Raw genomic sequence first — 42,199 nt, 5'->3', positions numbered from 1 at the left:
CAGAGAGCTACGCGCGGCGAGCGAACGTGGGGGTCTTCTCTTTTCAAGCAGGAGCCGCGGATCTGGCTCTGCCAGTCCGCAGGCGCAGCGCCCCCTCGGGGGGCAGAGAGCTACGCGCAGCGAGCGAACGTGGGGGCTCTATTTCAAGCGTTTGATCAGGCTGGAAGTATCCCAGCGCCGGCCGCCCATGGCCTGCACGTCGGCATAAAACTGGTCCACCAGCGCCGTCACTGGCAGCCGTGCCCCGTTGCTCTTGGCCTCGTCCAGCACCAGGCCCAGGTCCTTGCGCATCCAGTCCACCGCAAAGCCGAAGTCAAACTTGTCGGCCACCATGGTCTTGCCGCGGTTGTCGAGCTGCCAGCTTTGCGCTGCGCCCTTGCCGATCACGTCCAGCACCTGGTTCACGTCCAGGCCGGCTCTCTGACCAAAAGCGATGGCTTCGCTCAGGCCCTGCACCAGCCCGGCAATGCAGATCTGGTTGACCATTTTGGTGAGCTGGCCCGCGCCGCTTTCGCCCATGCGTGTGAAGGCCTTTGAAAACGCCATGCCGGCCGGTTTGACCGCATCAAAAGCCGCTGCATCGCCGCCGCACATGACGGTGAGCGCACCGTTTTGCGCACCGGCCTGGCCGCCGGACACAGGCGCATCCACAAACTGCAGCTTCAGCGCCTGCGCTGCGGCATACAGCTCGCGCGCCACGTCGGCCGATGCGGTGGTGTGGTCCACAAAGATGGCGCCGGGCTGCATGCCGGCAAAGGCGCCGTCCTTGCCCAGCGCCACGCCGCGCAGGTCGTCATCGTTGCCAACGCAGCAGAACACGATGTCGGCGCCTGTCGCGGCCTCACGCGGAGTCTGTGCATGTTTGGAGGCGTCAGCCCCCGCGTATTCGGCGCACCATGCTATTGATTTGGTAGCGGTCCGGTTGTAGACGGTGACCTGATGGCCCGCCAGCGCAAGATGGCCGGCCATCGGGTAACCCATGACGCCCAGGCCGAGAAAGGCGACTTTGCGGGACGGGGCGGGTTCGTAGGTTTTGGGGTTGGTGCTGGAAGTGGTCATGAGTTAAATAATTGCCATGTTTTCGGTGCCGGCGGCCAGGTCCTGGGTCTTGGCGCGCTGGGAGTTGAGCTTGATCTGCAGCCGCAGGTCGTTGACGGAGTCGGCGTTGCGCAGGGCGTCTTCGTAAGTAATGGTGTTGGCCTCAAACGCATCGAACAGCGCCTGGTCGAAAGTCTGCATGCCCAGGTTGCGGCTCTTCTTCATGATCTCCTTGATTTCGGAGACCTCGCCCTTGAAGATCAGGTCGGAGATCAGCGGCGTGTTGAGCATGATTTCAACCGCGGCAACCCGGCCCTTGCTGTCCTGTTTGGGCACCAGGCGCTGCGAGATCATGGCTTTCATGTTGAGCGACAGGTCCATCAGCAACTGGGCGCGGCGTTCTTCGGGGAAGAAGTTGATGATGCGGTCCAGCGCCTGGTTGGCACTGTTGGCGTGCAGCGTACACAGGCACAGGTGGCCGGTTTCGGCAAAAGCGACGGCGTGCTCCATGGTTTCGCGGTCGCGCACCTCACCCATGAGGATCACGTCGGGCGCCTGGCGCAGTGTGTTTTTCAGCGCGGCTTCCCAGCTGTCTGTGTCCAGGCCCACTTCACGCTGCGTGACGACGCAGTTTTTGTGGGGGTGCACAAACTCCACCGGGTCCTCGATGGTGATGATGTGACCGAAGGACTGCTCATTGCGCCAGTCCACCATGGCGGCCAGCGTGGTCGATTTGCCCGACCCTGTGGCACCCACCAGAATACACAGGCCGCGCTTGGACATCACCACGTCCTTGAGCACCTGCGGCACACCCAGGCCGTCGATGGTGGGCAGTGTGGCTGGAATCACCCGCATCACCATGCCCACCTTGCCCTGCTGGATGAAGGCGTTGACGCGAAAACGGCCAACACTGGGCGGCGAGATTGCGAAGTTGCATTCCTTGGTGCGCTCGAACTCGGCCGCCTGCTTGTCGTTCATGATGGCGCGCGCCAGGGCCAGCGTGTGGCTGGCGTTCAGCGGCTGCGGTGAGACCTTGGTGACCTTGCCGTCCACCTTCATGGCGGGCGGAAATTCTGCAGTGATGAACAGGTCGCTGCCATTGCGGCTGACCATGAGTTTCAAAAGGTCGTTGATGAATTTACTGGCCTGGTCGCGTTCCATGAAGGTCCTTAGTCGTTCTCAAGCTGATGAATGCTTTTGATTTGCAAGAGGCCTGCGGTCAGCCCCAACGGTGTAGCCCGCCTTGCTCCCTCTTTCTCTGGGAGAGGGTTGGGGTGAGGGCTCTGCAATTACCCTCACCCTGGCCCTCTCCCGCTGGCGGGAGAGGGGAGAAGGCGCCACACCCTTCAGTCTACCCCGGGAAGTTCTCGGGTATTTTTGCCTTGCCGCGTGCTTCTGCGGCGGAAATCACGTTGCGCTTGACCAGATCGGTCAGGTTCTGGTCCAGCGTCTGCATGCCCACGCTGTTGCCTGTTTGAATGGACGAGTACATCTGCGCGACCTTGGCCTCGCGGATCAAATTGCGGATCGCGCTGGTGCCCAGCATGATCTCGTGCGCAGCCACGCGGCCCTGGCCGTCTTTGGTTTTGCACAGGGTTTGCGAGATCACTGCCTGCAGCGACTCCGACAACATGGCACGGATCATTTCCTTTTCTTCGGACGGAAACACGTCAATGATCCGGTCAATCGTTTTGGCTGCGCTCGAGGTGTGCAGCGTGCCAAACACCAGGTGGCCGGTTTCGGCGGCGGTCATGGCCAGGCGGATGGTTTCCAGGTCGCGCATCTCGCCGACCAGGATCGCGTCCGGGTCTTCACGCAGAGCGGACTTCAATGCGGCGCTGAAGCTCAGCGTGTGCGGTCCCACCTCGCGCTGATTGATCAGGCATTTTTTCGACTCGTGCACAAATTCAATCGGGTCTTCAACCGTCAGGATGTGGGCGTATTCGGTTTCGTTGAGGTAGTTGACCATGGCCGCCAGCGTGGTCGATTTGCCTGAGCCAGTGGGGCCGGTGACCAGCACCATGCCGCGCGGCTTCATTGCCAGGTCGCCAAAAATCTTGGGTGCGTTGAGCTGCTCCAGCGTGAGGATCTTCGACGGAATGGTCCGGAACACCGCCCCTGCGCCACGGTTCTGGTTGAAGGCGTTGACCCGAAAGCGCGCCAGGCCGTCAATCTCGAAAGAGAAGTCAATCTCCAGGAACTCCTCGTAGTTCTTGCGCTGGGTGTCGTTCATGATGTCGTACACCATGGAATGGACCTGTTTGTGGTCCAGCGGATCGACGTTGATGCGCCTGACATCGCCGTGCACCCGGATCATGGGCGGCAGGCCCGCCGACAAATGCAGATCGGATGCCTTGTTCTTCACACTGAAAGCCAGCAGCTGGGTAATGTCCATCCCGGGGGTTCCTCTTTGGTTCAGGTTTACAGTTCGATTATGACCATGATTGTTGACAATCTCCAAGCCGTACACGAGCGCATCGTGGCGGCCTGCGCAGCATGCGGGCGCGATCCGCAGGCGGTGCGCCTTCTGGCCGTGTCCAAGACCTTCGGTGCCGACGCCGTGATCGACGCGATGGCAGGCGGGCAGCGGATGTTTGGTGAGAACTACATCCAGGAGGGCGTGGAGAAGATTCTCACGGTACGTGAACGGGAGGCGGACGCGCTCCGGTTGTCGTCCTCCGGACCTGTGCAATGGCATTGCATCGGCCCGATCCAGAGCAACAAGACGCGGCTGGTGGCAGAACACTTTGACTGGGTGCAGTCGGTGGACCGCCTGAAAATTGCGCAGCGCCTGAGTGAGCAGCGGCCCGCGCATCTGCCGCCGCTGCAGGTCTGCCTGCAGGTCAACATTGATGGCGGTCCGACCAAGTCGGGTGTGGCGCCGCAAGACGCGCTGGCCCTGGCTGAGGACGTTGCGCGTCTGCCAGGGCTGCAGCTGCGCGGGCTCATGTCGATCCCCGAGCCTGCTATGGATTTTGTAGCTGCTTGCGCCCTCCACAAAAGGGCTGCGGATCTTTTTGATCAGATCAATCGGGCCGGTGTGCTGCCGCAGGCCATGGACACCCTGTCGATGGGCATGACAGCCGACCTGGAGGCCGCCATTCAAGCCGGAAGCACCATGGTGCGCGTTGGCACGGCCATTTTTGGCAACAGATAGAGCCCCCACGGTTGCTCACTGCGTGTAGCGCCCTGCCCCCCGAGGGGGCCGCTGCGCCTGCGGACTGGCAAAGCCAGATCCGCGGCCCTGGCTGGAATGGAGAGGAGAGGGGCGCAGTTGGGGATGGTTCGTGGCGCCTACTTTTTGGGCACCGCCAGCGGCTTGATCGTGCCGCAGTCCGCCGACAACCACTTGCCGCCGCCGTCCATGCTCAGGGTTTCGGGCTTGCCTTGCACCGTGCTTTTGATGGCCATCGTCATGGTGTAGGCCTCGGGGCTGACAAAGGTCGCCGTGCCGTCCCCGCTGGACGGTGGCTGGGTGCAGACAAACGACATCTTCATGCTGTTGCCCATGCGCGGCGTGGTGGTGGTCTTGCAATCCCCTTGTTGCGAAGGCAGTTCGTTGCGCTCAATCATCTCCTTGGTCATACAGATCTTCACGGCCATGCTGCCACCTGCACCCGGGGCCATGGACATGCCCTGCTTGGCCATCATGTCCTGCATCATCTTGCGCTGTTCGGGCGGCATGGTGGCCAGCTGCTTTTGCGCCTCGGCCATGGCCTTTTCAATCTGCCCCGAGCCCGACTGCATCTTGTTGTTGATCTCCCACAAGCCAGGTTTGAGGTTTTGGGCCAAGGCAAGCGGGCTCGCCAGGAACAGCAGGGTCAACACGCTGGCAGCGCGTAGCGGTGGGGTACGCAGTGGGGTCATGAATCTATCCTCCAGATCAAAACATCAACGCACGAAGCGCCCGCCCCGGCCGATGATGGTCAGGTCGGTGTAACGCGACGCTTCGTGATCTTTGGGTCCGTAACTGACAATAAAGCCGCCAAAATTCACCTCGCGCATCGACTCCAGCCCGGTGACCAGGCTCTCGCGTGTCAGCGTCTTGCCGGCACGGCGCACGCCCTCGACAAACACCTTGGCGGCCAGAAACCCTTCCATGCTGGAGAAGTCGAAGTCCTTGTTGCCCGCATCCGTCATGCGCTGCTGGTACTCCCGCACAATCGCCGACGAGGGCGTGTAGGGGAAGGGCACCACTTGCGAAATCGTGACGCCAGCGCCTGTATCCCCCAGCTCTGCCGCTAGCGCCGTGGAGCCGACAAAACTCACATTGAAGAACTGGCCGCCGTAACCTTTGGTGCGCGCCTGCTTGATGAGTGCTGCGCATGACTTGTACGCGCTGATTTGCACCACCGCCTCCGGTGATGTTTTCAGTATCTCGGCCAGCGCCGCGGCGACATCGACCGTGTTTCGCTCCACCGTCACGGTGGCGGCGGGCTTGAGATTGCGTTTGGCCAGCGCCCGCGTGACGCCGTCCAGGCCAGCCTTGCCGTAGGAGTCGTTCTGGTAGAACACGGCGATTCTCTTGATGCCCAGCGTGCTCAGGTGCTGCACGATGCTTTCGGTTTCGTCAAAGTAGCTGGCGCGCACATGAAACAGGTTGCGGTTGAAGGGCTCGCGCAGGGCCTGCGCGCCGGTGAACGGCCCGATCAGCGGAATGCCCGCCGCATTGATGGCGGGCACCGCCGCCAGCGTGGTCGGCGTGCCGACCGAGCCGACCAGCGCAAACACCTTGTCTTCTTCAATCAGCGCCTTGACGGCTGCTGCTGCCTTGTCCGGCTCATAGCCGTCATCGCGCGACACCAGCCTGATGCTGCGGCCGTTGACGCCACCCGCCGCGTTGACCGCATTGAAATGTGCCAGCATGCCCAGTTGCATGCGTTTGCCCAGTTCGGCCGCCGGCCCGGTCTGCGCCGCGAACTGGCCCACCACAATCTCCTTGTCCGTGACCCCAGGGTCCGCTGCATGGCCAGACGTCATGAAAAGACCTGCAAGCAGTGCACAAGCGGCCCAAGGTTGGTAAATGCGCATCGCGTTCTTTCTGTTGTGGTTATCCGGCATGGGCCATGTTTGCCCTGCAAAGTTTTGTCTGGCCCTGGTTCAGCTTAGTTTGACGCGCGCCTTCAGGTAAGACGGAAAGCCTCAGTATGCGAACTATTGACCGGAATTCCCCCATTTGCACCGACGCCACGCGGGTTGGCGTTGCTTTGCTTACACACCCAGCGCCAGCCGCGTGGTGTTTTTGACTTCTTCCATCACCGCATAGGTGCGCGTCTCGCGCACGCCGGGCAACTGCCACAGCGCGGTGCCGGCAAACTGGCGGTAGGCCGCCATGTCGGCCATGCGGGTCTTGAGCAGGTAGTCAAAACCGCCGGCGACCATGTGGCACTCGGTGATTTCGGGGTACACCTGCACCGCGGCCTTGAAGGCGTCAAACACATTGGGCGTGGTGCGGTCCAGCAGCACCTCTACAAACACCGTCATGCCGGCACCCAGCTTGAGCGGGTTGAGCCGCGCCTCGTAACCCAGGATGTAGCCGTCACGCGTGAGCCGCTGCACACGCGCCAGCACCGCCGTGGGCGACAGCGCCACCGCCTCGGCGAGTTTGAGGTTGGCCATGCGGCCGTCCTGCTGCAGCAGGCCCAGAATCTTCAGGTCGATGCGGTCAATATCCGCCGGGATAGAGGTCATGGTAGTGATTTATTCTAAATTAGTCACAAAATTTAGCGGAAAATCAAGACTAAATCAAGACAACATGGCGTTATTCACCAATTGACGGAGTTTTTTATGCCTCAGCCGCAGCGCCTGCCTTTTCCCTACCGGCCCGAAGCCGGCGTGGTGTCCGGCCACCTTGATCGCATGGCGACGGCGTTCGACTGGGCCGCCGCCGCGCCCCTGGCCCGGCCCTGGGTGCATGCCGTGCGCAACAACCCACCGCCCTTCTGGGCCATGGAGAGCCTGCTCAAGGAGTACCCGATCTCCAGCGCCGAGGGCCTGGCCCTGATGCGCCTGGCCGAAGCCCTGCTGCGCGTGCCCGATGCCGAAACCGCGATTGCCCTGACGGCTGACCAGCTCGGCCGCGCCGATTTTGAAGGCGCCAGCGACGGCGTGATGGCGCGCCTGTCGGCCTCGGCCATCGCCATGTCCAAGAAGTTTTTGCCCGAGGACGGCCAGAGCAGCCTCATGAGCAAGCTGGGCGCGCGCACCGTGGTGGCCGCCACCTTGCGCGCTGTGCAGCTGCTGGGTCGGCAGTTTGTGCTCGGGCAGACCATTGGCGAGGCGATGAAGGAAGCGGGCAGCGCCAGAAAATCCATGCCCGGCCTGCGCTACAGCTTTGACATGCTCGGCGAGGGCGCGCGCACCGATGCCGATGCGCAGCACTACCTAGCCAGCTACACCAATGCTATCGAATCCATAGCTGTTGGCGCAGACCCGGAAAGGGCTTGTGAGAAAAATGACGGCATATCCATCAAGCTCAGCGCGCTGCACCCGCGTTATGAAGACGCCCAGCATGAACGCGTGATGGCCGAGCTGGTGCCGCGCGTCTGGGGCCTGTGTGCGCTGGCCGCACGCGCCAACATCAACCTGACCATCGACGCCGAAGAGGTCGACCGGCTCGAACTCTCGCTGGACGTGTTTGAGGCGCTGGCCGCTTTGGTGGCGCAGCAGCATCCGCAGTGGCAAGGGTTCGGTCTGGCGCTGCAGGCCTACCAGACACGCTCGCTGGCGCTGGTTGAACACGTCATCGGCATCGCCCGCAGCTACCGGCTGCGCCTGATGTGCCGCCTGGTCAAGGGCGCCTATTGGGACTCGGAGATCAAACGCGCGCAAGAGCTGGGCCTGCCGCATTACCCGGTTTTCACCCACAAGCACCACACCGACGTGTCTTACCTGGCGTGTGCACAGGCCCTGCTGGCCGCGCCCGACGCGATTTACCCGCAGTTTGCCGGTCACAACGCGGGCACCATTGCGGCGATTATTGAGATGGCTGATCGCGCCAGGGAGCCCTCACCCCTGCCCTCTCCCGGGGGGAGAGGGAGTGAAGACGGTGCCAGACAAGGTGACTCGCTCCCTCGCCCCTTTGGGCAGAGGGCAGGGGTGAGGGGCCACGCCAGCGCGCAAGGCACTCAATTCGAGTTGCAACGTTTGCACGGCATGGGCGAAGGCATCTTCCGCGAGGTGCTCAAGAACCCGCAGATCGCCTGCCGCGTTTATGCGCCCGTGGGCGCGCACCGCGACCTGCTCGCCTACCTGGTGCGCCGCCTGCTTGAGAACGGCGCCAACTCGTCATTTGTGCATCAGCTCGCCGACGAGTCGGTGGGTATGGATGTGCTGCTGACTTCGCCCCTGCGCCTGGCCCCGGAGCCGTCGCTGCCCTTGCCGCCAGACCTGTACGGTCCGGGCCGCCCCAACAGCGAGGGGCTGGACCTCACGGTCGAAAGCATGCGTGCCTCCTTGCTGGCCGCGCTGGCGACCACCCCCGTGCCGGTGGTGCCCGGGTTTTATGAAAAATTGGCCTCCAGCCCTTTAGTGGCGGGCGCTAGCAGCTATCAAAAGTGGAGCAAGACCAATGTGGCAGAACGCGCGACCATCTTGCGCCGCGCTGCCGACGCCATGCAGCAGCAGATGCCCCTGTTCTGCGCGCTGCTGGTCAAAGAGGCCTTCAAGACCTGGGGCGACGCCGTGTCCGAGGTGCGTGAGGCGATTGATTTTTTGCGCTATTACGCCAATGAAGCCGAGCGCATCATGGCCCCCATCGCCCTGCCCGGGCCGACGGGTGAAACCAACACGCTGCGCCTGACAGCACGCGGCGTCTGGGTCTGCATCAGCCCCTGGAATTTTCCGCTGGCCATTTTTACCGGCCAGGTCGCCGCCGCGCTGGCCACCGGCAATGCCGTGATCGCCAAACCCGCCGAACAAACGCCGGGCGTGGCACTCGCGGCGGTGCGGCTGCTGCACGCCGCCGGTGTGCCCGAAGGCGCGCTGCAACTGGTACACGGCCCCGGCGAGACCGTCGGCGCAGCGCTGGTGGCGGCGCCCGGCGTGGCCGGCGTTGTTTTTACCGGCTCCACCCATGTCGCCAAAATCATCAACCGCGCGCTGGCCGCCAAAGACGGCCCCATCGTCCCGCTGATCGCCGAGACCGGCGGCATCAACGCCATGCTGGTCGACAGCTCAGCCCTGCCCGAGCAGGTGGTCGACGCCGTGGTGCAAAGCGCCTTCCGTTCGGCCGGCCAGCGCTGCTCGGCGCTGCGCCTGCTGTGTGTGCATGAGGGCATTGCCGACAAGGTGATTGGCATGATCCAGGGCGCGCTGCAGGAGTTGATCCTGGGTAACCCGGCCGAACTGGCCACCGATGTCGGCCCGGTGATAGACCGCGAGGCGTTTGACAACATCCAGAAGCACCTGCAACGCCTGGGTGCAGCATCAAAAACGCTTCCAGCCCCTGGTGGACGGTCACAAGTAGCTCCTGATTCAATAGCAAACATGATCGCACCCGCCGCCTTCGAGGTCAGCAGCCTGACCGATGTGAAAGACGAAATCTTTGGCCCCGTGCTGCAGATCGTGCGCTGGCGCGGCGACCCGCAAGCCGTCATTGATCAGATCAATACCCTCGGCTACGGCCTGACGCTGGGCATCCAGACCCGCATCGACTCGCGCGCCCAGGCGCTCGCCGCCGCCGCGCATGTCGGCAACATCTACATCAACCGCAACATGATTGGCGCCGTGGTCGGCGTACAGCCCTTTGGCGGTGAAGGCCTGAGCGGCACCGGCCCCAAAGCCGGCGGGCCGCACTATCTGTACCGCTTTTGCGCCGAGCAAACCGTCACCGTGAACACCACGGCAGCCGGCGGCAATGCGGCGCTGCTTGCGGCGCAGCCTTGAGTCACCCACCGGCGCCAGCTTTGCCGGTACCGACTGCGGTCGTCGCCGCAGGCCCGCGCAACGCTGCATAAACAGCAGCTCACGGCGCGTGACCGTCAGCACACAGCAAAGCCAGCCTTTCTTTTGATTTGCGTCAAAGCGCATTCTGACCAAAAGCGCAGACTGGCTGTCAGTTTGAAACGTATTGCGCGGTTTCAAGCCGTCCAACAAAAGCGCCTGTCAGGGATCTCACCATGTCTCACCGCCTTGCTCACATCTTGAAGCTGGCTGCTACAGCGCTGGCTATTTTTGCCGGCTCGTCGTCTTTTGCGGGCGACCCCGTCAACGACGCTATTCAGGAAGCCTATGCGCCTTACCGTGAAGCGCTCTTCCAGACCAACAGTAAAAACCAGGCCGGCTCACAAAGCTCGATCAACAGAGCCTCACAGGCATGGAGCGGGATCGTGAGCCGCTTTGCCGCAAAAGTACCGCCTCCGTACGACAGGGATGCGTCTTTCCCTGGCTCCCTGGCTGCCGTGGCTGATGTGTACGCACAGGCCAGCGCTGAAATCAATGCCAACAAGCTGACCGAGGCGCATGAAACGCTTGAGCGCGTGCGCGACATCATTGCAGAAGCCCGGCATCGCAATGGCGTCATTGTCTACAGTGACCACATGAATGCTTACCATCTCGCCATGGAAAGCGTCCTGATTGACGGCAGCAAGGTCTTGCTGCAAGCCAATGGTCTGCAACAAGTCGCTGACATGGTGGCCGTGCTTCGTTATTTAAACAAAAAGCTAAGCACCGAAGCGCCCGCCAATCTCAGCAACAGTGTCGAGTTTGTTGCCTTGGTCAAAGATGTTGACAAGTCTGTGATTGACTTGCATACCGCTGTCGCAAGCCAGGATGTGAATGCGGTCAAACTGGCCATCAGCAAAATCAAAAGCCCCTATAGCAAGCTGTTTTTGAAGTTTGGTTGAATCGGTGCATAACCTCGCCAGGCCCGCTGATGGGTCGTCTGTCGGCAGTGCCAGTGCCAGTGCCAGTGTTAGTTGTGTTCCCTGGTCAGTCTTTCTGCATAAGAGATGCCGATGGCTGACAGCACAAAAGTGAAATGGATAACAGCAACCATCGTCACGATTTGTATGCTGTCCAGACTCAGGTCGCTGCTTAAATAGATTTTCAGGGCATGGACGCCTGAAATTGAAATGATCGCAAACGCCAGTTTGAGTTTGAGGTTGTAGGTATTGACATGATCCAGCCAGTCTGGTTTTTTCATGGCCGTCTTGTCAAAATGTCCGGTGGTCACAAAAAGTGAAACGCCTGCCAGCGCTACCACCCAAACCAGCTGCGCCACCATCGTCATATCCACCAGCTCCAGCACTTTGATGATGAGACCAATCTTTTCCAGCTCTCCAAACATCAGCGTGGTCATTAGTTTGTAGATCTCAAAAAGAAACTTGCCCAAAATTCCGAAAATGATGGCAACCAAGCCCACGTAGAAGAAGAGCATGGTGAACCGCATGCCATAAAGCAATGATCCGACGCCGGCGAGAATTTTTTCCACTACTTCATTCCTTGATAAAAATTTAATCTGATGATGCGCCGATGGTGCACTTCTCTCGTGACACTGGCGGCGCGGCATCAGCGCAGCCCAAGACACCATCGCACGGGTGATCTGCTCCACAGGTGAACAGAAAATTCAAGCGCATGGGGTCAAGTATCGCGCCAAAGACGGCCCCATCACCCCGCTGATGGCCGAGACCGGCGGCACCAAGGCCTTGCGGGTCGACAGCCGCGTCCTGCCCGGGCGGGTGGTCGGCGCCGTGGCGCAAAGCGCCTTTCGCTCGGTTGATTCGATAGCCAACCTGACCTTTGCCCCCGGCCATTGCAGTTGGCAGCGTGAGCAAGGTGGGGCACCAAACCCTGAAGACTGCGCTGCATTGACGCCCTCGTTTTCATGCGGCATGATGGCATGATTGATGGAAAGGATTGCGCCATGCTGAAAGAAGTCGGCGCCAGCGGCCAGATTTCGCTGGGCAAAAAATACGCGGGCCAGTTGTTTGACGTGGTGTTTTACCCCGACGGCCGTGTCGAGCTGGTGCCCATGAAGGCCGTGCCTGACGTGCAGAGCACAGCGGCCGCCCCTAAGCCTGCGGGTGTGCACGAAGAAGCCGGCACCTACCGCGTTGGCGACGGCTGGCTCACGCCCGAGCGGCTGGCCGCGCGCAAGGCTGCGCTGGAGCGCAGCCCTGAAGAAACCGAGCGCCTGGCCCGGCACTGGGAAACCGAAAATCAACACGTCATTGACAGCATGAACCGGCACTATGAAGCGGTAGGCAGCATGGGTTGGCGGATGTACGAGTGGCGCAAAAAGCAGGCTGCCGCCGCCGATACAGCCAGCGGCCAGCAGCCCCGCAGCCAGCGCAAGAGCTGATGACGTGAAGATTCAGCATGACGTGAACATGTCCGCGGAAACGGGTGTAGCTCCCCCTCCCGATCATCGCCAATGGCTGATCGCGCACGCCTTAGAAATTGGGCAGTACAACGCCTGGGCGGTTCAGCGCCAGCCCTACGCTCAGCGGGTGCGGCAATGGCGGCAATCGCAAGAGCGCAACCTGGATCCAGCTGATGGCGCAGTTTGACGTGTACCGTCACCCGGTGGAGGAGTGGCGGGACCTCACGCCCTACGTGGTGGACGTGCAAAGTTCCTGGGTCGGTGGGTCTGAGCTGCGGCTCACGGTTCCCCTGCTTCGGAAAACGCTGGACGCAACGGATAACCGGCTTTATCCCCAGTTCCAGATTAAAGGCGAAACGCTGGTCTTCGACACGCTCAGCATTGTTTCGTATCCAGCCCAGGATTTGCGCAGCCCCATCGCAAGCTTGCTCGCAGAAGCCGGGGCAGTGTTCAGCGCCATTGACTTTGTCCTGCATGGCTACTAAGCCCAGCACCCACCAGCCATGACCCCCCAAACCTTCATCCAGAAATGGGGCCCCGGCGGCCCGGCCTTTCACCTCAACGAAGAACAGGGCGCGCAAAGCCACTTTATTGACCTGTGTGACCTGCTTGGCGTGCCCAAGCCCGGCAGCGAGGCGGGTTATCTGTTTGAAGAAAAAAACGCCATGGTCGGCGGGCGCACCGGGTATGCCGACGTGTTCAAACGTGGCGCGTTTGCCTGGGAGAACAAGGCCCCCGGTAAAAACCTTGACGCCGCGTTGCGGCAACTGCAAAGCTACAGCCTGGCGCTGAGCAACCCGCCGATTCTGGTGGTGTGCGACCGCTTGAGCATGCGCATCTACACCCAGTTCAGCGGCCACCCGACTGAGACACACCTCGTGTTGCTGGCCGAGTTGGACCAGCCCGACAAGCAGGCCCTGCTGCGCCGCATCTGGCTAGAGCCCGAAAGCTTCCGGCCGAAAAAAACCAGCCGCGACATCACCGAGGCCGCCGCCAAGAGCTTCGCCACCCTGGCCGACAGCCTGCGCAAACGCGGCCCCGCCAAAGAGGCTGACGCAGCCGGTTTTCAGACCCATGCCGACGAGGTGGCGCACTTTTTGACCCAGTGCCTGTTCTGCTTTTTTGCTGAAGACGTGGGCCTGCTGCCCGGCCGGATGTTTGAGGGTCTGGTCAACAACCGCAAGCTCACCAGCGACAAGCTCACCACCGGCCTGCACAACCTGTTTACCGTCATGCAGGGCGGCGGCTTGTACGGCAACGACGACATTCCGTGGTTCAACGGCGGCCTGTTCAAAAAGATCAATGTGCCCGCGCTCACCGTGCTGGAGATGACCGAGCTGCGCAACGCCGCCGCCCTGAACTGGAGCGCGATTGACGTGTCCATCTTTGGCACCCTGTTTGAACGCGGGCTGGACCCGAGCAAACGCAGCCAGCTCGGCGCCCACTACACCGACCCGGCCACCATCATGCGCATCGTTGAGCCCGTGCTGCAACGCCCCTTGCTACAAATATGGGAGCAGACCGCGCAAGAAATACGTGGGCTGATGGCCAAAAACAAGAAGAAGAATGACGCCAGCTACAAAGCCGCGCGCACCAGGTTCATCCAGTGGCTGGACCGCCTCAAGGACTACCGCGTGCTCGACCCCGCCTGCGGCAGCGGCAACTTTTTGTTTCTGGGCCTGAAGACGCTCAAAGACATCGAGCACCAGAGCCACATCGACGCCGCGCTGATGGGCCTGGACCGCGAGGCCGACCTGGTGACCGGCCCGCACAACATGCTCGGCATCGAGCTCAACGAATACGCCGCCGAACTCGCGCGTGTGACGGTATGGATTGGTGAGCTCCAATGGCGCCTGCTGCACGGCTACGAGTTCAAGACCAACCCGGTGCTGGAGCCGCTGGACAACATTGAGTGCCGCGATGCGCTGCTGACATTTATTCCTGGCTTCAGTGCCAAGCTCCCTCTCCCCCCGGGAGAGGGCAGGGGTGAGGGCTCCCCGACTGCGATTGAAGCGGCTTGGCCCAAGGCAAGTGTGGTAATCGGGAACCCGCCGTTTTTGGGCGGTAGCAAGAAGCGGCGGGAGTTGGGAGATGCGTACTTTGAGGCCTTGGCCAGCGTATTCAAAGGTCGGGTGCCCGGCGGTGCGGATTTGGTTTGCTACTGGTTTGACAAAGCGCGCATAGCCATTCAAACGCAAGGGCTGGGTGCTGCTGGCCTGGTGGCAACGCAGTCCATTCGCGCAGGTTCCAATCGCGCAGTGCTCTCTGCAATCTGCGAAGCGACAAAAATCTACGCCGCATGGAGTGATGAGTCCTGGGTCAACGAGGGTGCCGCGGTACGCGTGTCATTGATTTGCTTCGGGCATGCTGATCAGGAGTCAATGCTTGATGGCCGAGTTGTGTCACGCATTGGGGCTGACCTGAGCGATGTTGCGGGGGCCGACATAACGCAAGCAGGCTCACTGGTCGAAAATAAAAATGTGAGTTTTGAAGGCGCACAAAAAAATGGCCCGTTCGATATTGAAGGTCAAATTGCTCGTAGTTGGCTGAGGCTTCCCAACCCTCATTCACGAAGCAACACACTGGTATTAAAGCCGTACCTCAACGCCGCTGAGGTCACTGGCCGGCGCGCCGACTCGTGGATGATTGACTTTCATGGCTACTCTGAAGGTGAAGCCGAATTGTTTGACGCACCATTTACTTATGTTCGGCGCGTCGTCAAACCGGTTCGAGAGACGAAACGCGAAGAGTATTTGTTAAAACGATATTGGTTGTTGAAGAGACCGGCCATTGACTTGCGTGCGGCGGTGAATGGGCTGGACAGATACATCGTTACGCCGCGTGTCGCCAAGCATCGGTTCTTTGTCTGGATGTCGAAGGTCGTATTGCCGGACTCGCGGCTGAACAGCATCGTGCGCGCTGACGACACGACCTTTGGCATCCTAAGTTCCCGCATCCACGAGGTTTGGGCGCTCGCGCAAGCGTCGATTCATGGCGACGGAAGCGACGGTGGGCGCCCTACCTACAACGCGAAGTCTTGCTTCGAAACCTTCCCCTTCCCCGAAGGCCTCACCCCCGCCGACACCGCGCACCAGAAGACCGAAGCTATCGCAGCGGGGAGCCCTCACCCCCGCCCTCTCCCAGAGGGAGAGGGAGTAGAAGCCGAGGGAGAGGGCGTAAACGCCGGGGAAGCGGGCGTTGATGCGGCACTGGTTCCTGCGGGGCTGGCAGGCGCGGTTCGGACAAACGCCGTACGCATCGCCATCGCAGCCAAGCGCCTGAACGACCTGCGCGAAGCCTGGCTCAATCCGCCCGAGTGGACGCAGCGGGTGCCCGAGGTGGTTCCGCTGGGCATGACCTCGAGCCCTTACCCGGACCGCATCCTGCCCCGCGATGGGTTTGAAAAGGAGCTGGCCGACCGCACGTTGACCAAGCTTTACAACCAGCGCCCGGCCTGGCTGGACGCCGCGCACAAGGCGCTGGACAGCGCCGTGGCGGCGGCTTATGGCTGGGCCGACTACACGCCCGACATGCCAGACGAAGAAATCCTCAAGCGCCTGCTGGCGCTGAACCTGCAGCGCGCGGCCTGAGCGCTCGCCCCCGGTGGTCATGGCGGGCTTGAGCCGCCATTCATGCTGCGCTTGCTGCGGTCAGTGGTTCGTGTGACATGGGTCCCCCCGGATCGGGGTCCTGGGCAGGCTCCTAAGCGGTGCCGGTCCGCTCGCCGCGTTCGGTCTTGAGCGCCGCGTGGAGTTGCTCCAGTGCCGTCACGCAGTCGAGCACAACAGCCTGCACCAGGCTGGCAGACACCTCGGCAGGGTGATGCGGCGTGTCGGGCAAAGTACCGAGATGCTCACCCACCGCTTCGCGCAGCCTGATTTCGACGGCACGGAACAGGGCGTCCCAGTCTTCCACGCTGATGCTCAGGTGCGTCTGAGCCGTGGCCGTGAGAACGGCTGGCGCGGGACTCGCGCCGAAGTCATGGGCGGTGCCCGTCGCAACGCGCAACAAGGGCAGTGCGGGGCGGTCCCGGAAGTCTTCGTCTGGCGCTCTGCCGGTGCTGTGCATGGTCAGCCAGGGGGGGGCGGCTAAGGTCATGTTGAACATGTTGAACTCCTCGTCCAAATTGCAGGAGAAGTGCTGCAGCTTGTTTTTAGGCTGATCGCGCCCGGTGGTCTGTGCGTTAGCGCACGCAGGGTGTGTATACGCCGGCTGGTGCGTCAGAAGTACCGGTTTTGCATGGGAAAGAGGCTCGAAAATGCGCGGCGGTGCAACAAACGTAACATCCATGCCTGTTGGTGCCAGTGCACCACTTTGCGGGGTACGCCAGGCAGCCGCAGCTCAACCCAGCAATTGCGCGTAGGTTTGCCGGTCGGCGGCATAACAGCTGCACGCGACGGCTTCCAGACCCTTGCGGTTGAGTACCGTGACATCGCCCCGGCGGTATTCGATCAACCCCTCGCGCTGCAGGCCGCTGGCTGCCGTGGTGACGCCGGCGCGGCGCATGCCCAGCATGTAGGCCAGAAACTGGTGGGTGACGTGAAAGCTGTCGGAATGGGAGCGGTCCTGGCTCATCAGCAGCCAGCGCGCCAGGCGCTGCCCGGTCATGTGAAAGCGCAGGCATCCCGCAGACGCAGCGTGCTGCGCCATCAGCACGTAAAGGTAGCGCTGCAGGCCGCGCTGCAAGGCCGGGTTAAGCGCCAGCTCGCGCCGGAAAGCGGGCGTGGCTATGCGCCAGGCCGCGCCCTGACCCTGCACCAGTGCACGCCACGGCGCCGCAGGCACCCCCAGCGCCATTTGCACGCCCAACATGCCTTCGTTGCCCACCATGCCGACTTCTACGCCGGGGCTACCCTCGACCAGCGCCACCAGCGAGATAAAACCACTGGTCGGGAAATACACATGGCGGGGCCGCTCGCCGGGCACAGAGAGTACCCGGGACAGCACCAACTCGACAGGCTCGCAGATAGCCAGCAGGCGCTGTCGGTCTTTGCGGGGGAGGATCTCGATCAGGTGGTTTTTGACGGCGGGCAAACAATTCTCCGGTGGGTTGCTGCCCCGTCACGGGGGCAAATACAAGGCCGCGCCACTGTCGAATCAGTTCAAGTTGGTGGCTAGGGAACCCAGTATGTGCTCACTCACCCTTCGCTTCTGTGTGGCAGCGCACACAGCCCGCAATTGGCAGGCGCCCCATCGGTTTTCAGGTCGCTATTTTCTCGGGCAGCAGCCGGTCGTATTCTTTTTTGACCACCGCATAACACTCGCAGGTACGCTGCTCCAGCCCGGGTCGGTCCAGCACCGTGATGCGGCCACGCGAATAACGGATCAGCCCGGCCGCCTGAATCTGGAGCGCGGCTTCGGTCACGCCTTCTCGGCGCACGCCCAGCATGTTGGAGATCAGCTCCTGCGTCATCACCAGTTCGCTGCCTTGCACCCGGTCCAAACTCAGCAGCAGCCAGCGGCACAGCTGCTGGTCCAGCGAGTGGTGGCGGTTGCAAACGGCGGTTTGCGCCATTTGTGTGATCAGCGCCTGGGTGTAGCGCAGCAGCAGGTGCAGCACCGGCGCGCGCTTGAACTCGTTCTTGAGGACTTGCGCGGGAAGCCGAAGCCCTTTGCCGGCGCTTTGCACAACCGCGCGGCTGGGCGTGGACTCACCGCCCATGAACAGCGAGACGCCGACCAGGCCTTCGTTGCCGACCACGGCGATTTCCGCGGAAGAACCATTCTCCAGAACATACAGCAGCGAAACAATGGCGGTGGTTGGAAAGTAAACATGACTCAAGGTGCTGCCCGACTCGTACACCACCTCGCCCAGAGTCATGTCGACCCACTCAAGTTGCGGTAGCCAGCGCTGCCACTCGGCATCTGGCAATGCAGCCAACAAATGGTTATCTTTCGGGTCGGGGGAAACGGCCATCGACAAAAGCTCCGAAGTAGGTGTGGTTGTTAGTGCAGAGTTGCACGATATCTGGAACATAAAACCGCATCTTTTGCGCCATGGCGGCGTTGTAAATCCGCGTGATACCCGGGGTATCGCTGTGGTTTGCGCCTTGCCCTGACACAACATCCAACGCTTTTATTTGTTCCATCAAGCGTGGAACACTGCACTAGCGGTGCCTCTGGCACAAGACCCCGCCCCGAGCGCTCAGTCTAGGCCGTTCAGCGGGTTTTGTATGTGCGGTAACGAACAAACCGACAAACGGCAGATAAACGGCAAATTCCGGCGCATCTGGCAAGCTGCGAAGACGTCGGAACGCCTCGCCCATAAAAAAAACCTATTGCCAGTGTTTTCCGGCCACCTGGGCGGTCACCGCCGCGTCAAACGTGACCGCATCACGCTGTGCCTGCTGGACCTCTTCTTTTCTGATATTGGCGGTTTGCTCGGTGCAATAGGCATACAGGGCATCGAGCTCGGTGGTCTTGTCAAACACGGCGTCCGCGCCCAGGTCGGCCGCGCGCTTGCGAATCTCGGGTGTGGCGTAGTTGGTCAGCACCACCACCTTCTGGTATGACTCGCGGTTGCGGCAACCGGCCAGCACGCCCAGCCCGCTGCCTTCCTTCAAAAAAAGATCGACGATGGCCAGATGCCACTTGCCGTCGTGCAGGGTCAGCCAGCAGCTGGCTTCCGCCTGGGTGACGGCGTGTGCCGCGACCTTGACATCACAGATGTCCTCCAGGGTTTCGATCAGGTTGTCCAGAATGGTCTGGTTGTCTTCGGCGAGGTAGGTGATGAGTGCCATGGTGCGGTCCGGTAGTGGCTGCTTGCAGTGCGGTGCGCCTGGGCGGAAGCAGTTTCATGAGTGAACCATGGCGCGACGCACCCACAGCTCATCGACCGTCGCGTATTGCCGTAGGACACCGGGCCAGATGAGGGCCCGGGCTTGCCCAGGGCTGATGGGCGCACATTTTCTGAAGATCTGTCCGTTGCCGCACAGACGGCGCTTGGGCTATCTCGCATCGTGGGCGTCAGCGTTCTTCTTTTCTCTGAATGGCGCACACAGCCACTTCGCCCGTCTTTCCCGGTGGATGGCCGTTACGACAGCAGTGTCCTGCAGTCAGGTATGACATTGAATCGCCCTGTATTCCTGGGCGGTCAGCAGCGCACCGCAAGACGTCACGGTCTGACCTGTGGCCAGTGCCCTGTGCCCGGACGGCCCGCCGGGGCGGTTCAGTACCGGACGCTGCAGACTTCGAGGGCATTGAGCCCGTGATCGGTGATGAGGTAGCCCCCGGTACCGTCGTCATCCAGAAAACCGTGCTTGTGCAGCGACGCCACCGTTTTGATCCCGTGGGCGCGTGTCTTGTGGGGTTGCGGCAACTTGCGCTCTGCGGGCGTTGCGGCCACGATCCGAAAGCCGTAGCGGGCGTCTTCCAGGCATTCGTACTGCTTGTAGGTGAGGGTCTTGAGTGGCAGCGCGCTGGTGGTGGTGCCGCTCCATTCAAATTCTGGCGGCGCATAACTGACCTGGTAGGAATTGTCGTCCGCTGAGGTTTTCAGCGCCTGCGGCAGCTCGGGCTTGCGCCGGGCCAGACGCAGCCACGCAAAACCCAACACTACCAGCAAGGCCAGAAACAAAAGCACAAACCCCAAGAATTCCACAAGCGGCCTTTCAGTCAATGCAATGATTATGGGCATAAAGCGGGGTCAACGCCGGCGCGGCTTTAGCGGTCGCCGATCTCCAGCTCGAAATGGGCGTCGCCCATGTAGCGATCCGTGCCAAATGCCGCCCGGGTGGCTGCCAGCTCTGCCGCTTCCCACTGGTCGGCAAGCAGCTGTTCTGCCGGGCTCAGGTCCCAGGGCCGGGCGTGTTCTCCGTGGGCCTGCAACAAGCGCAACCAGGCGCGGTAGACCGGCGCCACCAGGCTGGCATCACCGAGCGAGGCTTCCAGCGCAGCGCGAAACCGCCGCGCGGCGGCCTCGCGTTCTGCGTCGCTGACATCGTCGGTGTGAAAGATCCTGAGTGTGTAGGTCATGGGGCAAGTTTATGCGCCACGGTTGGAGGCCTCAGCGCATGAACATGGGCGCCGCACGATTGCGGCATTGCAATAAATTTCGTTACTCATCTTGCATTCGCAGTGGAGACTTTTAAAAACGGTCTCCGTACCATCGGATTCTTTTGAAGGAATCCCATGGCACTGCAATCACCGTTCTTTGGCAAACGCGACAGCGAGACCACCAGCCTGCGTCACGGCAGCCCCAACCCGAACCCTTACTCGAACGGACCTGTGGCAAACACTGCAGCCAGCAGCGCACAGGCTGCCGTGCCAACAACCGCGGCCAACACGGCGGCCAGCGCAGCCCCCCGCGAAACCAGCGGCAGCAAACTGACGGTGGGACCCAACATCAAGCTCAAGGGCGTCGAGATCACCGACTGCGACACCCTGGTGGTTGAAGGCCTGGTCGAAGCCACGATGGACTCTCGCGTGATCCAGATCTCGCAGCACGGGGCGTTCAAGGGTTCGGCCGAGATCGACATTGCGGAAATCCACGGCGAGTTTGACGGCAATCTCACTGTGCGCCAGAAGCTGGTGATTTACGCCACTGGCAAAGTCACGGGCAAGATTCGCTACGGCAAGCTGGTGATTGAAGAAGGCGGTCAGCTGGCTGGCGAAATACTGTTCGGCGCTGTGGCCAACGCCACGCCCGCGCTGGTGGGCAAGCCGGGTCTGCAGGTCGCCTGACCCGCGCGGCGCCAGCCGGACGCAGGAATCGCTGGCAGCTACCGGGCGCAGCGCAGGCTGTCTCCCAATTGACGATCACCGGCGGGGCGCTGGCGCAAAATGCGCCATGCCCTCGGTCCTTTCCCCTTTGCAAGCCCAGGTTGTTCAGTGGCAGCTTCCACCCGGTGGCGCCATATCACCTGGCGATGTGCTGGTCATTCTCGAAGCCATGAAGATGGAGCACGAAGTCCGTGCAACACATGCCGGCTTTCTGGGGGAGGTGTTTTTCAGTGCAGGCGATAGGGTTGAGGCCGGTGCCATTCTGGCGACGCTGCAGGCCGGGCCGGCTGCAACCCCGCTGGTCACGCCGGCTGCGGCCCCGGTGCCGGCGGCGCAGCGCGGCCTTCGGCGGGATCTGCAAGGGGTGCTGGACCGCGATGCACTGACGCGGGACGCCAGCCGGCCGCAAGCCATCGCCAAACGCAACGCGCTGGGCTTGCGCAGCGCGCGCGAGAACATCGCCGATCTCTGCGATGAGGGCTCCTTCATCGAATACGGCGCACTGGCCGTCGCGGCCCAGCGCAGCCGCCGCAGTGAAGAAGACCTGATGGCCAACACGCCGGCCGACGGCATGGTCACCGGTATCGGCAGCATCAACGGCGGCCTGTTTGGCGCCCAGGCCAGCCGGGCAGTGGTGATGGCTTACGACGCCACCGTGCTGGCTGGTACCCAGGGCATGCGCAACCACCAGAAAACCGACCGCATGCTCGGCATCGCGCTGCAAAACAGCTTGCCGGTGGTGCTGTTTGCTGAAGGCGGCGGCGGGCGGCCGGGTGACACCGACATGCCCATCGTCGCGGGGCTGCATGTCAGCACCTTCGCCAGTTATGCGCGGCTGTCGGGCCAGGTGCCGGTGATCGGCATTGCCGCTGGCCGCTGTTTTGCCGGCAATGCGGCCTTGCTGGGCTGCAGCGACGTGATCATCGCCACCCGCGGCAGCAACATCGGCATGGGCGGGCCGGCCATGGTTGAAGGCGGCGGCCTCGGCGTGTTCAAGCCCGAGCAGATTGGCCCCAGTGCCGTGCAGCACGGCAACGGCGTGATCGATGTGCTGGTCGATGACGAGGCGCAGGCGGTCGTGGCCGCGCGCCACTACCTGTCTTTTTTCCAGGGCGCCGTGAAAGACTGGCTGGCACCGGATGCAAACGCCTTGCGTGCAGTGGTGCCCGAGAACCGCCTGCGCGTTTACGACACACTCGCCGTGCTCGATGGCGTGGCCGACAACGGCAGCGTGCTTGCGCTGCGCACGGGTTTCGGGCGGGGCATCCACACCGCGCTGGCGCGTATCGCGGGACGGCCGGTGGGCATCATCGCCAGCAACCCGCAGCACCTGGGCGGCGCCATCGATGCTGACGCCGCCGACAAGGCTGCGCGTTTCATGCAGCTGTGCAACACCCATGGTTTGCCGCTGGTGAGTTTTGTGGACACGCCGGGCTTCATGGTCGGCCCCGACATGGAAGAGCGCGCGCAGGTGCGCCATGTCAGCCGCATGTTTGTCGCTGCCGCGCATCTGCGTGTGCCGTTTTTCAGTGTGGTGCTGCGCAAGGGTTACGGCCTGGGCGCCATGGCCATGACGGCCGGCGGCTTTCACTCGCCGATGTTCAGCGTTGCCTGGCCCACCGGCGAGTTCGGCGCCATGGGGCTGGAAGGCGCGGTGCGGCTCGGTTACCGCAAGGAGCTCGAAGCGGTGCCCGAAGGCCCCGCGCGCGAGGCGCTGTACGCGCAGCTGGTGGCGCGCCAGTATGACAACGGCAGCGCCCTCAACATGGCTGCCACGCTGGAGATCGACGCGGTGATTGACCCCGCGCAAACGCGGCTCTGGCTGGAGCGGGGCTTGCTGTCGGCGCAGGTCCGGCCGGCCGGTGCTGCGCGTTTTGTCGATACCTGGTGAATAAGGGGCACTGAAGAAGCCTTACCTGGTCACCCTGCCTGTTCTTAAGCAAAAAAGGCCTCAAGCCCTTGTCCCGCAAGCGCCGTCAGCTACTAATTTAATAGCAAATGGTTAGAGCAGGCGGAACACCAAGGGCAGCAGCAGCGACGCCAGCACCACCTGCAGCCCCAGCGCCAGGCCGGCGTAAGCCCCCGCGTCGGCGTTGACCTGCATGGCGCGGGCTGCGCCTATGCCGTGCGAGACCGTGCCCAGCGCAAAGCCGCGTGCCGTCCAGCCGGCGGCATCGAGCGGAATGCGGCACAGGTCAAACAGGTACTTGCCGGCCAGTGCGCCTATCAGCCCTGCCATGACCGCAAACACCGCAGCCAGCGCCGGGATACCGCCGATTTTTTCGGCAATGCCCATGGCCACAGGAGCGGTGACCGATTTGGGCGCCAGCGACAGCAAGACATCAACCGGCAGGCCGACCGCCCAGCCCAGCGCCACGGCGGAACCGGCAGTCGCCGCGCCTCCGGCCAGCGCGGCCAGCAGCAACCGTCCCCAGCGCTGGCGCAACTCGCTCCGGCGCTGCCACAGCGGCCAGGCCAGCGCCACCACGGCCGGCCCAAGCAAAAAGTGGATGAACTGCGCGCCGGCAAAATAGGTCGGGTAGGGCACGCCGGTGGCCAGCAGCACCGCCGCGATCACCAGCACCGTCCAGAACACCGGGTTGGCCCAGGCCGCCTGCCGCAGGTGCGCATAAGCGGCCTGAGCCAGCACATAAACCACCAGCGTGGCCGTCAGGCCAAACAGCGGTGTGGCCGAGAGGTAAACCCAGAGTTCAACGAATTTAGGCATGGGCAGGCATCACTTTCTGCGCCACAAATAATTCAGGGCCAGCGCTGTCACCACCAGCCCCACCGCTGTTGACAGGCCGATGACCAGCAGCAGGCGCCCGCCGTATTCGCCGAGCAGCGACAGATGTGTCATGACGCCCACACCGACCGGTACAAACAGCAGCGACAGGTGGGCCAGCAGAAAGTCGGCGCAGGCGGCCACGGGCTCGCGCACCAGCGACCAGCGCAGCGCGACCAGCAGCAGCACCATGCCGACCACAGGGCCGGGGAAAGGCAGGGACAGCGCGCGCGACAACAACTCGCCGAGGGACTGCAGAAGCAGCAGCCAGGCCAGGCCGCGCAAGCCTGTCATGGCAGCAGCGCCGGGCCGTCCCACCGACCTTGACTGTCATTGCGGGCTTGACCCGCCATCCATTCCACAAAAGACCGGTGGTGGCTCATGAAGCATGGATCCTGGATCGAGTCCGGGATGACGATTGAAGCAAGTGCAGGGTTCGAAGTGCGACCGAGGCGGCCATATTCTCTAGAACCTGGGGAGGTCAGGGTGCGAAATTTTGCCGCCGCGCACCAGCATTTTTCCGTACTCGGCGCAGCGCTGCAGCGTCGGGATCACCTTGCCGGGGTTGAGCAGGCCCTGCGGATCAAACGCGCGTTTGACGCCGAACATCTGCTCGTTTTCTTCGCTTGAGAACTGCACACACATGGAGTTGAGCTTTTCCACACCCACACCGTGTTCACCGGTGACCGTGCCCCCCATGGCCACACTGGTTTCCAGGATGTCGGCGCCGAACAGCTCGCAGCGGTGCAACTGGTCGGCATCGTTGGCGTCGAACATTATCAGCGGGTGCAGGTTGCCGTCGCCAGCGTGAAAGACATTGGCGCAGCGCAGGCCGTACTTGATCTCCATCTGCTGGATGGCCAGCAAAATGTCGGCCAGGCGTTTGCGCGGAATCGTCGAGTCCATACACATGTAGTCGGGGCTGATGCGGCCCGACGCCGGGAAGGCGTTTTTGCGGCCGCTCCAGAAGCGCAGGCGCTCGGCCTCGTTCTGGCTGACTGCAATCGCGGTGGCGCCGCAACTGCGCAGTACCGCGCTCATGCGGCCGATCTCTTCCTCGACTTCTTCTGGCGTTCCGTCGCTTTCGCAGAGCAGTATCGCCTCGGCGTTGAGGTCGTAGCCGGCATGCACAAAGTCCTCGACGGCGGCGGTCATGGGTTTGTCCATCATCTCCAGCCCGGCCGGGATGATGCCGGCGGCAATCACCGTGGCCACCGCGTCACCGGCCTTGCGCAGGTCGTCGAAACTGGCCATGATGCAGCGCGCCAGCACCGGTTTGGGCACCAGCTTGACGGTGACCTCGGTGGTCACCGCCAGCATGCCTTCACTGCCGATGATGACGGACAGCAGGTCGTAACCCGCACCGTCCAGCGCGTCGCTGCCGAACTCGACTTCTTCGCCCTCCACGGTGAAGCCGCGCACCTTGAGCACGTTGTGCAGAGTCAGGCCGTACTTGAGGCAATGCACGCCGCCCGAGTTTTCGGCGACATTGCCGCCTATGGTGCAGGCGATCTGGCTGGACGGATCGGGTGCGTAATACAGGCCCAGCGGCGCGGCGGCCTCGCTGATGGCCAGGTTGCGCACGCCGCCCTGCACGACGGCGGTGCGGCTGGCCGCATCCATCTTCAAAATCTTGTTGAACTTGGCCAGCGACAGCGTCACGCCCAGCTTGTGCGGCATGGCGCCGCCGCTCAGCCCGGTACCGGCGCCGCGTGCCACCACGGGTACCTGTAGCGTGTGGCAGGTGCGCAGCACGGCCTGCACCTGGGCGTAGGTTTCGGGCAGGGCCACCACCAGCGGACGCTGGCGGTAGGCGGTCAGGCCGTCGCATTCGTAGGGTGTGGTGTCTTCGTTGTTCCAGAGCAGCGCATGCGCCGGCAACACGGCCTGCAGGGCCTTGACGACTTCGGCCTGGCGCGCGGCGCGTTCAAGCTGGCTTTGGTGTTGGGTATCCAGAGGTGCGTTCATGGTTCAGCCACTGTAAAGCAAAGCGCCAGCTGCGGGCGTGAAGAAATTGAGGGCCTTTTGTGAAAACCCGCACGCTATCAAGTTGATAGCTTCTCAGGTCCGTGGAACAAGGGCTGGAGGGTCAAAAGGCTTGCAGATACAAGCCGCAGGCTCAGCTGACCGATTTTTTGAGCCAGTCGGCAAAAGCCGCGCATTCCCAGCGGTCCATCATGCCGGTGCGCCAGCACAGGTAGTGGGCGTGCGGACTGGGGACGTTGCGCTCGTACAGACGCACCAGCGAGCCGTGTTCCAGCCACGGCGCGCCCAGTTTCAGCCGCACCAGCGCCACACCCATGCCGGCGGCGGCAGCGTCGCACATCAGGCCGATGTCGTTGAACTGCGAGCCGTCCACCGGCTCCAGCCAGTCCAGCGCATGGGCGGCAAACCAGGTGCGCCAGGGCTCCAGCGGCGAGCGCAGCAGCGCCTCGCCGTTCAGGTCCTCCGGCGCTTCAAACGGCCCGTGTTCGCGCACATAAGCGGGTGAGGCCAGCGGCGTGACCTCGTCTTTCATCAGGCAGACATGTTCGACATCGGCATAACGCCCGGTGCCAAAACGCACCATCAGATCGGCGTCTTCGGCCACCACGTCGAGCAGCGGAATCGACACCTGCAGGGTCAGGTCGATCTCGGGGTAGGCCTCGGTGAACTGGCGCAGGCGCGGGATCAGGATGGAGCGCGCAAAAGTCGGCGTCACGGCCAGGCGCAGCTTGCGTTTGCCCGGCATGCCGCTCTGTCCGGCAGCACCCGGAAATTTTTGCAGCGTCGCCAGGCCCTCACGCACATGGGCCAGGTACTCGCTGCCCTCGGTCGTCAGTGAAAAATCAGCCCGCCCGAACAGCTTGGTGCCAATGATCTGCTCAAGCTGCTTGACCCGGTGGCTCACCGCGCTGGGCGTGACGTTGAGCTCTTCCGCCGCCTGCGTCACGCTGCGCAGCCGTGCCAGCGTTTCAAAGGTCAGCAGGCACTGGATGGGTGGGATGCGCGCGGCGGTCATGGGGTTTTCATTGAGCTACACGCAGTGAGCAACCGGGGGGGCTCACTTGAAGATCACGGTTTTGTGCCCGTTCAGCAGCACCCGGTGCTCGCTGTGCCACAACACGGCGCGAGCCAGTACCTGGCTTTCGGTGTCGCGGCCCATGGCGGTCAGGGCTTCCACGGTTTTGCTGTGGTCGGCTCTGGCCACGTCCTGCTCGATGATCGGGCCCTCGTCGAGGTCGGCCGTCACGTAGTGGGCGGTTGCGCCTATCAGCTTGACGCCGCGCGCATGGGCCTGGTAGTAGGGCTTGGCGCCCTTGAAGCTCGGCAAAAACGAGTGGTGGATGTTGATGGCCCTGCCTGCCAGCTTGCGGCACAGGTCGTCGCTGAGGATCTGCATGTAACGCGCCAGCACCACCAGCTCGGCGCCTTCGGCTTCGATGATGTCGTACTGGCGCTTTTCGGCGTCGGCCTTGGTGGCGGCCGTCACCGGGATGTGGTGGAAGGGCACGTTGTAGCTGGCCGCCAGCTGGTAGAAGTCACGGTGGTTGGAAACGATGGCGCGTATGTCCAGCGGCAGCAGGCCAGACTTCCAGCGGAACAGCAGGTCGTTCAGGCAATGGCCTTCCTTGCTGACCAGCAGCACGGTGCGCATGGGCTGCGTGGCCTGGTGCAGGCTCCAGCGCATGCCGAACTGGGTGCCCAGCACGGCGAGCTGCTCTTTGAGCACCTCAAAGGGCAACTGGCTGTAGCCGAAGCTGACCCGCATGAAAAACAGGCCCGTGGCGTCGGCGGCCGTGTCGTCCCGCTTGTCGTCGCTGAACTGCGCCGCCTCCAGGATGTTGCCGCCGCGCTCGAACAAAAAGCCGGACACCGCATGAACAATGCCGGCGCGGTCCGGGCAGGACAGGGTAAGAATATAAACAGGGCTCATGGGAAGAATTGTCGCAGGTGAGCTTGCTGCGTGCAGCGGGCTGTCGCCAAGGGTGCCAGAATGCACTTCAGGCACCTCAAGCGCCGTCAACCACCGACCTTACCGAAGCAGGAGATTTTGCAATGGCCTACCCCGATTTCAATATGGACCACCAATGGCTGCCCTTCACGCCGAACCGCAGCTTCAAGAAAGACCCGCGTGTGTTCGTGAAGGCCGACGGCATGTTTTTCACCACACACGACGGCAAGCAGGTGCTCGACGGCATTTCCAGCCTGTGGTGTGTGGGCGCCGGCCACAACCGCAAGCCGATCAACGAGGCCATCAAAAAGCAGCTCGACACGCTGGACTACGCGACCGCTTTCCAGGCCAGCAACGACCAGGCCTTCAAGGCCGCCGAGATGATCGCCGCGATGGCGCCGGGTGATTTGAACCAGGTGCTGTTCTGCAACTCCGGCTCCGAAGCGGCCGACACCTCGCTCAAGGTGGCGCTGGCTTACCACCGCGCGCGCGGCGAGGGCCACCGCAATGTGTTCATCGGCCGTGAAAAGGGTTACCACGGCGTCGGCTTTGGTGGCATGAGCGTGGGCGGCATCCCGGCCAACCGCAAGGTCTACGGCGCGGCCTTGCTGCCGCGGGTGGACCACATGCGTTTCATCCACGACCCGGTCAAACATGCCTACATTCACGGCGCCGAACCGGTGTGGGAAGAAGACATTTTGCTGGAGCTGGAGCAGCGCATTTTGCCGCTGCACGACCCCAGCAACATCGCGGCCGTCATCGTCGAGCCGGTGTCCGGCAGTGCCGGCTGGTACCTGCCGCCCAAAGGTTACCTCAAGCGCCTGCGCGAGATCTGCGACAAACACGGCATTCTGCTGATTTTTGACGAAGTCATCACCGGCTTTGGCCGCATGGGCACCAACTTCGGCGCTGACTACTACGGCGTGGTGCCCGACATGCTCAATTTCGCCAAGGCGGTGACCAACGGCGTCATTCCCCTGGGCGGCGTGATCTGCACCGACCGCATCTACAACACCATGATGGACGCCAATGCCGGCAGTCCGGCGCACGCCATCGAGTTTTTTCACGGCTACACCTACTCCGGCCACCCGGTGGCCTGCGCGGCCGCCATGGCGACGCTCGGCCTGTTCAAGGAAGAAAACCTGTTTGAGCGCGCGGGCGAGATGGGCATGGTGCTGGGTGACGCGCTGCATGGCGGCCTGAAGGGCCTGCCCAGCGTGATCGGCATCCGCAGCCTGGGGCTGGCCGGCGCGGTGGAGCTGGCATCTGTCGCCGGCGCACCAGGCAAACGCGCCTACGACGTCTTCATGGACTGCTTCAAACAAGGTGTGCTGGTGCGGCCGGCGGGCGAGAACATCGTGATCTGCCCGCCCTACATTGTGGAAAAAGAGCACATAGAACGCATCGTCAATGTGGTGGGGGAGTCCATCAAAAAGAACGCCTGAGCGTCGTCTGCCGGCTCTTGCGTCTGACGTTCGGCGTTCATGTCAGCCAGCCATCCGTGAATCCGGCCCGCCTCAGGCCGGTGACGACATAGGGGCAGCCGCGCATCAACCGCCAGAGCAAATCAGACCGGTAGTTCTCGCACATCAGCACCACCGGGCCGAGGTTGATGCCAAAGTGATAGGGCGATGTCCAGCCGGCCTGACCGTTGCCTTCTCCCTCGCCCGCAAATGTCAGGTTGAAGCTGCATCTGAAACAATACTCGCCGGTGATCTGTGGATAGACGTCCTTGAAATTCTGCAGGGTCGGCAGCACAATTTCTGGCGCGAACGGCAGCGATGCGGCCACGGCCCAGGGCGCAATCGTTCCGTCATCGGGGCCGTACGGCACGCCTCGGGCGACATAGTCGAAGAAAGAGCGCTCAATGCCCTTGATCCGGCGCGTCGTCCAGCCCGGCCCGTCGCTCGCGGTCACGCCCCAGAAGTTTTCGCCATAGCCCGCAAAGTCCAGCGGGTTACGGATGGCGTACTCGCGCTGCACGTAGGTCGCGCGGCGGCTGTTCTCGCAGTAGTCGATGCCTCGCGCGCGCGCGAAGGCATCCTGGATGCCGCGCATGTCCAGCCAGATGTGCGAGTACTGGTGAATGAAGAGCGGGCCGCCGTAGAGCAATTCGTGGCCGTAAATTGTTTTCCATTCATAGGTCGAGGTCCAGGCCGTGTAGCTCTCGGCCGGCAGCGGGTGCGTCGGCGAACCCAGCCCGAGCACGTACAGCAGGGTGGCTTCGTCGTAGCCACGCCAGCGGTAAGGCAGAAAGCCGCCTTCAGGCGTCCACCCATGTGTTACCGTCGCGGCCCCGTTGCATGCCCACGCCCAATCGACCCGGCGGTAGAGCGCGTCGGCCAGCCTGCGCAGGGCCTGCTCGCTTTCGTCGTCCTGGTCAAAGTAAGCGGCGGCGGCCAGCATGCCGGCGAGCAGAAAGGTGGTGTCGATGGTGGACAACTCGCACGAGCCGGCGCGCTGTCCGGTGTCCATGTCGAGAAAGTGATAGTAGAAGCCCTTGTGCCCGGTCGCCCCAGGCGCGGTGCCTTGCGGGCTGGCCCAGAGGAACCGCATCATCGCGAGCGAACGGGCCAGCGCATCGGCGCGTGTCATCCAGCCGCGCTCGACGCCCACCGGATAGGCCGCCAGCGCGAAGCCCATCGCCGCGATGCTCGCTGGCGAGCCCGGCTGCGACTTGTCGGCGACAAGTCCGTTGGCCAGGTTGGTTTCGCACAGGAAGTACTGGAAGGAGTGCCGCTGCAGAGCGTCAACCTGTGCGTCGCCGAATTCAAGCATCTGCGACCGAAGCGCCTGCTGCGTTCTTTGCTTTCTCGAACAAGTCGACCCAGCTGCGGTATCTCCGGGCAATTTCGGCAACAGCCGCCGGCCGGTCGATGGTCCCATCGCGCAAGCTGATCAACGAGTCCCAGAATGTGGTCCTGCCGACAGCAAAGCCGATGAACCCGGGCACGCCGGCCGCGGTGGCTAGCCAGGCACGAACATGCTGCTCGCTCTCGCCGCGCCCAAGCACGATGCAGCCCACGCTCTCGCGCCCGCCGCGCCGCGCCGTGGACACGATTCGCACACAGTCGTCACGGCTTTCCAGGCCTTCCACCTTCCACACATCGGGCTCGACCCCCGCATCCTGCAACTCGCTGATGGCGCGCAGCATCAGTGCGGGCCTGAGCTTGCGGTCGTAGGCTTGTGCGTTTCCGGCGACGGCATCGAGTTGCGAGGACGTTGCGGGCACGAGCAGCTCGAACATGAATCTTGACGGGCTACCTACAAGGGCCTCGGACAGTCTCCGAAGGCGCGACGACTGGCGGTGGTTTACGGCCGCATCGCCTTCGGGGTTGTAACGCACCAGCACCTTGCAGAAGTTGGGTGCAAAAGCCTCGGTGTGGCGCTCGAAGTCCTCGCCGAACTCGAAGTCGAACTCGTCCTGCCCGCTTTTCTCCACAGGGGCGCACGTGATGATGCCGCTGTGTTTTGCATCACGCAGGATGTCGGCACCAAAGTGCTCGTCCACCAGGATGCCGGCCTTGTGCGGGTCAACACCGCCGGCCACTGCGGCCGAGAAGCCGTCATAGATCACGCGCTTGGCGGCGGTGATTTGCGCGGTCTGCTCAGGCTTGAGCACGCCGCTCCAGCCGAACATGCCGCTCACGAACGACGAGCGGTGATCGAAAGGCAGGATGTACAAGGGTTGGGTATAGCCCGTGGACATGGTGCGCACCTCCTGTGTAGCGGTCGGACTGGATATGGCTGCGTTGCGAATGCGCAACTTCAACCCGGTGTGGACACGTTACGACGCCAGACGCGGAGCGTCTGTGCGGTGGCGCACCCCCGGCAATGCGGGGCAACGCACAGACGGGCCAAGGCGGGGCCGCTACAGTAACATGACCTCTTGATACCGACACGCCAAAGTAAAATGCGCATCCATGTCTGGCGCGCGGCTTGGGAGGCGGTCAGGACAATGGAGAATCAAATTCAAATGCAGCTTGGAATGATCGGTTTGGGTCGAATGGGCGCGAGCATGGTTCGGCGCCTGCTGAAGAAGGGCCACGGGTGTGTTGTTCATGACCGGCAGCCTGCGGTGGTGGCCAGCTTGCAAAGTGAGGGTGCCGAAGGCGTAGCGTCGCTTGCCGAACTGGTCTCGAAGATGACCCGGCCGCGTGCGATCTGGCTGATGGTGCCCGCTGGCGCCGTGGACCAGGTACTCGCTGATTTGGTAACGCATCTGGACGCGGGCGACATCGTGATCGACGGCGGCAATTCGTATTACCGCGACGATATCCGGCGCGCCAAAGATCTGGCCGCAGCAGGCCTTCACCATGTCGATGTCGGTACCAGTGGCGGCGTTGCCGGTCAGGAGCGGGGTTACTGCCTGATGATCGGCGGCGTAGCCGATGTTGTGAAACGCCTGGAGCCGATCTTCATGGCTCTGGCTCCGGGTGCAGGCGCCGTGTCGCGCACGCCCGGGCGCAGCGGCGACCACGCCAGCGCAGAGCAAGGTTTCCTGCATTGCGGACCGCACGGCGCCGGCCACTTCGTCAAGATGGTTCACAACGGCATCGAATACGGCGTGATGGCGGCCTATGCCGAAGGGCTGAACATCCTGCGCAACGCCAATATTGGCAAAGGGTCACAGACTGCCGATGCCGAGACCACGCCGCTGCGCGACCCTGAGTTCTACCAGTATGAGATGAACCTGCCCGACATCACCGAGGTCTGGCGTCGCGGCAGCGTGATCGGCTCGTGGTTGCTCGATTTGACGGCCGACGCATTGCTGCAGGACCCGCAGCTTGAGGCTTACGGCGGGCGTGTCTCCGATTCTGGAGAGGGCCGCTGGACGCTGCAGGCGGCGATTGATGAGGCCGTACCGGTGCCTGTGCTCAGCGCCGCCGTGTACCAACGGTTCGCGTCACGCGGTGAAGCCGGCTTTGCCAACCAGGTGTTGTCGGCGATGCGTTACGAATTCGGTGGCCACGCAGAAAAATCCGCAGAGGACCCGCCATGAGGCGGCCGGCGGCAATCTACTGGCGATCTGCCAAAGGGGTTTGGACATGAGCCGTAACGCGACCTCCGACGTGGTGTTCCTGCTGGATGTGGACAACACGTTGCTCGACAACGACAGCATCGTTTCAGACCTCAGGGCGCATCTTGAGCGCGCATTCGGCGCCTCCTCAGCGATGCGGTATTGGTGCATCTTCGAAGAACTGCGCGAAGAACTGGGCTACGCCGATTACCTGGGTGCGCTGCAGCGCTACCGGGCCAACGCTGAACACGGTGTGTCCGCCGATGAGCGGCTGCTCCTGATGTCGAGCTATCTGATCGACTACCCATTCGCCGAACGCCTGTACCCGCGGGCGCTTGAGGTCATTGCCCACCTCGATCAGTTCGGGCCGACGGTGATTCTGTCGGATGGCGACGTGGTGTTTCAGCCGCGCAAGATCCAGCGTTCCGGATTGTGGGACGCCGTGGGCGGTCGGGTCCTGATCTATGTTCACAAGGAGCAGATGGTCGCAGCCGTGCAGCGCCTCCATCCAGCGAAACACTATGTCATGGTGGACGACAAGGTGCTGCTGCTGGCCGCGGTCAAAGGCGTGCTGGGTGACCGTTTGACGACGGTGCTCCCCCGACAGGGGCACTACGCCATGGACCCGGCCACTGCCTCCATGGCCACCAAGGCCGACGTGACGATCCAGCACATTGGTGACCTGATCGATGTGGACGCGGCCACGCTTCTGGCACGACGACCCAACGCATGGGACACCGACGAATCATCGCTGTGTTCCTCATGACGGACTGCGAGCGCATTCGCATTACACGAAGGGCTGCAGCCAAAGCAGGGCGCGGCGTGGTGCGTCGATAGAGTCGCGCATCAGCCGCTCAGCAGCGCCCGCGCCCGTGATGCCACGTTGTCGATCGTGAAGCCATATTCGGGCAGCAGGATGTCAGCCGGGGCGGATGCACCAAAACGTTCAACACCGAGCACATCGCCGCGGTCACCGACATAGCGATGCCAGCCCTGCGCCACGCCCAGTTCTACCGCCAGCCGCGCAGACACGTTGGGTGGAAGTACCTCGTCGCGATAGCCCTGCGGCTGCGCGTCGTACAAGTCCCAACTGGGCATCGACACGCACCGCACCGCGATGCCCTCGCGTTGCAGCCGCTCGGCGGCGGCCAGGATCAAGGCGACCTCTGACCCACTGGCGATGAGGATGAGCGCGGGCGGCTGGCCCTGCGCATCGCTGAGCACATAGGCTCCGCGGCGCAAGCCTTCGGCGCTGGCATACCTGCTGCGGTCCAGCGTGGGAACCGCCTGTCGGGTCAACGCCAGCAACACCGGACGATGGCAGCTTTCCACGGCCACCCTCCACGCCACCGCAGTTTCATTGGCGTCGGCCGGTCGGATCACGGTGAGCCCCGGTATCGCGCGCAGGCTGGCCAGCTGCTCCACCGGCTGGTGCGTGGGCCCGTCTTCGCCGACGGCCAGGCTGTCGTGGGTGAATACATGAACGACATGCAGCTTCATCAGCGCCGCCAGGCGCAGCGCCGGCCGCATGTAGTCGCAGAAGATCAGGAAGGTGGCGCCGTAGGGGATGAAACCACCGTGCGCGGCCAGGCCGTTGACGATGGCGCCCATCGCGTGTTCGCGCACGCCGAAGTGCAGGTTTCGGCCGGCCTGGCTCCAGCCGCCGCTGTCGGAGCCCTGTGTGTCGTCGGTCTGGGTCACAGGTGGATTGAAATCGCCACACCCCTTGAGCGCGGTTTTGGTCGAAGGGTCCAGGTCGGCCGAGCCGCCGGTCAACGCGGGCAGCCGCCGGGCCATGGCGTTCATCACCTTGGCCGACGCAGCCCGTGTGGCCAAGCCCGTGTCATCGGCGGGAAACACCGGTATGCCGATGTCCCAGCCGGCTGGCAGGTCACCGCGCAAGCTGCACTGCAGCTCTGCAGCCAGATCGGGAAACGCCAGTGCGTGGGCCTGCATGCGCGCGTCCCATACGGCCTCGTCGCGTTTTCCCCGTGTGAGCGCCTCCCGCATGCGCGCGGTAACCGCTTCGGGGATCAGGAACGACGGCTCGGTGGGCCAGCCAAGACGCTGCTTCGTCAGACGAACCTCGTCCACGCCCAGCGGCGAGCCGTGTGCTTGGAAACTGTCATGCTTGTTCGGCGAGCCGTAGCCGATGTGCGTGCGCACGAGGATCAATGACGGTCTTGAACTTTCTGAATGCGCAGCTTGCAGCGCGGCAGTGATCGCCTCGACGTCATTGCCATCAGGAACCGCCACGGTGTGCCAGCCACAAGCCGCGAACCGTGCGGCCCGATCTTCCGTGAATGCCATATCGGTACCGGCAGAAAGCGTCACGCGGTTGTCGTCGTACAGGCAGACCAGCTTGCCGAGCCTCAGATGCCCGGCGAGCGAAGTGGCTTCGGCCGCCACGCCTTCCATCAGGTCGCCGTCGCCGACGATCACATAGGTGTGGTGATCGATGACCGTGTGCCCCGGCCGGTTGTAGCGGGCCGCGAGCTGCGCTTCGCCGATCGCCATGCCTACCGCATTGGCGAAGCCCTGGCCCAGCGGCCCAGTGGTGACTTCAACGCCTGGGGTGTGCCCGCGCTCCGGATGACCCGGTGCCTTGCTGCCCCATTGCCGAAAAGTCTTGATGTCGTCGAGTGAGAGGTCGTAGCCGCAGAGATGCAGGAGGCTGTAGAGCAGCGCCGATCCGTGGCCGACGGAGAGCACGAAGCGGTCGCGATCAGCCCAGCCCGGGTTGTGGGGATTGAACTTGAGAACCTGCGTCCACAGTGCATAAGCCATGGGTGCCGCGCCGAGCGGCATGCCGGGGTGGCCGCTGCCCGCCTTCTGCACGGCGTCCACCGAGAGAAAGCGCAGGGTGTCGATGCACTGCTGGTCGAGGGGATTCGTCATGGCAATATTCTCCGGTGCGGTCAATGCGGGGTTTGGGTGATCTGCCAGGTGCGCAAGGCGATCTGCTTGTCTTCCTGTGCCGGCATCACACGCACGGCTTCCTTGTGAATGCCCAGTGCCTCGAGGCCCTCGCATATCAAAGTGCGCGCCGCCACATCGTTCTCACCGATGCCTCCTGTGAAGACCAGCAGGTCCACGCCGCCGAGCACAGCCGCCATCGCGGCAATTTGCTTGCGCACGGATGTGCAGAACATGGTGATGGCCAGCCGCGCGTCACCGGCCGAAGCGGATGACGAAGCCGAAGCAGCATTCAGCTCGCGCAAGTCGCCGCTGAGGCCAGAAATGCCGAGCATGCCCGAGCGCTGGTCGATCAGTGCTTCGAGCTGAGCCGCGTCATAGCGATGCTCGCGAACCATATACGCCAGCACGCCGGGGTCGATGTCGCCGCAGCGTGTACTCATGATCACGCCGCCGCTCGGCGTCAGACCCATGCTGGTGTCCACTGACGCACCGTGGGCTACTGCGGTGACGCTCGCACCGTGTCCGAGATGGGCAACCACTATCCGGGGCGGCACATCATGGCCGAGTTGCCGCAGGATGGATTCGCACGACAGGCCGTGAAAGCCGTAGCGCTCGATCCCCAGCGCGCGAAGCTCGCGCGGGATGGGCAGTGCGCGGGCCACATCCGGCATGCCTGCATGGAACGCCGTGTCCAGGCACGCCACCTGCGCGATACCGGGGAAGCGCGCCTGCGCCGCACTCACCAGCGCAAGTGCCGGCGGTACGTGCAAAGGGGCGAACGCGGTCGCGGCTTGCAGTTGCTGCATCACCGCAGCATCAATCAAGGTGTGGCGGCGATATTGCGGCCCGCCATGAACGATACGGTGGCCAACCGCCACGGGCGCGGGCAAGCCCTGCGCTTGTATTCGGTGCGCGATGCGAGCCAACGCCTCTTGCGGCTCGCCAACCGTTTCTTCGGCACCGGAGATCAACACGCGGCTGCCGCTTGTGCCCACCATGAAGACGCCGAACTTGAGCGACGATGAGCCGACGTTCAACGCCAGCACGGGCTGGTCGGCGTCATGACTCATGCGGGCCACCGCCAGTCACGCACTTCCGGCAAGTCCTCGCCGTGTTCGCTGATGTAGGCCTTGTGCTGGGCGATGCTCGCGTCATAACGTTGAGTCGCCTGCTCAACCAGGTGCGCCAAACGCGGGACGCGGCGTATGGCATCAAGCGCCAACTGATAGCGGTCGATGTTGTTCAGCACCACCATGTCGAAGGCCGTGGTCGTCGTGCCTTCTTCCTTGTAGCCGCGCACATGCAGGTTGTCGTGGTTGTGGCGGCGGTAGGTCAGGCGGTGAATCAGGCCCGGGTAACCATGGAAGGCGAACACGATGGGTTTGTCGCGTGTGAACATGGCATCAAACGCGTCGTCGCCCAAGCCGTGCGGATGCTCTGACTGCGGCTGCAATGCCATCAGATCGACCACGTTGACGACGCGAACGCGCAGATCCGGCACATACCCACGCAACAGCGCCACGGCGGCCAGCGTTTCGAGCGTCGGTACGTCGCCCGCGCAGGCCATCACTACATCGGGTTCGCCACCAGAATCGTTGCTGGCCCAGGGCCAAATACCCGCGCCTGCCGTGCAGTGGTGTACGGCGGATTCCATATCGAGCCACTGCAAGGCGGGTGCCTTGCCGGCGATGATCAGGTTCACGTAGTTGCGGCTGCGCAGGCAATGGTCGGTGATTGACAGCAGGCAGTTCGCGTCGGGTGCCAAATAGATGCGCACCACGTCGGCCTTCTTGTTGGCCACTACATCGATGAAGCCCGGGTCCTGGTGCGAGAAGCCGTTGTGGTCCTGCTGCCAGACATGCGATGTCAGCAGGTAGTTCAGCGACGCGATGGGCTTGCGCCACGAAATTTGGCTGCAGACCTTCAACCACTTGGCATGCTGGTTGAACATCGAGTCGATGATGTGAATGAAGGCTTCGTAACACGAGAACAGGCCGTGGCGCCCGGTCAGCAAATAGCCTTCGAGCCAGCCCTCGCATAAGTGCTCGCTCAGCACTTCCATCACCCGGCCGTCGGCCGACAGATTCATATCGACCGCGTCGATCTCGGCCATCCACGCCTTGTCTGCGGTTTCTACCACCGCACCGAGCCGGTTGGACGCGGTTTCGTCCGGGCCGAAAAGACGGAAGTTACCACTTTCGGTGTTCCTGCGCATCACCTCGGCGAGGAAGCCGCCGAGCACGCGTGTGGACTCTCCCATCGTGTTGCCTGGCACCGAAACCGGGATTGCGAAGTCGCGGAAGTCCGGCATGACCAGCGGTGCGAGCAATGCACCGCCGTTGGCGTGCGGATTGGCGCCCATGCGCCGAGTCCCGACCGGTGCAAGCTCTGCAAACTCCTCGCGGAAGCGGCCGTTGGCATCGAACAGTTCCTGCGGTGCATAACTGCGCATCCAGTCTTCGAGTTGGCGAATGTGATCGGCGTTGCTGAACTGCGTGATCGGCACCTGATGCGCCCGCCACGTGCCTTCTACCGGCAGGCCATCGACCTCCTTGGGGCCTGTCCAGCCCTTGGGCGTCTGCAACACGATCATCGGCCAGCGGGGGAGCGGCGGAGGCTTGGCTGCATGCGGTGCACGCGCCGCCGCCTGAATGGCGTGGATCTGCGCAAGGACGACGTCGAGCGTTTGCGCCAGTTGCTGGTGGACGACCATGGGATCGTCGCCGATCACAAAGTGCGGCTCGTGGCCATATCCGCGCAGCAGTGCCGTCAGATCCTCGCGGCCGATGCGCGCCAGCACGGTGGGGTTGGCGATCTTGAATCCGTTGAGATGCAGGATCGGCAGCACCGCACCATCGCGCGCCGGGTTCATGAATTTGTTCGAGTGCCAGCTTGTCGCCAGCGCGCCGGTTTCTGCTTCACCGTCACCGACGATGCAAGCCACGATCAGCCCGGGGTTGTCAAAGGCCGCGCCGTAGGCATGCGCCAGCGAATAGCCGAGTTCACCGCCTTCGTGGATCGAGCCTGGTGTTTCTGGCGCCACGTGGCTCGGAATGCCTCCCGGCCACGAAAACTGACGGAACAGCTTGCGCATGCCGTCGCGGTCTCGCGAGATGTCCGGATAGGTTTCGGTGTACGTGCCTTCAAGGTAGGTGCTCGCCACCAGCCCTGGGCCCCCGTGGCCCGGACCGATGATGTTGATCATGTCGAGGTCGTGCTCCCTGATCAGGCGGTTCAGGTGCACGTACAGCAGGTTCAGCCCAGGTGTGGTGCCCCAGTGCCCAAGCAGTCTCGGCTTGATGTGCGCCAACGTCAGCGGCTCTTCGAGCAGTGGGTTCGCGTGCAGGTAGATTTGCCCTACCGACAGGTAGTTCGCGGCCCGCCACCAGGCGTGCATCTTGTGAAGGAGGTCGGGGGTCAGTGTCGTCATGATGATTCCTTGGGTTCGATGGCGTTGTCCACGATGCGTTGCGCTTCGGCGATCAGATGGTGCAGGTGGGCGGGGTTGCGGAAGCTCTCTGCGTAAATCTTGTAGATGTCTTCGGTGCCTGAGGGCCGTGCGGCGAACCAGCCACTCTTCGTGCTGACCTTGATGCCGCCGATCGCCGCGTTGTTGCCAGGCGCCCGGTCGATCACGCTGGTGATGGGCTCCCCCGCCAGTTCGGTCTGAACGATCTGTCGGGGCGTCATCTGCGCCAGCGCCTGCCTCTGCATCTGGGTCGCCGGTGCATCGACGCGATCGGCAAATGACTCGCCGAACTCAGCGCACAGCTCGCGGTACCGGGCACCCGGGTCGCGCCCGGATTGGGCGGTGATCTCGGCCGACAGCAGCGCCGCTGCGATGCCGTCCTTGTCTGTCGTCCACACACTGCCGTCGCGGCGCAGGAAAGACGCCCCGGCGCTCTCCTCACCGCCGAAGCCCAGGCTGCCGTCAAACAGGCCGGACGCGAACCATTTGAAGCCGACCGGTGCCTCGAACAAGGTGCGATCGAGGCGGGCAGCGACGCGGTCGATCATCGTGCTGCTGACCACTGTCTTGCCGATCGCCAGTGTTGCACTCCACTGCGGTCGATGCTGGAACAGATAGTCGATGGCGACGCTCAGGTAGTGGTTTGGCGGCAGCAGGCCGGCGCTGCTTGTCACGATGCCGTGGCGGTCGTGATCGGTATCGCAGGCGAAGGCGATGTCGTAGTGGTCTTTCAACGCGATCAGCCCTTGCATCGCGTAGCGCGACGACGGGTCCATGCGAATCTTGCCGTCCCAATCTGCCGTCATGAAAGCAAATTGCGGATCGACTTCTGTGTTGACCACCGTCAGGTCGAGCTGGTAGCGCTCTGCAATCTGCGCCCAGTAGTGCACGCCGGCGCCGCCAAGCGGATCAACGCCCAGGCGCAGGCCGGCGCCGCGAATCACATCAAAGTCAATCACATGGGCGAGGTCGGCGACATACGCGTTCAGGTAGTCGTGTTCGTGCGTCGTAGCGGCTCTTTGCGCCTGGGCCAGCGCCATGCGCCTGACATCCTTGAGGCCGCCTTCGAGCAAGGCGTTGGCGCGCTCTTGCACCCAGCCGGTGATGTCGGAATCGGCCGGGCCGCCATGGGGAGGGTTGTATTTGAAGCCGCCGCTGTCGGGCGGGTTGTGCGACGGTGTGATGACGACGCCGTCGGCCAGGCCGCTGGTGCGGTCCCGGTTGTAGACCAGGATCGCATGCGACACCGCCGGCGTGGGCGTGAACTCGCCGCCCCGCGCAATCATTGTCTGCACGCCGTTGCCAGCCAGTACCTGCAGCGCGTCTTCGAAGGCCGGCTTTGACAGGGCGTGTGTGTCCACACCGATGAACAGCGGGCCATCGATGCCTTTGCCCCTGCGGTGCTCGCAGATGGCCTGCGTGATCGCCAGCACATGCCATGCGTTGAAACTGCGGTCAAACGAGATGCCGCGATGACCCGAGGTGCCGAATGCCACGCGCTGCGCCGGCACGGCGGGGTCAGGCTGCAGATCGGCGTACGCGGCCAGCAGGCTTTGTAGGTCGACGCGCTTGTCTGGCGGCAGGGACTTGCCGGCGAGGGGGCTGATGAGCGGGCTCATATCCGTTGGGTCATCAGTGGGCGGGGTTGCGCGCACCCGACTTCACGGCGATCCGCTGCAACAGTTGCTGCCACGACTTGACGAATGACTGAGCCCCGTCCTGCTGAAGCTTTGCGGCCAGTGCTTCGAGATCCACGCCCGCACGGCTGATCTGCGACAGCACCGCTTCGGCGTCACCACCGTCGGCTGGCATCACATCCTGCAACTCGCCGTGGTCGGCGAATGCAAGCAGGGTCTTTTCGGGGATCGTGTCGATGGTGTCGGGCGCTCCCAGGGCGCTGACATACAGCGTGTCGGGTGCCGAAGGGTCCTTGGTGCCGGTGCTGCCCCATAGCAGGCGCTGTGGTTTGGCACCGGCGGCGGCCAGTTTCTGCCAGCGGGTCGATGCCAGCAGTTCGCGGTAGGCCCGGTAGGTTTGGCGGGCGACCGCGATCCCGAGCTTGTGCTGCAGTTCGGCAGGCAGCAGCGGATTAGCAGCCACGTCCCAGCGGCTGATGAACAGCGAGGCGACCGAGCCCACGCGCAGATCGAGCCCCGCCGCCAGGCGCCGTTCAATGCCGCGCAGATAGGCTTCGGCAGCGGCCTGGTAGTGGGTGCTGGAAAACAGCAGCGTCACATTGATGGGGATGCCTAGAAAGATCGCCTGTTCGATGGCCGCTACCCCTTGCGGCGTGCCGGGAATCTTCACGAACAGGTTGGCGCGCTGGGCCTGGTCGTGAATCTGAACGGCTGCTGCGACGGAGCCTGCGGTGTCAGCGGCCAGCAGCGGCGAGATCTCCATCGAGACCCAGCCGTCGGCCTGGTCGGTGGCGTCGAACACCGGCCGGAGCAGGTCGGCCGCGCGTCGCAGGTCCTCCAGTGCCAGCTCTGTGAACAGCGCCTCGCCGTCCAGACCGGCCAGCGTCTTGGCGTGGATGGCCGCGTCGTAGGCGTCGCCGCCGCCAATGGCGGCATCAAAGATGCTGGGGTTGGAGGTCAGGCCGGTGATCGAAAGCTCGGCGATGTAGCGCGCCAACGTGCCGTCGTCGAGCAGGGTGCGGGTGATGTTGTCCAGCCACAGGCTCTGGCCGAGTTCGTGCAATTGCCGGGTGGGTTTCATGGTGTCTCCGTTCTGGTTTGGGTTGAGTAGGTCGATGTCATGTGATGGCTTTCAGGGCTTGTGGCGCGAACCAGCAGCATCGGGACAGTGGCCGTGCGAACGATCTGTTCGGTAGCGTTGCCCGGTCGATTCACGCTGGCGCTGGCCCATTCCTTCCACGTTCTGGGCGCAAGGTAGCGGTACAGAAACCACGAGACAACAACGGCGACGATCAGCGCGATCCCCCAGGCGCCAGTATTTGCAATGTGCTCGGTCATGATGATGTCCTGTTT

37 protein-coding genes and 1 pseudogene are annotated in these 42,199 nt (G+C 63.1%); 12 read left to right on the top strand and 26 right to left on the bottom strand.

All coding sequences use genetic code 11. The annotated features are described in order from the left end of the window. Positions 1–138: 138 nt before the first annotated feature. The 3 genes from ACESMT_RS10135 to ACESMT_RS10125 form a co-directional block, all read right to left on the bottom strand. Complete coding sequence (locus ACESMT_RS10135; protein WP_372826462.1) at positions 139–1,059, bottom strand: NAD(P)-dependent oxidoreductase; 921 nt, start codon at positions 1,057–1,059, stop codon at positions 139–141. A 3-nt stretch (positions 1,060–1,062) separates the two neighbouring features. After that, entirely contained in the window at positions 1,063–2,199 is a 1,137-nt protein-coding gene (locus tag ACESMT_RS10130; RefSeq protein WP_372826461.1) for a PilT/PilU family type 4a pilus ATPase, read from the bottom strand. A 190-nt stretch (positions 2,200–2,389) separates the two neighbouring features. Next, the gene (locus ACESMT_RS10125) at positions 2,390–3,433 is read right to left on the bottom strand and encodes a type IV pilus twitching motility protein PilT (RefSeq protein ID WP_372826460.1); all 1,044 of its coding nucleotides are present in this window, start codon (positions 3,431–3,433) and stop codon (positions 2,390–2,392) included. Positions 3,434–3,472: 39 nt separating this feature from the next. On the opposite strand from ACESMT_RS10125, the gene ACESMT_RS10120 reads away from it, so the two are divergent. Beyond that, the gene (locus ACESMT_RS10120) at positions 3,473–4,195 is read left to right on the top strand and encodes a YggS family pyridoxal phosphate-dependent enzyme (RefSeq protein ID WP_372826459.1); all 723 of its coding nucleotides are present in this window, start codon (positions 3,473–3,475) and stop codon (positions 4,193–4,195) included. A gap of 137 nt (positions 4,196–4,332) precedes the next feature. On the opposite strand, the gene ACESMT_RS10115 is transcribed toward ACESMT_RS10120, so the two are convergent. The 3 genes from ACESMT_RS10115 to ACESMT_RS10105 all read right to left on the bottom strand — a co-directional run bounded on the left by ACESMT_RS10115 (position 4,333) and on the right by ACESMT_RS10105 (position 6,729). Then, positions 4,333–4,905, bottom strand: a complete 573-nt coding sequence (locus ACESMT_RS10115; RefSeq protein WP_372826458.1) for a DUF3617 domain-containing protein — start codon at positions 4,903–4,905, stop codon at positions 4,333–4,335. Between the two features lie 24 nt (positions 4,906–4,929). Next, positions 4,930–6,069: an ABC transporter substrate-binding protein gene (locus ACESMT_RS10110; RefSeq protein ID WP_372826457.1), complete on the bottom strand. Its 1,140-nt coding sequence runs from the start codon at positions 6,067–6,069 to the stop codon at positions 4,930–4,932. Between the two features lie 180 nt (positions 6,070–6,249). Then, a complete protein-coding gene (locus ACESMT_RS10105) occupies positions 6,250–6,729 on the bottom strand; it encodes an Lrp/AsnC ligand binding domain-containing protein (protein WP_372826456.1) in 480 nt (159 codons plus the stop codon). A 96-nt stretch (positions 6,730–6,825) separates the two neighbouring features. Here ACESMT_RS10105 and ACESMT_RS10100 point away from each other — a divergent pair, with 96 nt between their 5' ends. Continuing rightward, the gene (locus tag ACESMT_RS10100) at positions 6,826–9,924 is read left to right on the top strand and encodes an L-glutamate gamma-semialdehyde dehydrogenase (protein ID WP_372826455.1); all 3,099 of its coding nucleotides are present in this window, start codon (positions 6,826–6,828) and stop codon (positions 9,922–9,924) included. A 257-nt stretch (positions 9,925–10,181) separates the two neighbouring features. Continuing rightward, positions 10,182–10,883, top strand: coding sequence for a hypothetical protein (locus tag ACESMT_RS10095; protein WP_372826454.1), 702 nt, complete (start codon positions 10,182–10,184; stop codon positions 10,881–10,883). A 68-nt stretch (positions 10,884–10,951) separates the two neighbouring features. On the opposite strand, the gene ACESMT_RS10090 is transcribed toward ACESMT_RS10095, so the two are convergent. Further along, on the bottom strand, positions 10,952–11,590 hold the full coding sequence (locus ACESMT_RS10090; RefSeq protein WP_372826453.1) for a YqhA family protein: 639 nt from the start codon (positions 11,588–11,590) through the stop codon (positions 10,952–10,954). Between ACESMT_RS10090 and ACESMT_RS10085 the strand changes: the two genes are divergently transcribed. The 4 genes from ACESMT_RS10085 to ACESMT_RS10070 all read left to right on the top strand — a co-directional run bounded on the left by ACESMT_RS10085 (position 11,577) and on the right by ACESMT_RS10070 (position 15,951). Further along, a complete protein-coding gene (locus ACESMT_RS10085) occupies positions 11,577–11,882 on the top strand; it encodes a hypothetical protein (RefSeq protein ID WP_372826452.1) in 306 nt (101 codons plus the stop codon). The two genes, ACESMT_RS10090 and ACESMT_RS10085, sit on opposite strands and share 14 nt — an antisense overlap. A 20-nt stretch (positions 11,883–11,902) precedes the next feature. Further along, positions 11,903–12,340, top strand: a complete 438-nt coding sequence (locus tag ACESMT_RS10080) for a hypothetical protein (protein ID WP_372826451.1) — start codon at positions 11,903–11,905, stop codon at positions 12,338–12,340. 194 nt (positions 12,341–12,534) lie between these two features. Next, positions 12,535–12,846 (top strand): CcdB family protein, encoded by a 312-nt coding sequence (locus ACESMT_RS10075; RefSeq protein ID WP_372826450.1) that lies wholly within the window; start codon positions 12,535–12,537, stop codon positions 12,844–12,846. Between the two features lie 18 nt (positions 12,847–12,864). Beyond that, a complete protein-coding gene (locus ACESMT_RS10070) occupies positions 12,865–15,951 on the top strand; it encodes a class I SAM-dependent DNA methyltransferase (RefSeq protein ID WP_372826449.1) in 3,087 nt (1,028 codons plus the stop codon). Positions 15,952–16,063: 112 nt separating this feature from the next. Here ACESMT_RS10070 and ACESMT_RS10065 read toward each other — a convergent pair whose 3' ends face one another. The 6 genes from ACESMT_RS10065 to ACESMT_RS10040 all read right to left on the bottom strand — a co-directional run bounded on the left by ACESMT_RS10065 (position 16,064) and on the right by ACESMT_RS10040 (position 20,335). Then, positions 16,064–16,468 carry a hypothetical protein gene (locus ACESMT_RS10065; protein ID WP_372826448.1) on the bottom strand — a complete coding sequence of 135 codons (405 nt, stop codon included), beginning with the start codon at positions 16,466–16,468 and terminating at the stop codon, positions 16,064–16,066. A gap of 234 nt (positions 16,469–16,702) precedes the next feature. Beyond that, a complete protein-coding gene (locus tag ACESMT_RS10060) occupies positions 16,703–17,395 on the bottom strand; it encodes a Crp/Fnr family transcriptional regulator (RefSeq protein ID WP_372826447.1) in 693 nt (230 codons plus the stop codon). Between the two features lie 166 nt (positions 17,396–17,561). Beyond that, positions 17,562–18,278 carry a Crp/Fnr family transcriptional regulator gene (locus ACESMT_RS10055; protein ID WP_372826446.1) on the bottom strand — a complete coding sequence of 239 codons (717 nt, stop codon included), beginning with the start codon at positions 18,276–18,278 and terminating at the stop codon, positions 17,562–17,564. Between the two features lie 358 nt (positions 18,279–18,636). Continuing rightward, on the bottom strand, positions 18,637–19,101 hold the full coding sequence (locus ACESMT_RS10050) for a response regulator (RefSeq protein ID WP_372826445.1): 465 nt from the start codon (positions 19,099–19,101) through the stop codon (positions 18,637–18,639). Between the two features lie 428 nt (positions 19,102–19,529). After that, positions 19,530–19,952, bottom strand: a complete 423-nt coding sequence (locus ACESMT_RS10045; RefSeq protein ID WP_372826444.1) for a hypothetical protein — start codon at positions 19,950–19,952, stop codon at positions 19,530–19,532. Between the two features lie 71 nt (positions 19,953–20,023). Beyond that, the gene (locus ACESMT_RS10040) at positions 20,024–20,335 is read right to left on the bottom strand and encodes a hypothetical protein (RefSeq protein ID WP_372826443.1); all 312 of its coding nucleotides are present in this window, start codon (positions 20,333–20,335) and stop codon (positions 20,024–20,026) included. Between the two features lie 156 nt (positions 20,336–20,491). Here ACESMT_RS10040 and ACESMT_RS10035 point away from each other — a divergent pair, with 156 nt between their 5' ends. Both ACESMT_RS10035 and ACESMT_RS10030 read left to right on the top strand, forming a co-directional pair. Next, positions 20,492–21,043 (top strand): polymer-forming cytoskeletal protein, encoded by a 552-nt coding sequence (locus tag ACESMT_RS10035; RefSeq protein ID WP_372826441.1) that lies wholly within the window; start codon positions 20,492–20,494, stop codon positions 21,041–21,043. Positions 21,044–21,149: 106 nt separating this feature from the next. After that, the gene (locus ACESMT_RS10030) at positions 21,150–22,973 is read left to right on the top strand and encodes a carboxyl transferase domain-containing protein (RefSeq protein ID WP_372826440.1); all 1,824 of its coding nucleotides are present in this window, start codon (positions 21,150–21,152) and stop codon (positions 22,971–22,973) included. Positions 22,974–23,084: 111 nt separating this feature from the next. Here ACESMT_RS10030 and ACESMT_RS10025 read toward each other — a convergent pair whose 3' ends face one another. From ACESMT_RS10025 to purU, 5 genes are all read right to left on the bottom strand, one after another. Further along, complete coding sequence (locus ACESMT_RS10025; protein WP_372826439.1) at positions 23,085–23,810, bottom strand: LrgB family protein; 726 nt, start codon at positions 23,808–23,810, stop codon at positions 23,085–23,087. A gap of 9 nt (positions 23,811–23,819) precedes the next feature. Beyond that, the gene (locus ACESMT_RS10020; RefSeq protein ID WP_372826438.1) at positions 23,820–24,161 is read right to left on the bottom strand and encodes a CidA/LrgA family protein; all 342 of its coding nucleotides are present in this window, start codon (positions 24,159–24,161) and stop codon (positions 23,820–23,822) included. A 171-nt stretch (positions 24,162–24,332) separates the two neighbouring features. Further along, the gene (locus ACESMT_RS10015) at positions 24,333–25,835 is read right to left on the bottom strand and encodes an FAD-linked oxidase C-terminal domain-containing protein (RefSeq protein ID WP_372826437.1); all 1,503 of its coding nucleotides are present in this window, start codon (positions 25,833–25,835) and stop codon (positions 24,333–24,335) included. A gap of 151 nt (positions 25,836–25,986) precedes the next feature. After that, on the bottom strand, positions 25,987–26,868 hold the full coding sequence (locus ACESMT_RS10010) for a LysR substrate-binding domain-containing protein (protein WP_372826436.1): 882 nt from the start codon (positions 26,866–26,868) through the stop codon (positions 25,987–25,989). 42 nt (positions 26,869–26,910) lie between these two features. Continuing rightward, positions 26,911–27,783: a formyltetrahydrofolate deformylase gene (purU, locus tag ACESMT_RS10005; RefSeq protein ID WP_372826434.1), complete on the bottom strand. Its 873-nt coding sequence runs from the start codon at positions 27,781–27,783 to the stop codon at positions 26,911–26,913. A 122-nt stretch (positions 27,784–27,905) separates the two neighbouring features. Here purU and ACESMT_RS10000 point away from each other — a divergent pair, with 122 nt between their 5' ends. Beyond that, complete coding sequence (locus ACESMT_RS10000; RefSeq protein WP_372826433.1) at positions 27,906–29,246, top strand: aminotransferase class III-fold pyridoxal phosphate-dependent enzyme; 1,341 nt, start codon at positions 27,906–27,908, stop codon at positions 29,244–29,246. A gap of 37 nt (positions 29,247–29,283) precedes the next feature. Here the strand turns inward: ACESMT_RS10000 and ACESMT_RS09995 are convergent, their stop codons facing one another. Both ACESMT_RS09995 and ACESMT_RS09990 read right to left on the bottom strand, forming a co-directional pair. Beyond that, complete coding sequence (locus ACESMT_RS09995; RefSeq protein WP_372826432.1) at positions 29,284–30,579, bottom strand: glucoamylase family protein; 1,296 nt, start codon at positions 30,577–30,579, stop codon at positions 29,284–29,286. Next, positions 30,572–31,510 (bottom strand): 2-deoxy-5-keto-D-gluconate 6-phosphate aldolase domain-containing protein, encoded by a 939-nt coding sequence (locus ACESMT_RS09990; RefSeq protein ID WP_372826431.1) that lies wholly within the window; start codon positions 31,508–31,510, stop codon positions 30,572–30,574. Before ACESMT_RS09990 ends, ACESMT_RS09995 begins: the two co-directional genes overlap by 8 nt. 267 nt (positions 31,511–31,777) lie before the next feature. Between ACESMT_RS09990 and gnd the strand changes: the two genes are divergently transcribed. Further along, positions 31,778–32,803 (top strand): phosphogluconate dehydrogenase (NAD(+)-dependent, decarboxylating), encoded by a 1,026-nt coding sequence (gnd, locus tag ACESMT_RS09985; protein ID WP_372826430.1) that lies wholly within the window; start codon positions 31,778–31,780, stop codon positions 32,801–32,803. Between the two features lie 46 nt (positions 32,804–32,849). Then, positions 32,850–33,587, top strand: coding sequence for an HAD family hydrolase (locus tag ACESMT_RS09980; RefSeq protein ID WP_372826429.1), 738 nt, complete (start codon positions 32,850–32,852; stop codon positions 33,585–33,587). Between the two features lie 80 nt (positions 33,588–33,667). Here the strand turns inward: ACESMT_RS09980 and tkt are convergent, their stop codons facing one another. The 6 genes and pseudogenes from tkt to ACESMT_RS09950 form a co-directional block, all read right to left on the bottom strand. Then, the gene (gene tkt, locus ACESMT_RS09975; RefSeq protein ID WP_372826427.1) at positions 33,668–35,719 is read right to left on the bottom strand and encodes a transketolase; all 2,052 of its coding nucleotides are present in this window, start codon (positions 35,717–35,719) and stop codon (positions 33,668–33,670) included. 20 nt (positions 35,720–35,739) lie between these two features. Beyond that, a complete protein-coding gene (locus ACESMT_RS09970; RefSeq protein WP_372826426.1) occupies positions 35,740–36,810 on the bottom strand; it encodes an acetate/propionate family kinase in 1,071 nt (356 codons plus the stop codon). Continuing rightward, on the bottom strand, positions 36,807–39,170 hold the full coding sequence (locus tag ACESMT_RS09965) for a phosphoketolase (RefSeq protein ID WP_372826425.1): 2,364 nt from the start codon (positions 39,168–39,170) through the stop codon (positions 36,807–36,809). Before ACESMT_RS09965 ends, ACESMT_RS09970 begins: the two co-directional genes overlap by 4 nt. Continuing rightward, positions 39,167–40,828: a phosphoglucomutase (alpha-D-glucose-1,6-bisphosphate-dependent) gene (gene pgm, locus ACESMT_RS09960; RefSeq protein WP_372826424.1), complete on the bottom strand. Its 1,662-nt coding sequence runs from the start codon at positions 40,826–40,828 to the stop codon at positions 39,167–39,169. Before pgm ends, ACESMT_RS09965 begins: the two co-directional genes overlap by 4 nt. Positions 40,829–40,841: 13 nt before the next feature. Next, complete coding sequence (tal, locus tag ACESMT_RS09955) at positions 40,842–41,927, bottom strand: transaldolase (protein ID WP_372826423.1); 1,086 nt, start codon at positions 41,925–41,927, stop codon at positions 40,842–40,844. Next, a pseudogene (locus ACESMT_RS09950) lies at positions 41,924–42,199 on the bottom strand (hypothetical protein); the annotation flags it as partial. The pseudogene ACESMT_RS09950 and the gene tal, both read right to left, overlap by 4 nt.

It is taken from the genome of Polaromonas sp., assembly GCF_041689105.1.
Taxonomy (GTDB): Bacteria; Pseudomonadota; Gammaproteobacteria; order Burkholderiales; family Burkholderiaceae_C; genus Polaromonas.
Note: the sequence above shows the minus strand (reverse complement) of the source record. Positions and strands in the feature narration are given on the sequence as shown.

Bases quoted from the DNA above. Each gene is read 5' to 3' on its own strand.
- ACESMT_RS10035 (WP_372826441.1), top strand. From the start codon at position 20,492: ATGGCACTGCAATCACCGTTCTTTGGCAAACGCGACAGCGAGACCACC.
- ACESMT_RS10030 (WP_372826440.1), top strand. From the start codon at position 21,150: ATGCCCTCGGTCCTTTCCCCTTTGCAAGCCCAGGTTGTTCAGTGGCAG.
- ACESMT_RS09965 (WP_372826425.1), bottom strand. From the start codon at position 39,170: ATGACGACACTGACCCCCGACCTCCTTCACAAGATGCACGCCTGGTGG.
- ACESMT_RS10105 (WP_372826456.1), bottom strand. From the start codon at position 6,729: ATGACCTCTATCCCGGCGGATATTGACCGCATCGACCTGAAGATTCTG.
- ACESMT_RS10040 (WP_372826443.1), bottom strand. From the start codon at position 20,335: ATGACCTACACACTCAGGATCTTTCACACCGACGATGTCAGCGACGCA.
- ACESMT_RS10130 (WP_372826461.1), bottom strand. From the start codon at position 2,199: ATGGAACGCGACCAGGCCAGTAAATTCATCAACGACCTTTTGAAACTC.
- ACESMT_RS10000 (WP_372826433.1), top strand. From the start codon at position 27,906: ATGGCCTACCCCGATTTCAATATGGACCACCAATGGCTGCCCTTCACG.
- ACESMT_RS10025 (WP_372826439.1), bottom strand. From the start codon at position 23,810: ATGCCTAAATTCGTTGAACTCTGGGTTTACCTCTCGGCCACACCGCTG.
- ACESMT_RS10075 (WP_372826450.1), top strand. From the start codon at position 12,535: ATGGCGCAGTTTGACGTGTACCGTCACCCGGTGGAGGAGTGGCGGGAC.
- ACESMT_RS10120 (WP_372826459.1), top strand. From the start codon at position 3,473: ATGACCATGATTGTTGACAATCTCCAAGCCGTACACGAGCGCATCGTG.
- ACESMT_RS10010 (WP_372826436.1), bottom strand. From the start codon at position 26,868: ATGACCGCCGCGCGCATCCCACCCATCCAGTGCCTGCTGACCTTTGAA.
- ACESMT_RS10135 (WP_372826462.1), bottom strand. From the start codon at position 1,059: ATGACCACTTCCAGCACCAACCCCAAAACCTACGAACCCGCCCCGTCC.
- ACESMT_RS10070 (WP_372826449.1), top strand. From the start codon at position 12,865: ATGACCCCCCAAACCTTCATCCAGAAATGGGGCCCCGGCGGCCCGGCC.
- ACESMT_RS10020 (WP_372826438.1), bottom strand. From the start codon at position 24,161: ATGACAGGCTTGCGCGGCCTGGCCTGGCTGCTGCTTCTGCAGTCCCTC.
- ACESMT_RS10115 (WP_372826458.1), bottom strand. From the start codon at position 4,905: ATGACCCCACTGCGTACCCCACCGCTACGCGCTGCCAGCGTGTTGACC.
- ACESMT_RS10055 (WP_372826446.1), bottom strand. From the start codon at position 18,278: ATGGCCGTTTCCCCCGACCCGAAAGATAACCATTTGTTGGCTGCATTG.
- ACESMT_RS10100 (WP_372826455.1), top strand. From the start codon at position 6,826: ATGCCTCAGCCGCAGCGCCTGCCTTTTCCCTACCGGCCCGAAGCCGGC.
- ACESMT_RS10110 (WP_372826457.1), bottom strand. From the start codon at position 6,069: ATGCGCATTTACCAACCTTGGGCCGCTTGTGCACTGCTTGCAGGTCTT.
- pgm (WP_372826424.1), bottom strand. From the start codon at position 40,828: ATGAGCCCGCTCATCAGCCCCCTCGCCGGCAAGTCCCTGCCGCCAGAC.
- ACESMT_RS09995 (WP_372826432.1), bottom strand. From the start codon at position 30,579: ATGCTTGAATTCGGCGACGCACAGGTTGACGCTCTGCAGCGGCACTCC.
- ACESMT_RS09970 (WP_372826426.1), bottom strand. From the start codon at position 36,810: ATGAGTCATGACGCCGACCAGCCCGTGCTGGCGTTGAACGTCGGCTCA.
- gnd (WP_372826430.1), top strand. From the start codon at position 31,778: ATGCAGCTTGGAATGATCGGTTTGGGTCGAATGGGCGCGAGCATGGTT.
- ACESMT_RS10065 (WP_372826448.1), bottom strand. From the start codon at position 16,468: ATGTTCAACATGACCTTAGCCGCCCCCCCCTGGCTGACCATGCACAGC.
- purU (WP_372826434.1), bottom strand. From the start codon at position 27,783: ATGAGCCCTGTTTATATTCTTACCCTGTCCTGCCCGGACCGCGCCGGC.
- ACESMT_RS10050 (WP_372826445.1), bottom strand. From the start codon at position 19,101: ATGGCACTCATCACCTACCTCGCCGAAGACAACCAGACCATTCTGGAC.
- ACESMT_RS10125 (WP_372826460.1), bottom strand. From the start codon at position 3,433: ATGGACATTACCCAGCTGCTGGCTTTCAGTGTGAAGAACAAGGCATCC.
- tal (WP_372826423.1), bottom strand. From the start codon at position 41,927: ATGAAACCCACCCGGCAATTGCACGAACTCGGCCAGAGCCTGTGGCTG.
- ACESMT_RS10015 (WP_372826437.1), bottom strand. From the start codon at position 25,835: ATGAACGCACCTCTGGATACCCAACACCAAAGCCAGCTTGAACGCGCC.
- tkt (WP_372826427.1), bottom strand. From the start codon at position 35,719: ATGACGAATCCCCTCGACCAGCAGTGCATCGACACCCTGCGCTTTCTC.
- ACESMT_RS10080 (WP_372826451.1), top strand. From the start codon at position 11,903: ATGCTGAAAGAAGTCGGCGCCAGCGGCCAGATTTCGCTGGGCAAAAAA.
- ACESMT_RS09990 (WP_372826431.1), bottom strand. From the start codon at position 31,510: ATGTCCACGGGCTATACCCAACCCTTGTACATCCTGCCTTTCGATCAC.
- ACESMT_RS09980 (WP_372826429.1), top strand. From the start codon at position 32,850: ATGAGCCGTAACGCGACCTCCGACGTGGTGTTCCTGCTGGATGTGGAC.